The organism is Bacteroides sp. MSK.20.82 (assembly GCF_019052485.1).
Taxonomy (GTDB): domain Bacteria; phylum Bacteroidota; class Bacteroidia; order Bacteroidales; family Bacteroidaceae; genus Bacteroides; species Bacteroides thetaiotaomicron.
In genome coordinates this window covers 57,672-107,966 of the sequence record NZ_JAHQUN010000014.1, presented here as the reverse complement: position 1 = coordinate 107,966, position 50,295 = coordinate 57,672, and the positions used below count along the sequence as shown (strand labels likewise).

General features: G+C 43.0%; 31 protein-coding genes (1 of these 31 cut by a window edge). 13 read left to right on the top strand and 18 right to left on the bottom strand.

Features of this window, described 5'->3' with window-relative positions; all coding sequences use genetic code 11:
* Positions 1-126: 126 nt before the first annotated feature.
* A complete protein-coding gene (locus tag KTR07_RS14305) occupies positions 127-1,725 on the bottom strand; it encodes a DUF6377 domain-containing protein (RefSeq protein WP_181981920.1) in 1,599 nt (532 codons plus the stop codon).
* A 243-nt stretch (positions 1,726-1,968) separates the two neighbouring features.
* Between KTR07_RS14305 and KTR07_RS14300 the strand changes: the two genes are divergently transcribed.
* The 7 genes from KTR07_RS14300 (at position 1,969) to susG (ending at position 15,930) form a co-directional block, all read left to right on the top strand.
* Positions 1,969-3,822, top strand: coding sequence for a glycoside hydrolase family 13 protein (locus KTR07_RS14300; protein ID WP_117981098.1), 1,854 nt, complete (start codon positions 1,969-1,971; stop codon positions 3,820-3,822).
* A gap of 196 nt (positions 3,823-4,018) precedes the next feature.
* Positions 4,019-6,235 (top strand): glycoside hydrolase family 97 protein, encoded by a 2,217-nt coding sequence (locus KTR07_RS14295; protein ID WP_113747905.1) that lies wholly within the window; start codon positions 4,019-4,021, stop codon positions 6,233-6,235.
* A 134-nt stretch (positions 6,236-6,369) separates the two neighbouring features.
* Entirely contained in the window at positions 6,370-9,384 is a 3,015-nt protein-coding gene (susC, locus tag KTR07_RS14290) for a starch-utilizationTonB-dependent receptor SusC (protein ID WP_113747940.1), read from the top strand.
* Positions 9,385-9,405: 21 nt separating this feature from the next.
* Positions 9,406-11,061, top strand: a complete 1,656-nt coding sequence (susD, locus tag KTR07_RS14285; protein ID WP_217315447.1) for a starch-binding outer membrane lipoprotein SusD — start codon at positions 9,406-9,408, stop codon at positions 11,059-11,061.
* Between the two features lie 34 nt (positions 11,062-11,095).
* A complete protein-coding gene (gene susE, locus KTR07_RS14280) occupies positions 11,096-12,259 on the top strand; it encodes a starch-binding outer membrane protein SusE (protein ID WP_113747903.1) in 1,164 nt (387 codons plus the stop codon).
* Between the two features lie 25 nt (positions 12,260-12,284).
* Positions 12,285-13,742 (top strand): starch-binding outer membrane protein SusF, encoded by a 1,458-nt coding sequence (susF, locus tag KTR07_RS14275; RefSeq protein WP_008767007.1) that lies wholly within the window; start codon positions 12,285-12,287, stop codon positions 13,740-13,742.
* A gap of 109 nt (positions 13,743-13,851) precedes the next feature.
* Positions 13,852-15,930 (top strand): alpha-amylase SusG, encoded by a 2,079-nt coding sequence (gene susG / locus KTR07_RS14270; protein ID WP_217315446.1) that lies wholly within the window; start codon positions 13,852-13,854, stop codon positions 15,928-15,930.
* Between the two features lie 140 nt (positions 15,931-16,070).
* Here susG and KTR07_RS14265 read toward each other — a convergent pair whose 3' ends face one another.
* The 6 genes from KTR07_RS14265 to pta form a co-directional block, all read right to left on the bottom strand.
* Positions 16,071-16,835, bottom strand: a complete 765-nt coding sequence (locus KTR07_RS14265) for a UDP-2,3-diacylglucosamine diphosphatase (protein WP_008767009.1) — start codon at positions 16,833-16,835, stop codon at positions 16,071-16,073.
* A 46-nt stretch (positions 16,836-16,881) separates the two neighbouring features.
* Positions 16,882-17,193 carry a metal-sulfur cluster assembly factor gene (locus KTR07_RS14260; protein WP_008762635.1) on the bottom strand — a complete coding sequence of 104 codons (312 nt, stop codon included), beginning with the start codon at positions 17,191-17,193 and terminating at the stop codon, positions 16,882-16,884.
* Positions 17,194-17,240: 47 nt separating this feature from the next.
* The gene (gene radC, locus KTR07_RS14255) at positions 17,241-17,936 is read right to left on the bottom strand and encodes a DNA repair protein RadC (RefSeq protein ID WP_008767010.1); all 696 of its coding nucleotides are present in this window, start codon (positions 17,934-17,936) and stop codon (positions 17,241-17,243) included.
* A gap of 11 nt (positions 17,937-17,947) precedes the next feature.
* Entirely contained in the window at positions 17,948-19,039 is a 1,092-nt protein-coding gene (locus KTR07_RS14250) for a glycosyltransferase (protein ID WP_173664676.1), read from the bottom strand.
* 157 nt (positions 19,040-19,196) lie between these two features.
* On the bottom strand, positions 19,197-20,396 hold the full coding sequence (locus KTR07_RS14245; protein WP_008762632.1) for an acetate kinase: 1,200 nt from the start codon (positions 20,394-20,396) through the stop codon (positions 19,197-19,199).
* A 28-nt stretch (positions 20,397-20,424) separates the two neighbouring features.
* A complete protein-coding gene (pta, locus tag KTR07_RS14240; RefSeq protein ID WP_217315445.1) occupies positions 20,425-21,444 on the bottom strand; it encodes a phosphate acetyltransferase in 1,020 nt (339 codons plus the stop codon).
* A 196-nt stretch (positions 21,445-21,640) separates the two neighbouring features.
* On the opposite strand from pta, the gene KTR07_RS14235 reads away from it, so the two are divergent.
* Genes KTR07_RS14235 through KTR07_RS14220 form a run of 4 tightly spaced genes read left to right on the top strand, consistent with a single transcriptional unit; the run spans position 21,641 to position 24,782 of the window.
* Positions 21,641-22,084 carry a CidA/LrgA family protein gene (locus KTR07_RS14235; protein WP_022472045.1) on the top strand — a complete coding sequence of 148 codons (444 nt, stop codon included), beginning with the start codon at positions 21,641-21,643 and terminating at the stop codon, positions 22,082-22,084.
* On the top strand, positions 22,081-22,776 hold the full coding sequence (locus tag KTR07_RS14230; RefSeq protein WP_008762629.1) for an LrgB family protein: 696 nt from the start codon (positions 22,081-22,083) through the stop codon (positions 22,774-22,776). Before KTR07_RS14235 ends, KTR07_RS14230 begins: the two co-directional genes overlap by 4 nt.
* A gap of 55 nt (positions 22,777-22,831) precedes the next feature.
* Positions 22,832-23,749 (top strand): DUF2156 domain-containing protein, encoded by a 918-nt coding sequence (locus KTR07_RS14225; protein WP_117981100.1) that lies wholly within the window; start codon positions 22,832-22,834, stop codon positions 23,747-23,749.
* 13 nt (positions 23,750-23,762) lie between these two features.
* A complete protein-coding gene (locus tag KTR07_RS14220; protein ID WP_055230189.1) occupies positions 23,763-24,782 on the top strand; it encodes a GNAT family N-acetyltransferase in 1,020 nt (339 codons plus the stop codon).
* Here KTR07_RS14220 and KTR07_RS14215 read toward each other — a convergent pair.
* The 8 genes from KTR07_RS14215 to KTR07_RS14180 form a co-directional block, all read right to left on the bottom strand.
* Positions 24,765-25,910 (bottom strand): glycoside hydrolase family 88 protein, encoded by a 1,146-nt coding sequence (locus KTR07_RS14215; RefSeq protein ID WP_055230186.1) that lies wholly within the window; start codon positions 25,908-25,910, stop codon positions 24,765-24,767. The two genes, KTR07_RS14220 and KTR07_RS14215, sit on opposite strands and share 18 nt — an antisense overlap.
* Positions 25,911-25,914: 4 nt before the next feature.
* Positions 25,915-27,210, bottom strand: coding sequence for a BNR repeat-containing protein (locus tag KTR07_RS14210; protein WP_048694348.1), 1,296 nt, complete (start codon positions 27,208-27,210; stop codon positions 25,915-25,917).
* A 3-nt stretch (positions 27,211-27,213) separates the two neighbouring features.
* Entirely contained in the window at positions 27,214-28,263 is a 1,050-nt protein-coding gene (locus tag KTR07_RS14205) for a glycoside hydrolase family 43 protein (protein WP_117978383.1), read from the bottom strand.
* 253 nt (positions 28,264-28,516) lie between these two features.
* Positions 28,517-30,412 carry a family 43 glycosylhydrolase gene (locus KTR07_RS14200; RefSeq protein ID WP_008767018.1) on the bottom strand — a complete coding sequence of 632 codons (1,896 nt, stop codon included), beginning with the start codon at positions 30,410-30,412 and terminating at the stop codon, positions 28,517-28,519.
* A 293-nt stretch (positions 30,413-30,705) separates the two neighbouring features.
* Entirely contained in the window at positions 30,706-31,593 is an 888-nt protein-coding gene (locus KTR07_RS14195) for a BT_3044 domain-containing protein (protein WP_016269784.1), read from the bottom strand.
* Positions 31,594-31,614: 21 nt separating this feature from the next.
* A complete protein-coding gene (locus KTR07_RS14190; RefSeq protein WP_016269783.1) occupies positions 31,615-33,630 on the bottom strand; it encodes a RagB/SusD family nutrient uptake outer membrane protein in 2,016 nt (671 codons plus the stop codon).
* 12 nt (positions 33,631-33,642) lie between these two features.
* The gene (locus tag KTR07_RS14185; protein ID WP_048694346.1) at positions 33,643-36,744 is read right to left on the bottom strand and encodes a TonB-dependent receptor; all 3,102 of its coding nucleotides are present in this window, start codon (positions 36,742-36,744) and stop codon (positions 33,643-33,645) included.
* Between the two features lie 20 nt (positions 36,745-36,764).
* Positions 36,765-38,012 carry an IPT/TIG domain-containing protein gene (locus KTR07_RS14180; RefSeq protein WP_225719969.1) on the bottom strand — a complete coding sequence of 416 codons (1,248 nt, stop codon included), beginning with the start codon at positions 38,010-38,012 and terminating at the stop codon, positions 36,765-36,767.
* 850 nt (positions 38,013-38,862) lie between these two features.
* Between KTR07_RS14180 and KTR07_RS14175 the strand changes: the two genes are divergently transcribed.
* The gene (locus KTR07_RS14175; protein ID WP_055230184.1) at positions 38,863-39,729 is read left to right on the top strand and encodes a hypothetical protein; all 867 of its coding nucleotides are present in this window, start codon (positions 38,863-38,865) and stop codon (positions 39,727-39,729) included.
* Positions 39,730-40,927: 1,198 nt separating this feature from the next.
* On the opposite strand, the gene KTR07_RS14170 is transcribed toward KTR07_RS14175, so the two are convergent.
* The 3 genes from KTR07_RS14170 to KTR07_RS14160 form a co-directional block, all read right to left on the bottom strand.
* The gene (locus KTR07_RS14170) at positions 40,928-45,076 is read right to left on the bottom strand and encodes a hybrid sensor histidine kinase/response regulator transcription factor (protein WP_217315444.1); all 4,149 of its coding nucleotides are present in this window, start codon (positions 45,074-45,076) and stop codon (positions 40,928-40,930) included.
* A gap of 235 nt (positions 45,077-45,311) precedes the next feature.
* Positions 45,312-47,333 carry a DUF2264 domain-containing protein gene (locus KTR07_RS14165; protein WP_055230182.1) on the bottom strand — a complete coding sequence of 674 codons (2,022 nt, stop codon included), beginning with the start codon at positions 47,331-47,333 and terminating at the stop codon, positions 45,312-45,314.
* Entirely contained in the window at positions 47,330-49,090 is a 1,761-nt protein-coding gene (locus KTR07_RS14160) for a BNR repeat-containing protein (protein ID WP_113747898.1), read from the bottom strand. The genes KTR07_RS14165 and KTR07_RS14160 overlap by 4 nt, the downstream gene beginning before the upstream one ends.
* 211 nt (positions 49,091-49,301) lie before the next feature.
* Here KTR07_RS14160 and KTR07_RS14155 point away from each other — a divergent pair, with 211 nt between their 5' ends.
* Positions 49,302-50,295, top strand: partial view of a family 43 glycosylhydrolase gene (locus KTR07_RS14155; protein ID WP_113747897.1) — the 5' portion only. It continues 8 nt past the right edge of the window; 994 of the gene's 1,002 nt are visible here — the first part of the coding sequence; the start codon lies at positions 49,302-49,304; the stop codon falls past the right edge of the window.

The following is a 50,295-nucleotide window of genomic DNA, read 5'->3' as shown; positions in this document are numbered from 1 at the left end:
AATATTTCATCTTTATTTTCGATTTTTGAAGTGTCAACTTATTCAGTACACTACACATTCATATACAATCAATTAGTCATATCATACCTATGTCTATTGGAGACATGAAGAGAGACTAGAGTGTACTTACAAATTCATTACATCCTGTTCGAACCGATCTTTATCTCCGGCAGCTTTATTGCGCATTCTGCTCCGGTAATTATAGATAGTTGCCAAAGAATAACCCAGAAAATGAGCAATCTTGTTACTATCCACTACTCCTAAACGAATAAGGGCAAAGATCCGGAGTTCGGTTGTCAGCAGTTCGTCTGATTTTGGATAAACTCTTGCTTCTTCTACCAGCAGATTATTGAAAGAAGTAATAAAGTGTGGGAACAGTTTAAGGAATGACTTATCAAATTCGTTATAAAATTCATTCCGCTCGTCCCGGATAAACTGTTCGGACTTGATTGCTTTAAACAAGTCATCGATACGTGACGACATAGCAAGTTTGGCCAGAGAGCGGCGATAAGTTTCCAGTTTATCTAGATAATTGACGCATCTGTCCAAATAACGGGCAATATATACTTCCTTTATCTTTCCGGTCTGTTCCAATTCTTTGTTGACCGCAGACATTTGTTTGTTGGCCAAACTTAGATTCCTACGCATGACGGATATTTTCTTCATCCAACGATACAGATAGAAAATAGCAATGAGGAGAAACAGCGACAACAGACTGACACTAATCAACATGGCACGGGAAACGGCCCGTTCTCTCTCTTCTTTCAGTTTATAAGCCTTATCAATAATCGGGAAAAACTCCGTCACTTCCATAAATCGCAAACGGGCATTACATGCTACAGCATCTTCCATCGAACAACTCAGATATTTGTAGGCACGGTCAATATCCCCTAGTTCATACATCAGATGCGCGAGTTTCTGCAAGGAAGCATACTCCCTGACGGAAGATTCCAAGTCTGCAATAGCAGTCAGTATCAGATAATAAACTTCTTTCTCAACGTCTTTCTTCATGCTATATGCTTCGGAAAGGGTATAATAGATATATACTTTCTGACGTTCGTCTTCCATATCTTTCAGTGCATCGTTCAGCATGCCGATAGCCGTATCGGCCTTTCCGGTCACGATACATCGTTCCGCCATAACAATCGTTTTATTTTCTTCCGGAGGCATGGCGGCGATAATGGAATCTCTGTACAAATCGGTCTTTTTCAGGTATTTTTCTTTTTCGGTTTTGTTTGTCGTATAATCAGCGAGCCAGCCGTAGCAGGCGCGATAGGTCTGGTAATAAGAAAGCAAAGTCCATTCATTCAGTTTTTTAGGATCAATCTTCTCCAATTGTTCCATAGCTTCGATGTACATGCCCATTACACCCATTACCGTAGCACGGTTAATGACAATCTCATATTCCAGGTCCGGACGATTTAATTGGGGCAATATCTCCATCTGACGGTTAATATAATGAAGCGCCGAATCTGCCTGATAATGCAGGTAAGCCCCAAAGAGGGAGGCATACAACTCATAATTCCGGGCAGGATCGGTGGAATGGGCAAGTTGTACTTTTAAATCAGCGATGTCTTTTTCTCTCCGTATCTGATAAGTTTCCTTCTTACTTATAATGTCATCCAGTTTTTTAAGGGCCGCCTTATTTATATCCGTATGCTTTGCGGACAAGGAAAGAGGATAAACAAAAAGAAGAAACAAAAGATAATAGGTTAGATTTCTCATAAGGTGCTTTTTTAAGATGTGACAAATATAATGATTATAGTAATAAAAACGAAAAATATCGTCATAACAATTTTCATTTTCACTTGTATTTTTCGACAGAGGCAATAACGATAAAAAGCTTATTATCAACAGCCTATTCAAAACAATCATTTATATTTTCTTTCTAACTGCCATACGGCATACCCGATTCACCTACATTTGCATCATCGGTTCCCCCGAACAAATTTTAAAAATCTAGTTACCATGAAAAGGAATTTATTATTCATTATCTTACTATTATTATTACCCGGTCTTCACCAGGTATTCGCAGCAAGCACTATAAAGAAAGTAGCCCCGACCTTTTGGTGGGCAGGAATGAAGAATCCCGAATTGCAGATACTATTATATGGTGACCGCATATCATCCGCAGACGTCAGTCTTTCTGCCGATAATATCACGCTGCAAGAAGTGGTGAAGCAGGAGAATCCTAATTATCTGGTTCTGTATTTAGACCTTTCGAAGGCTGCTCCACAGAACTTTGACATCATCCTGAAACAAGGCAAAAAGCAGACAAAAATCCCTTACGAGCTTAAACAGCGCCGGCCGAATGCTTCGGCAGTAGAAGGTTTTGATTCGAGCGACGTGCTTTATCTTATTATGCCGGACCGTTTTGCCAATGGCAACCCCTCCAACGACATCATTCCCGGAATGCTGGAAGGAAATGTAGACCGTAATGAGCCTTTCGCACGTCATGGCGGCGATTTGAAAGGAATAGAGAATCATCTGGATTACATAGCAGACCTCGGAGTCACCAGTATATGGCTCAACCCGATTCAGGAAAATGACATGAAAGAAGGATCGTATCACGGTTATGCCATTACCGATTATTATCAGGTAGACCGCCGCTTCGGCAGTAACGAAGAGTTCCGCAAACTTACTCAGGAAGCTAATGCCAAAGGGCTGAAAGTCGTAATGGACATGATCTTCAACCATTGCGGTTCGGACAACTATCTGTTTAAAGATATGCCCTCCAAAGACTGGTTTAACTTTGAAGGCAACTACGTGCAGACCAGCTTCAAGACTGCCATTCAAATGGACCCGTATGCTTCCGATTACGAAAAGAAAATCGCTATCGACGGTTGGTTCACACTGACCATGCCGGACTTCAACCAAAGAAACCGTCATGTAGCTACTTATCTGATACAGAGCAGTATCTGGTGGATTGAATACGCCGGTATCAACGGCATCCGTCAGGATACACACCCTTATGCCGACTTCGATATGATGGCACGCTGGTGCAAAGCAGTCAATGAAGAATATCCCAAGTTCAACATTGTAGGTGAAACATGGCTGGGCAACAATGTACTCATCTCCTACTGGCAGAAAGACAGCAGACTCGCTTATCCGAAGAACAGCAATCTCCCGACTGTCATGGACTTCCCGCTAATGGAAGAGATGAACAAGGCTTTCGACGAAGAGACTACCGAATGGAACGGAGGACTTTTCAGACTCTACGAATATCTGTCACAGGACATCGTCTACAGCCATCCAATGAGCCTGCTGACCTTCCTCGACAATCACGATACTTCCCGCTTCTACCGTTCGGAAACGGATACAAAAAACCTGGACCGGTACAAGCAAGCCCTGACATTCTTACTGACAACCCGCGGAATACCGCAGATATATTATGGAACTGAAATCCTGATGGCAGCCGACAAGGCGAATGGAGACGGCCTGCTCCGCTGCGACTTCCCCGGAGGCTGGCCGAACGATACAAAAAACTGCTTTGACGCAGCCAACCGCACTCCACAGCAAAATGAAGCATTCTCCTTTATGCAAAAACTGCTCCAATGGAGAAAAGGAAACGAAGTCATTGCCAAAGGTCAGCTCAAACATTTCGCACCGAATAAAGGTGTCTACGTTTACGAACGCAAATACGGTGATAAATCAGTCGTTGTTTTCCTGAATGGAAACGACCGGGAACAGACCATTGACCTGGTTCCTTACCAAGAAATACTTCCTGCCTCATCTGCTTTCGATTTATTGACAGAGAAAAAGGTTGAATTAAGAAATGAATTAACACTTCCAAGTCGTGGAATATACCTTTTATCCTTTTAATAAGTTCACTTCGACTTATATTTATCAGAATACAGAAAAGAAATAAACCACTGTAAAACAAAACATTAACATTAATATAAACTTGTATTTTTATTCTAGACAACCCAAAGTCTCAAGATGGTTGCTATATTTGCAATATCCGGAACAGAGCGGAGTAAAAATATTAGTTAGCTTATAATTTAATACCATAAATAGAATGAAAAAGAGAAAGATTTTATCGCTCATCGCATTCCTTTGCATCTCATTCATTGCGAATGCCCAACAGAAATTAACCTCACCGGACAACAATCTGGTAATGACCTTCCAAGTAGACTCAAAAGGTGCCCCAACGTATGAACTGACGTATAAGAACAAAGTGGTAATCAAACCCAGCACTCTCGGACTGGAACTGAAGAAAGAAGATAATACCAGAACCGACTTCGACTGGGTGGACCGCAGAGACCTGACAAAACTTGACTCAAAGACCAACCTGTACGACGGCTTCGAAGTAAAGGATATCCAAACGGCTACTTTTGATGAAACCTGGCAACCGGTTTGGGGAGAAGAAAAAGAAATCCGCAATCATTATAACGAACTGGCAGTCACCCTGTATCAACCCATGAATGACCGTTCTATCGTTATCCGTTTCCGTCTGTTCAATGACGGTCTGGGATTCCGTTATGAATTTCCTCAGCAGAAGTCACTCAATTACTTCGTGATCAAGGAAGAGCATTCTCAGTTTGGCATGAACGGCGATCATATCGCTTTCTGGATACCGGGTGACTATGATACGCAGGAATATGACTACACCATTTCCCGCTTATCAGAAATCAGAGGGCTGATGAAAGAAGCGATCACTCCGAACTCTTCTCAGACTCCTTTCTCACAGACAGGCGTACAAACTGCACTGATGATGAAAACGGATGATGGCTTATACATCAATCTTCATGAAGCCGCTTTGGTTGATTACTCATGTATGCACCTCAATCTGGACGACAAGAATATGGTATTCGAATCCTGGTTGACACCGGATGCCAAAGGAGACAAAGGGTATATGCAGACTCCCTGCAACACACCTTGGCGTACGATTATCGTGAGCGATGACGCCCGCAATATCCTCGCTTCACGTATCACTCTCAACCTGAACGAACCATGCAAGATAGCGGATGCCGCTTCTTGGGTAAAACCCGTGAAATATATCGGCGTATGGTGGGACATGATCACAGGAAAAGGCTCATGGGCTTACACCGACGAACTGACCAGCGTAAAACTCGGTGAAACGGATTACTCCAAAACAAAACCGAACGGCAAACATTCTGCCAACACAGCCAACGTGAAACGTTACATTGACTTTGCAGCCGCTCACGGATTCGATGCAGTACTGGTTGAAGGCTGGAACGAAGGCTGGGAAGACTGGTTCGGCAACAGCAAAGACTATGTGTTTGATTTCGTGACTCCTTATCCCGACTTCGATGTGAAGGAAATCCACCGCTATGCAGCCAGCAAAGGAATCAAAATGATGATGCATCACGAGACTTCCGCTTCTGTACGCAACTACGAACGCCACATGGACAAAGCCTACCAGTTTATGGCAGACAATGGATACAACTCTGTAAAGAGCGGTTATGTAGGCAACATCATCCCCCGCGGCGAACATCACTACGGACAATGGATGAACAATCACTACCTGTATGCAGTGAAGAAAGCCGCCGATTACAAAATCATGGTGAATGCACACGAAGCAACCCGCCCTACCGGTATCTGCCGTACATATCCGAATCTGATCGGTAATGAATCCGCCCGCGGTACAGAATATGAATCATTCGGAGGCAACAAAGTATATCATACAACGATTCTGCCTTTCACACGCCTGGTTGGCGGTCCGATGGATTACACTCCCGGCATCTTCGAAACGCATTGCAACAAGATGAATCCGGCAAATAATTCTCAGGTACGTTCTACCATTGCACGCCAGTTGGCACTATACGTTACCATGTACAGTCCTTTGCAGATGGCTGCCGACATTCCGGAAAACTACGAACGTTTTATGGACGCTTTCCAGTTCATCAAAGACGTAGCTCTCGACTGGGACGAAACGAACTATCTGGAAGCAGAACCGGGAGAATACATCACAATTGCCCGTAAGGCAAAAGGTACGGACGACTGGTACGTAGGCTGCACAGCCGGTGAAAACGGTCATACCTCCAAACTCGTATTCGACTTCCTGACTCCGGGCAAACAATACATCGCTACCGTCTACGCGGATGCCAAAGATGCCGACTGGAAAGAGAACCCGCAGGCTTATACCATCAAGAAAGGTATTCTGACGAATAAGAGCAAGCTGAACCTGCACGCAGCTAACGGAGGCGGATACGCTATCAGCATCAAAGAGGTAAAAGATAAATCAGAGATAAAAGGTATCAAAAGATTATAAAGACAGAGAAATTATTATTCGGTAAAAGAGAGTGTTTTCGAGCACTAAAAATGATGACGAAGAGAAGGTTTTCAATAGGTATTTCTTAAGAGAGAATGAATAGAGATTTTACAATTAACTTTAAAGACAAAAACATGAAAAAAGGAAACTTTATGTTCAAGGTCCTGCTTACGCTTATAGCCGGAATATTCTTGTCCGTTGACGCATTTGCTCAACAAATAGCCGTCAAAGGAATGGTAAAAGACGCAACAGGCGAACCGGTTATCGGTGCCAATGTTGTGGTGAAAGGCACTACCACCGGAACGATTACCGATTTCGATGGCAACTTCCAGTTGTCTGCCAAGCAAGGCGATATAATAGTAGTTTCATTTATCGGGTACCAGCCGCAGGAACTTCCCGTCGCCGCACAAATGAATGTAATACTGAAAGACGATACGGAAATACTGGACGAAGTAGTAGTCATCGGTTACGGTCAGGTGAAAAAGAACGATATGACCGGTTCGGTAATGGCTATCAAGCCCGATGAACTAAGTAAAGGTATTACGACGAATGCTCAGGATATGTTATCCGGTAAAATTGCCGGTGTCAGCGTGATCTCCAATGACGGTACACCGGGCGGTGGTGCACAAATCCGTATTCGTGGCGGTTCTTCATTGAATGCAAGCAATGACCCGCTGATCGTTATTGACGGTCTGGCTATTGACAACGAAGGTATCAAAGGGATGGCAAACGGTTTGTCAATGGTTAACCCTGCGGACATCGAAACCCTTACTGTACTGAAAGATGCCTCTGCAACTGCCATTTACGGTTCGCGTGCATCCAATGGTGTTATTATTATCACCACCAAGAAAGGAAAGAATGGACAAGCTCCCAGCGTAAGCTATAACGGTTCCGTATCCTTCTCCAAAACTCAAAAGCGTTATGATGTACTGAGCGGAGACGAATACCGCGCTTATGCCAACCAGTTATGGGGTGACAAATTACCGGCAGATTTAGGAACCGCCAATACAGACTGGCAGGACCAGATATTCCGTACCGCTGTCAGCACCGACCATCATGTTTCTATCAACGGAGGATTCAAGAACCTGCCTTACCGTGTATCTTTAGGTTATACAGACGATAATGGTATTGTGAAAACATCCAACTTCCGACGCTTCACTGCTTCCGTGAACCTGGCTCCTTCCTTCTTTGAAGATCATCTGAAGTTCAACATCAATGCCAAATTCATGAACGGTAAAAACCGCTATGCCGATACAGGTGCCGCCATTGGCGGGGCATTGGCCATCGACCCTACCCGTCCGGTTTATTCTAACGAAGACCCTTACCAGTTTACAGGCGGCTACTGGCAGAATATTAATTCTACCACAGGTTTCAGCAATCCGGACTGGAGATATACGTCCAATCCGAACTCTCCCCAAAATCCGCTGGCTGCACTGGAACTCAAAAATGACAAGGCAAACAGCAACGACTTTGTTGGAAATGTAGACGTTGACTATAAGTTCCATTTCCTGCCTGACCTCCGTCTGCACGCAAGCATAGGTGGAGAATATGCGGAAGGTACGCAGACCACGATTGTTTCTCCATACTCATTCGGCAATAATTATTATGGTTGGAATGGCGACGTAACCCAATATAAATACAACCTTTCGTACAACATATATGTACAGTATATCAAGTCTTTGGGTGCAAACGACTTTGACATCATGGTCGGTGGTGAAGAACAGCACTTCCATCGCAACGGATTTGAAGAAGGACAGGGTTGGGACTCCTATACACAAGAACCCCATGACGCCAAATTGCGCGAACAGACAGCTTATGCAACCAGAAATACACTGGTCTCTTACTTCGGCCGTCTGAACTACTCCCTGCTGAACCGTTACTTGTTTACCTTTACCATGCGTTGGGATGGCTCGTCACGTTTCTCCAAAGACAACCGCTGGGGTACATTCCCATCATTGGCACTGGGATGGAAGATTAAAGAAGAAAACTTCCTGAAAGACGTAAATGTCCTGTCTGATCTGAAATTACGTTTAGGCTGGGGTATTACCGGTCAGCAAAACATAGGTGATGATTTTGCTTATCTTCCTCTGTATGTAGTCAATAACGAGTATGCCCAGTATCCTTTTGGCGATACGTATTACTCTACTTCCCGCCCGAAGGCTTTCAATGAGAACCTGAAATGGGAAAAGACGACCACATGGAACGCCGGACTGGACTTCGGATTCCTGAATGGAAGAATCACAGGTGGCATCGACGGATACTTCCGTAAAACGGATGACCTGCTGAACAGCGTTAAGATTCCCGTAGGAACTAACTTCAATGCCCAGATGACACAGAATATCGGTTCACTGGAAAACTACGGTATGGAATTTTCTATCAATGCCAAACCGATTGTGACTAAGGACTTCACTTGGGACCTCAGCTATAACATTACATGGAACCACAATGAAATCACCAAGTTGACAGGTGGCGACGACAGCGATTATTACGTAGAAGCAGGCGATAAGATTTCCAGAGGTAACAATACCAAGGTACAGGCGAATAAAGTAGGTTACGCTGCCAATTCCTTCTACGTTTACCAGCAGGTATACGACGAAAATGGCAAACCTATTGAAAATATGTTTGTTGACCGTAACGGAAACGGAACGATAGACAGCGGAGACAAATATATCTACAAAAAACCGGCAGGCGATGTTTTGATGGGACTGACCTCCAAAATGCAGTATAAGAACTTTGACTTCAGCTTCTCCTTACGTGCCAGTCTGAACAACTATGTGTACTATGACTTCCTGAGCAACAAAGCCAACGTCAGCACTTCGGGACTGTACTCCAATAATGCATACAGCAACACCAGTGCCGAAGCCGTCGCACTCGGTTTCAGCGGACAAGGTGATTACTACATGAGCGACTATTTTATACATAACGCATCATTCTTACGTTGTGATAACATCACGTTAGGTTATTCTTTCCAGAATCTGTGGAAAACTCAAACCTACAAAGGTGTTGGCGGACGTGTATATGCTACTGTACAGAATCCGTTCATTATCAGTAAGTACAAAGGCCTTGATCCGGAAGTAAAAAGCGGTATCGACGCCAATCCATATCCCAGAGCGATGACTTTCTTATTAGGTTTAAGTCTGCAATTCTAACATTCATTAAATCAATTTATCATGAAAACAAAATATATCAAACAGCTATTTTCAGCCGCACTGATCGCAGTTCTCTCTTCGGGAGTAACTTCATGTATCAACGATCTGGATATTAGTCCCATCGCCCCTCAGACAGGAGGTAGTTTCGACCAGCAGGGAGTATTTGTGAAAGGATATGCCATGCTGGGTGTAACCGGACAAAAGGGTATCGACGGTTCTCCTGACCTCGACGGACAGGACGAAGGCGAATCCGGTTTCTATCGTACCACTTTCAACTGCAACGAACTGCCTACCGACGAATGTCTTTGGGCATGGCAGGAGAATCAGGACATCCCCCAGCTTACAAGTATTAGCTGGAGTCCTTCCAGCCAGCGCACAGAGTGGGTTTACGTCCGTTTGGGATATGACATCACACAATACAACTTCTTCCTCGACCAGACCGAAGGCATGACAGATGCAGAAACACTGCGCCAACGTGCGGAAATACGTTTCCTGCGTGCCCTCCATTATTGGTACTTCCTCGATTTGTTCGGTAAAGCTCCGTTCAAGGAACACTTTAACAATGACTTGCCTGTCGAGAAGAAAGGTACGGAACTCTATACCTACATTCAGAATGAACTGAACGAAATTGAAGGTGATATGTATGAACCTCGTCAGGCTCCCTTCGGACGTGCAGACAAAGCCGCCAACTGGTTGCTCCGCGCACGTTTGTACCTGAACGCAGGCGTATATACTGGACAAACCGATTATGCAAAAGCGGAAGAATATGCCAGCAAAGTGATTGGCTCAGCATATAAGCTATGTACAAATTACAGCGAACTGTTTATGGCCGATAACGACGAGAATGAAAATGCCATGCAGGAAATCATTCTGCCTATCCGTCAGGATGGAGTAAAGACACGTAACTATGGCGGTTCAACTTATCTGGTTTGTGGTACTCGTGTAGCCGGTATGCCCCGTATGGGAACAACGAACGGTTGGTCCTGTATCTTTGCCCGTGCCACAATGGTAAAGAAGTTCTTCTCCAATCTCGAAGATGTGCCGATGCTGCCCGCCGATGTTGAGATTCCGACCAAAGGCTTAGATACAGATGAGCAGATCGATGCTTTCGATGCAGAATATGGCATCAGAACAGAAGACATGATCAAAGCTGCCGGTGACGACCGTGCCTTGCTATACTCTGGTGTAGGAGGCGGCAGACGCAAGATTCAGACAGATGCGATCAGCGGATTCACCGATGGCTTGTCGATTGTAAAATGGCAGAATTACCGCTCTGACGGAAAACCTGTCAGCCATGCTACTTATCCTGACACAGACATTCCTTTGTTCCGTCTGGCAGAAGCATACCTGACACGTGCGGAAGCCATTTTCCGCCAGGGAGGAGACGCCACAGGAGACATCAATGAACTTCGCAAACGCGCCAACTGCACAAGAAAGGTACAAACCGTAACCGAACAGGAACTTATCGACGAATGGGCACGCGAGTTCTATCTGGAAGGTCGCCGTCGTTCAGACTTGGTTCGTTTCGGTATGTTCACAACCAATAAATATCTTTGGGACTGGAAAGGTGGAGCAATGAACGGAACATCTGTCGCTTCATACTACAACAAATATCCTATCCCTGTATCGGATATCAACAATAACAGGAATATGTCACAAAATGAAGGCTATAAATAACCAAGAGTTCATCCTTATATAAAAGAATGCCATTATGAAAAAAATATCCAACATATTACTCGCTGTCACCTTCGCACTGCCTCTATTTACAGCCTGCGAAACAGACAATGACAGCAATCCGATCCTGAACGAACCCGATACATTCACGCTCAATACGCCCGCGTATGCAGCCAACAATGTATATGACCTGAAGAATGCCCAAACTGTAGAACTCACTTGTTCGCAACCGGACTACGGTTTTCCGGCAGCTACCACCTACACGGTACAAGCTTCATTTGAACAGGATTTCCTAGAAGCGACAGATGAGAGCAAAGCCAACTATACAGTGTTGGAAAGCACCTCCCCGACAGCAAAGATCAATGTGGATGCTTCCGAACTCAACAATGCGCTTCTCGACTTGTGGACGGCCGTGAACGGAGAGCAGGCAGAACTCCCTACCAAACCGGTAGCTGTATATATCCGCCTGAAAGCCAACATCACAAGCAGTGGAAAAGGAGTATGTCTTTCCAATGTGATTGAGTTGCCCAACGTTCTGATTTCCAAGAGCACCAGCTCATTGACACCTCCCAAGACGATGTTCATTGTAGGTTCCATGCTGGATGCCGACTGGAAAGTATGGAAACCAATGGCGGGTGTCTACGGTATGGACGGTCAGTTCTATTCAATGATTTACTTCGATGCCAACTCCGAGTTCAAGTTCGGAACAAAGGAAAACGAGTATATCGGTATTAACGACAACCGCGTGACGGTTACCGACAAAGCCGGAGCAGGAGTCAGCGGCAGTGACAACTTCGTCGTAGAAAACGCCGGATGGTATCTCTTCTACGTCAAAGCGGCTGTCAAAGGGGATGATTATCAGTTTACCATTACCTTCTATCCGGCTGAAGTATATTTGTTCGGTAACACCACCGGCGGTTCGTGGGCATTCACCGACGAATGGAAGTTTGCGGTTCCCGCTACCAAAGACGGCAACTTCGTATCTCCTGCCATGACTGCAAGCGGAGAAGTCCGTATGTGCTTCAAGACAGACCTCGACTGGTGGAGAACTGAGTTTACACTCCACGACGGTGAAATCTTCTATCGTGATTTCAACCTTATTGACAGTTGGACAGAAAAGGGAGACGGTTATTCCATACAGGGTTCAGCCGGCAATGTGATCCATCTGAACTTCACGGCAGGTACAGGAGAAAAGAAGTAATTAACTTTAAAAAGAACGATTCATCATGAAAAAACATTTAATATACACAGGGATGTTTCTGGCAGCAATCGGATTTTCTGCCTGTAATGAAGATTTCAAGGACTGGGCTGATCCCCAGTCCAATCCCCAGGAAGAGTCGGCGGGACAGTTGACTGCAACTTTCACAGCAGGCAAGGACGCCAGCATCGTCATGGACGCGGCCACAGCCGATTCCGTAGAAATCGCAAAGTTAAGCTCGACCACAGCCGAAGAAGGCAGTAAGATCGCTGTCAACTCTTTGACACTGAATGAGAATCACACCATTCCATTTTCCATGACGGAAGACCATGTCTTTAAAGTAGCCTTGGCACAACTGGACAGTGTGACGCAGGAAGCCTACAAAAGCCGTGCAAGCGTGGTACGTGAATTGAAAATCTCTATCAATGCTTCTGCCGTAACTCCTTCCGGTGAAGGTATTCAACTGGTGGGAAATGAAGTAAGCATCACCTTGCAGCCTGCCACAACTCCGGCTGTTGATCCCGACGGCTATTATATAGTCGGTGATTTCACAGGCTGGGACGGTAACAGTGCCCAACAGATGAAGAAGGACGCTCTCGATGAAAACCTGTATATACTGGAAGCAGAAATAGAAAGTACTTCGAACTTCAAGATTTTCCCGGCTTCAGCTATTAACGGAAACGACATAGACTGGACCAAAGCCTTGGGAAGTAGTGTAGATGGTGATGACTCCGGTGATAATTTTGTTAGCTGGACGAATGCAGGAGCCATTAATACAGCACTGGACGGTAAAATCAAAATCTCGTTCGATGCCTTCAACTACCGTTTTACAGTGAAAGACAACAGTGCGCCCACCGAACTTTACATGACTGGCAGCGCATACAACTGGGGAACTCCTGCCGGTGATCCGAATGCTTGGAAAGCACTTGTTCCGGTCAACGGAACGAAAGGAACTTTCTGGGGAATCTTCTATTTCGCTGCTAACGATCAGGTGAAATTTGCACCGCAAGCCAACTGGGGCAATGACTTCGGTTTTGTAGATGCTATCTCACAGGAATCCAAAGACCTTGCCGGATTATCGGACGAGGGCGGCAATTTGAAAGTCGGTATAGCCGGCTGGTACTTAGTATACGTCTCCGTTATCGGTGATGATAAAGTGATAGAATTTGAAAAGCCGAATGTATATCTGATGGGCGATACCTCATACAACGGTTGGGATGCGCAACTGGTAGAACAGGACTTATTTACCGTGCCCGGAACGGCTGATGGTGAATTTGTTTCTCCGGCATTCCTGAAAGATGGCGCAGTACGAATCTGCGTAAATCCGAAAGCTGTCTCTGCCGGCGACTGGTGGAAAACAGAGTTTATCATCTTCGACGGACAAATAGCTTATCGGGGCAACGGCGGTGACCAAGCTGCGGTACAAGGTAAAACCGGACAAAAGGTTTATCTGAACTTCGGCAACGGAACAGGCCGTATCGAATAATACTACAAGAAATCAAGGAAACAGGGAATGGCCGTCGCGAATACAATGAAATCGGGGCGGCTACTGTTTTTTAAGAAACTACACTTATTGTCTTTAATACATCATCATTATGAATAAACATCTCCACTTTTTATCTCTTTTGTGGTTGTCAATGCTCATGGCATTCATGACCGCTTGCAGCGATGACAAAAATATCACCGACCCTGCTCCGGAACCCGAACCGCCCGTCGAAGGGCAATGGACCGCACTTACCGCCTCTCCCGACACATGGGACGAGACCAAACGGGCAGACATCTCCTACCAATTACTGCTCTATTCCTTCGCCGACAGCGACGGAGACGGATATGGAGACCTGAATGGCGTCACCCAAAAGCTGGACTATCTCAACCAACTAGGCGTGAAAGCCCTCTGGCTCTCTCCCATCCACCCCTGTATGTCTTATCACGGATATGACGTCACAGACTACACCAAAGTCAATCCGCAGCTCGGCACAGAAAGCGACTTCGACCGTCTGGTTACAGAAGCCCACAACCGAGGCATCAAGATTTATCTGGACTACGTAATGAACCACACCGGCACTGCCCACCCGTGGTTCACCGAAGCTAGTTCATCATCCGAAAGCCCGTATCGCAATTATTATTCTTTCTCTGAAGACCCGAAAACAGATATCGCAGCAGGCAAAATCGCCATGATCACCCAAGAAGGAGCAGCCGGATACAATGCCGCAGAATGGTTTCAGGTTTCTGACGAGACCGCTGCCGTGAAAGGACTGCTGAAATTTACACTGGACTGGAGCAACGCACCTTCCCCCATCCTTGTCGTTTCCACAGGCACCAAAGCAGACGAGGATAATCCAGACACAGGTACCGACAACGCCAAATACTTATACTACGGAGAAGACATCTGTAAAAAGTTTTATGACAAAGGAAACAACATCTATGAACTCACCGTCGACTTTGAGTCCACTTGGGGGCTTCTGATCCGTACTAGCAATGCTTCTTTCTGGCCATCCGGAACAAAATACGGCGCCTCTTCCTCGTCCGAGAAACTCGCGCTGAACAAGGATTTCAAACTGACCAACGCCGGCAACCCTGCCAACATCATGTTCGACAGCCAGCAGATCACCTATTTCCATTCTCATTTCTGCACCGACTGGTTTGCCGACCTTAACTACGGCCCTGTAGACCAGGCAGGCGAATCACCGGCATATCAGGCAATAGCAGACGCCGCCAAAGGATGGATCGCCCGTGGTGTGGACGGCCTCCGCCTCGACGCCGTGAAGCACATCTACCACAGTGAGACCAGCGAAGAAAATCCTCGTTTCCTGAAAATGTTCTATGAAGATATGAACGCCTATTACAAACAAAAAGGACATACGGACGACTTCTATATGGTAGGCGAAGTGTTATCGGAATACGATAAAGTAGCTCCTTATTATAAAGGTCTGCCCGCCCTTTTTGAATTTTCCTTCTGGTATCGTCTGGAATGGGGAATCAATAATAGTACCGGATGTTATTTTGCCAAAGACATCCTTTCTTACCAACAGAAATACGCCAACTATCGAAGCGATTACATCGAAGCAACGAAACTGAGTAACCATGACGAAGACCGTACATCGTCCAAGTTGGGTAAATCCGCCGACAAATGCAAACTGGCCGCCGCCGTCTTACTCACTTCCGCCGGACATCCTTACATCTATTACGGTGAAGAACTGGGACTTTACGGAACAAAGGATAACGGAGACGAATATGTGCGCAGCCCGATGCTATGGGGAGATAGCTACACTACCAACTACACAGACAAGACGGATGCCACCGTTTCGAAAAATGTGAAAACGGTAGCGAACCAACAAGCCGATACCCATTCACTTCTGAACATATATTTCTCCCTCACCCGATTGCGCAACACCTATCCGGCACTGGCAGAAGGAAATATGACCAAACATTCCGTCTACAACGAATCACAGGAGAAAGACTATAAGCCGATTGCCGCCTGGTATATGACCAAGGACAACGAGAAACTGCTTGTCATCCATAATTTCGGCGGAACGGCCATGCTACTTCCGCTGACAGACAAGATTGAGAAAGTATTGTTTGTGAATGGCGAAGCTCAACAAAATACAGACAGCGACAGTTACACCTTGAAACTGGGAGGATACGCCTCTGTAGTATTCAAGTTGGGCAACTAAATACATCAAGACCACGTCTTCAGATTCATTTCATAAGAATAGAATAAATCTGAAGACGTGGTCTTGACTTTTTCCGGTTTCTATCTATCTTCAAGAAACCTTATATCAATCGGAATTTCCACTTTTTAATGGAATAAGAATCAAACTTGTGTTTCTCCTTCTATATACTCTTCCAAAAATAGATTCTCCCCATCGAATACCGCATAGGAGAAATAGTTAATCCAGTCTCCAAGAATCAGCACACGGGAAGTAGCACTCAACATTAAATCCAGTTCAATGTGACGATGGCCATAAATGAAGAAGTTGATATTAGGATGACTCTTCAGATATTCTTTTGTATAAAGTACCAGATGTTCCTTATTCTCCCCCATGTAATCCGGTTCTTTGCCGTCCACCCGCTTTTCGCGGCTATGTTTTGCCCACGTCAAGCCCAATTCCACACTCCAACGGGGATGGATGGCAGAAAACAGTGTCTGAAGTGTTGTACTGTGAAACATCCAGCGCAGCAACTTAAACTTCTTGTCCGGGTCACCCAGTCCGTCACCGTGAGCCAGATAAAACTCTTTTCCGTATATTTCGGTAGTCAATGCTTCACGGTGAATAATCACTCCACATTCTTTAGAAAGATAATCCCCACACCAGATATCATGGTTGCCGGTAAAGAAATGTACCTCCACTCCCATATCCGTGAGTTCGGAGAGCTTTCCTAAAAAGCGGGTGTATCCTTTGGGAACCACTAACCGGAATTCATACCAAAAATCGAACATATCTCCCAACAGGTAAACGGCAGAAGCTTTATGCTTGATACTGTCGAGGAAGTTCACCAAGCGCCGTTCCTGTGTACGTCCATGTTCTATGGCACGGGAACCAAGATGCGCATCGGAAAGGAAATAAACGTTCTTCATGAGTTTTGAGTTTAGAGTTATCAGTTTTATATTTTGAGCTATAAATTTACAGGAATCCGAGTTCCAGTTTTGCTTCCTCACTCATCATATCTTTATCCCATTCCGGTTCGAACACAAGGTTGATAGTGGCAGATGTCACTCCTTCCACCGATTCTACTTTCTGGCGGATATCTTCCATGATGAAATCGGCTGCCGGACAGTTGGGAGCAGTCAGAGTCATATCAAGCGCCACTTCCCCATTGTCTGAGACGTCTATCTTATAAATCAGTCCAAGATCATATACATTTACCGGAATCTCAGGATCGTACACCGTCTTTAGCATGGCTACGATCTTTTCTTCTATTTTAAATTTTTCCATAGGGCTTTCCTTATTAATATGTATTGCAAAGATAAGAATAAATTTATTCAGAGCAGCCCTTCGTCGGCAAAACTGTAAAACTTATCCTCACAAACAATAACGTGGTCTATCAGGCGAATGTTCATTGTGTCGGCTGCCCGGCGGATGTGTTCCGTCAGCGTCCGGTCCGGTTGGCTGGGTTGGATATTTCCCGAAGGATGGTTATGCACTACGGCTATTTGCGTGGCTCTCTGCAGCAATGCTTCCCGAAGAATGGTACGTACATCCGTATACGTTCCGTCTATTCCGCCAGTGCTGATACGTACCTTATCGATCAGTCTCGTCGCCTGATTCAATAATAATACCCAGAATTCTTCCTGTTCAAGGTCGCACATGACAGGCTGGAAGATGTCATAAATATCTCTTGAACAAGAGATGCGGGGGCGTTCTTGGATATTTTGCAGTTTCCGTCGCTTGCCGAGTTCCAGGGCAGCCATTACAGTGATGCTCTTTGCCGGTCCCATTCCTTTAAAACGGGAATAGTCGCAGACTTCCCACTTTGCCAAGGAGTTCAGATTGTTATCACAAGAGAGAAGCAAACGCCTCATCAGTTCGACAGCACTTTCTTCCGTATTTCCGGAGCCGATTAATATGGCGAGTAGTTCGGCATCACTCAATGCGGCTGCTCCTTTCTCCATCATCTTCTCTCTGGGACGGTCTTCCAGCGCCCACTGGTTGATGGATAGTTTGTGTTTGCTTTCCATGATCAAATCACTTACTTATAAAAATTCTTTTGAAACGCCTCGAATTCGTCCTTTCCTCTTATACAACGCTGCCACCATGCACGCCAGAATCCCGTTCCATAACCAATTAGTTGTATAAAGGAAGCAGTAATTGACAGCATTCCAATCCATAAACTGCGATTTCTGATTGTCGAATCCACGCAAACCACCAAGGAATAGAGCAGTAAGGGAAGAGGTGCTGCCAACATGGCGGCAAATCCTAAAAACAGAAGTGCCATCTCGCCTATCGCACACCCGGGAACCGTTTTGGAATATAGTAGATAAAAAGCTAACAAAACGAGCCCCAACCCCAAAAGAGTCAGTAATAAAAGCAAAGAGACTCCCAGCGTGAACACTGCCGGTAGCAAATGCACCAATTTCAACGAATCGGGATATTTCTTATAAAGGTTAATGCGGGCAATGCCGGAGTTATGGACTTGCTTAAAGAACTTCTTCAAGTCTGTCCGACGTTTGTGATATACCCACGCATCGGGGAAAAGACGACAAGTATAGCCACCTTTAAAAATACGGATACTGAAGTCGATATCTTCCCCGAAGCGCATTTTAGAGAATCCCCCCAAAGCTTCATACACTTCGCGACGAATCCCCATATTGAAGCTACGAGGATAAAACTTGTCCATCTTCTTTTTTCCGCCACGGATACCGCCTGTTGTAAAAAAGGAAGTCATCGAGTAGTTGATAGCTTTCTGAATATCCGTAAAAGAATCGTGCGCACGGTCGGGACCACCGAACGCGTCGGCAGGAGAAGCCTGAAGCTCCTTCTCTATCGCGTCAAAATATCCTTCGGGCAAAATGACATCAGAGTCCAGTATGATAAAATATTCTCCTTCGCTTCGCTCCGCTCCGTAGTTACGGGTCTGCCCCGGTCCAGAATTGGGTTTAGAGAAATACTTGATGTCCAACCGATCTGTATACCGATCTGCCACTTCCTTACAAGGGATGGACGAACCATCTTCAACAATAACTACTTCAAAATCTTTAAAACACTGTACAGTGAGACTTTGCAGCAATTCATCCACCTCATCGGGACGATTGTAAACGGGAATTATGACAGAATAGCGCATATCAATGAATTTATAAAATAACGATTTTGCGTAAATCCAATAAAACGAATATTGATTTGAAGCACAAAGTAAGGTAAAAAAAACGAGACTTATAAAAGAGTTAACAAAAAAAGGCGACTTCATGATAAGCCGCCTTTTTTTATTATCTCAGTTCTTCTTACTTTTTCAGAATATCCATTGTATCCGATGCAATCAACAACTCTTCATCTGTCGGAATCACTACTACTTTCACTTTAGAATCTGCAGTAGAAATAATAGCTTCCTCACCACGAACTTTTGCATTCACATTATTGTCCAGTTTAATACCCATGAATTCCATGTCTTTACAAACAGATTCACGGCATTCAAACTGATTTTCGCCTACACCACCTGTAAACAGGATGATATCTACACCGCCCAATGCCGCAGCATAAGCACCGATATATTTCTTAATACGGTAGTAGTACATCTTTTCAGCAAGGATGGCTCTTTCGTTTCCGTTAGCACAAGCGGCCAGCAGTTCGCGCATATCGCTTGATACGCCGGAAATACCCAGTACGCCGCTCTTCTTGTTCAGCAGGTTAGAAATGCCTGTCGTATTCAAGCCTTCTTTTTCCATGATGAATGTTACTGCACCGGCATCGATGTCACCGCTACGGGTACCCATCATCAAACCTTCCAACGGAGTCAGTCCCATGGTAGTATCTATACATTTGCCATCCTTGATAGCAGCGATAGAACCACCGTTACCAATATGGCAAGTGATGATTTTTTGTCCTACCGGATTAACGCCAAGGAACTCACATACACGTTTTGAAACATAACGGTGAGAAGTTCCGTGGAAGCCATAACGACGTACGCCATATTTCTCATACATTTCGTAAGGAATAGCATACATATAAGCATAATCCGGCATCGTCTGATGGAAAGCTGTATCAAATACGCCTACCTGCGGAATGTTGGGAAGAATAGCGGAAACTGCATTCACACCTTTCAAGTTGGCAGGATTGTGAAGCGGAGCCAGGTCGTTGCAGGCAGCAAAAGCTTCGAGTACTTCTTTGTTCAGCAATACAGATTCACTGAAACGTTCGCCTCCGTGTACCATACGGTGACCTACCGCATTGATTTCGTCCAGTGATTTGATAGCTCCGTATTCCGGGCTAATCAATGTATTCAGAATGAACTCCACACCAATCGTATGTTCCGGAATGTCTTTTTCGAGTACTTTCTTTTCACCATTCGGCAAAGTCAATTTAAGGAAAGAGCCTTTCAGACCGATTTTTTCGATACCACCTTGTGCAATCACTTCTTTGGTGGTCATATCGAACAATTTATATTTGATGGATGAACTTCCACAGTTCAATACTAGAATTTTCATATTGTCTTTAATACTTAAAACTTGATACTTATTTATTGTTTTTTGCTGCAATAGCCTGATTAGCCGTAATAGCAATCATGCGATATACATCTTCGATAGAGCAACCACGAGACAAGTCATTCACCGGACGGGCGATACCCTGAAGGATCGGGCCGATAGCGTCGGCATGTCCCAGACGTTGTACCAGTTTATAAGAAATATTTCCTACTTCCAGACTCGGAACGATCAGCACGTTAGCCTCTCCCGCTACGGGTGAACCCGGAGCTTTGCTTGCGCCTACTTCAGGAACAAGAGCAGCATCAGCCTGCATTTCTCCGTCCAGATCAAGTGTAGGAGCCATTTCCTTAGCGATCTTGGTAGCTTCCACTACTTTATCCACTACTTCATGTTTAGCGGAACCTTTGGTAGAGAAGCTCAACATAGCCACTTTCGGATTTTCGATACCGGCAACGGCTTTGGCAGTCTGTGCCGTACAAACAGCAATCTGTGCCAGCTGGTTAGGGTCCGGAACCGGAGTTACGGCAACGTCACCCATCACCAGAATACCATTCTTACCATACTCGGGAGCATGAGTCAAGAGTAACATAGCACCGGATACACAAGTGATGCCCGGAGCAGTCTTGATAATCTGTAAAGCCGGACGCAGTACATTGCCTGTTGTGTTGCGGGCACCTGCCAACTGACCGTCAGCATCACCGCTCTTAATCATTAAACAACCATAAAACAAAGGATCATTCGTCAATTGACGGGCTTCTTCAATAGTCATGCCTTTCTTCTTGCGAAGCTCGCACAGCAATTGTGCATACTCTTCGTGTTTCGGAGAAGTTTCAGGATCAATAATAGTAGCTTTGCTGATGTTACCCAGTCCCCATTTCACTGCAAATTCGTTAATTTCAGCGGGTTTACCCAGTAAAATAAGGTCAGCAACTTCATCTGTCAAAATCTGATTGGCAGCTTTTAATGTGCGTTCTTCAGTTCCTTCCGGAAGAACAATACGTTGGCGGTCTGCTTTCGCACGAGCCACGATTTGGTTGATTAAATTAAGCATAGATATATTTGAATAATATTATAAACCTTGTTACGATTTGTAATTTGCGCTGCAAAAGTACTCAATTTTGCAATATCCACATTACAATTCCGGCTAATTTTATTCTCCAAGTCTAAAATATTATAATATTTAACACTGTACTTCTATTTTTTCTACCTTTGCAGTGTTTTCAAACAAATCAATAGGTAATTAGTGTATGATACGTCAGTGCGCCATTTTATTTGGCTGTTTGGCTTTGGGTGAATTAATCGTTTATTTAACAGGGATCAAGCTCCCCTCCAGCATTATCGGTATGCTGCTGCTCACCCTTTTTTTGAAATTAGGCTGGATCAAACTGCAGTGGGTGCAGGGATTGTCCGACTTTCTGGTAGCTAATCTGGGCTTCTTTTTCGTACCTCCCGGAGTAGCATTGATGTTGTACTTCGACGTTATTGCGGCAGAATTCTGGCCTATCGTCATCGCAACAATCGTTAGCACGGCTCTCGTGCTGGTCGTAACGGGATGGGTACACCAGATTGTCCGTAAATTCAGACTGGCACGTCAGATTAAACTGGCGAGTAGCCTACGCTTATCAGACTTTCACTTGTCCGACAAGCTACATTTAAAAAACAAAACTAACTTAATGGATAAAGACAAATGAGCTTTTTAGAAAATAATTTCTTTCTGCTGGCTGTCACTTTCGGCGTTTTCTTCTTTGCCAAATTGCTTCAGAAGAAAACGGGGCTGGTATTGCTGAACCCGATCTTACTCACCATTGCCGTTCTGATTATCTTCCTTAAAATGGCCAATATCTCTTACGAGACTTACAATCAGGGAGGGCATCTCATCGAATTCTGGTTACGCCCGGCTGTGGTAGCTTTGGGAGTCCCTTTATATCTTCAGCTGGAAATGATTAAGAAACAGTTGCTGCCTATCCTCTTGTCTCAACTGGCAGGGTGCATCGTCGGAGTGATCTCTGTGGTATTAATCGCCAAGTTTATGGGAGCTTCACAAGAAGTCATTCTTTCATTGGCACCTAAATCCGTAACGACTCCGATTGCCATGGAAGTGACCAAGGCTATCGGAGGTATCCCGTCACTGACGGCAGCCGTTGTAGTAGCGGTAGGTTTACTGGGAGCCATCTGCGGATTTAAGACAATGAAAATCATGCACGTAGGCAGTCCGATAGCCCAAGGGCTTTCGATGGGAACAGCCGCCCACGCTGTCGGCACTTCCACTGCCATGGACATCAGCAGCAAATACGGGGCGTATGCCAGCCTGGGATTGACACTGAATGGAATATTCACCGCATTACTGACACCGACTATCCTGCGATTATTAGGTGTTTTGTAAAAACAAAATTCTTTCATTTTCCGTTATATAAAGAGTTAAACGCAAAAAGCATTTTATGATTCCATTTAAAGACATTACACTAGCTGATAGAGACACAATAACTGCATTCACCATGAAAAGTGACCGCCGAAACTGCGATCTTTCATTTTCCAACCTCTGTAGCTGGAGATTCTTGTACGATACTCAATTTGCAGTCATCGACGATTTTCTGGTATTCAAATTTTGGGCCGGCGAACAACTGGCATATATGATGCCTGTAGGAAACGGCGATCTGAAAGCTGTATTACGGAAATTAATCGAAGATGCGGATAAGGAGAAGCATAATTTCTGTATGTTGGGAGTTTGCAGCAATATGCGCGCCGACCTCGAAGCGATTTTACCCGAACGGTTCATTTTCACGGAAGACCGTGCCTATGCCGACTATATATATTTAAGGAGTGATCTGGCTACCTTGAAAGGAAAGAAATTTCAGGCAAAGAGAAATCACATCAACCGGTTTCGTAATACGTATCCCGATTACGAATATTCCCCGATTACGCCCGACCGTATTCAAGAATGTCTGGACCTGGAAGCCGAATGGTGCAAAGTGAACAACTGCGACCAGCAGGAAGGAACGGGAAATGAACGTCGTGCCCTCATTTATGCATTACATAATTTCGAAGCACTCGGTCTGACCGGAGGCATTCTCCACGTCAACGGGAAAATTGTGGCATTTACTTTCGGGATGCCTATCAACCATGAAACATTCGGGGTACATGTAGAAAAGGCAGATACCAGCATTGACGGTGCTTACGCCATGATTAATTACGAGTTTGCCAATCGCATTCCCGAACAGTATATCTATATCAACCGGGAAGAAGATTTAGGTATTGAAGGCTTACGCAAAGCAAAGCTGTCTTATCAACCGGTAACTATTCTCGAAAAGTATATGGCTTGTCTGAAAGACCATCCTATGGATATGGTCAGATGGTAATAATATATAAGGTATGACGACAAAAGAAAAGGTTAAGGCATTATGGCAGTTATGTTTCGACGACAATGAAGAGTTCGTTGAAATGTACTTCAGGCTGCGCTATAAAAATGAAATAAACATTGCTATCGAAAGTGGGGATGAGATTGTTTCCGCTCTTCAGATGATTCCTTATCCGATGACTTTCTGCGGAGATACCGTACAGACCTCTTACATTTCAGGAGCCTGCACTCATCCGGATTTTCGCGGAAACGGAGTGATGCGCGAATTACTCTCCCAAGCCTTTGCAAAGATGCTTCGTAACGGAATGTATTTCAGTACATTGATTCCTGCCGAACCTTGGTTATTCGACTATTACACCCGGATGGGATATGCTTCCGTATTCCAATATTCGGTTAAAGAGATTACCGTACCGGAATTTATTCCGTCTAAAGAAATAACAGTCACCTCTGAAGTCGGATGTCAGAAAGAAGTTTACGAATATCTAAACAGCAAACTTTCCGGACGCACTTGCTGCATCCAGCACTCCTTTGAGGATTTTCAAGTAGTCATGGCGGACCTTATCCTCAGTGACGGAATTTTGGTTACTGCCAGATCAGAGAATCAAATCAATGGATTGGCTATTGTATACAGAAGAGATAAGCAATTAATTATCAGCGAGCTTTTTGCAGAAACCAAAGATGCCGAGCACAGTTTGTTGCACCATATCAAGCAATTTACTGGATGCAGGTACATGACTCAGTTGCTTCCTCCGGAGAAAGAACAGACGCAATATCCGTTGGGGATGGCGCGAATCATCAATGCCAAAGAAGTGCTGCAACTGTATGCCTCCGCTTTTCCTGAGGACGAAATGCAACTGGAAGTATCAGATAAACAATTGTCAGTAAATAATGGCTATTACTATCTGTGTAATGGCAAATGTATGTATAGCACCGAGCGTTTGCCCGGCGCACATATACCAATGAATATCAGTGAGCTGACAGGAAGAATATTTCAGGCACTACAACCTTATATGAGTTTAATGCTGAATAAGTGATTCCAGATAACGTACCCTTTCACAAGCTGCCAGCAGGAAAGCACCGACTCCGAAGTTTGAAGTAGAATTAGCATCTACGACTTGCCCCGGTATGGCTTTCTCGCCGATGGGTTGCACATAACCGATCTTTCCGTCGGGCTGTAAAGCAACTGTTGACAAATATTTCCATGCCTTCTCAACTACAGGTTGATAATGGGCGGAGTCAAGGAAACCGTTATTGATCCCCCATTGCAGACCGTACGTAAAGAATGCCGTACCACTTGTTTCGGGTCCCGGTGCATGCTGCGCATCGAGCATACTACGCGTCCAATACCCTTCAGGTTGCTGACAGGCCGCAACAGATTTTGCCAATGTACGGAAACGGTCTATATATTCCTGACGATACTTATCTGTTTCCGGAAGGTCTTTCAAGACTTTCGCCAGCCCCGCCAGTACCCAGCCATCACCACGTGCCCAGAAATCCTTTTTACCATTCACACTTTTGTGCTTGGGGTATACGTATTTTCCATCGCGATAGTAAAGTCCGGCTTCTTCATCATACATGATACTGTCTGCATAAGCGAGGTATTCATGCAGTTTCTCCAGGTAAAGTGGATTTTTAGTGATATTATATAGTTTGGTCATCACAGGCATTACCATATATAAACCATCCGCCCACCACCAATAATCATTGTTGGGTATACTCATCTGATACTCCATCACCTCACGGGCACGGGCTATCTTATGTGTATCCGGTTCCAGATTATATAAATCGGCATACGTCTGAAAACAGATCTGATAATCGCCGAACAGTACATAATCATTGCTTTCGCCATAACTGTACTTCCAGTTGGCTTTATGATCCGATTTAGCGCCTTTCCACTCATTATGTTCCGCCCATCCTTTTGAGTATTCCAGATATTCCGGCTTGTTGGTCAGGAAGTAAGCCTCCATGTTTCCGGTATGATAAGCGGCATTGTCCCAGAAAGAACGCCCGTGTTCCGGATGGTTTGTCTGCCAGTAGCCATTGACTTTATGAATAATGTCAACCACTTCTGCCGAAGATGAAACTTTCTTGGTTGTGCAACCGGCACACACCGCACAGCCTACTACCAGTGCGGAAAAAAGAGTTGCATACAATTTCTTCATATCTTTATTTTTTTGTATTCGTATTCGCTTCCAGTACATATATCATTTGAGGTTCAATCTCCGCCGTGCGTTCACCGTCGCCTTGACAAGTGTGCTGTACAAAGAGATTGAGTTTCCGCTGCTTCTTCCACAATTCCGTGTCATGGGACGGTTCCCAGGCATCTACGGAAAAATCCGTCAGGTCGGTGACTATCCACTTACCGTTGGCAACATCAGCAGTATGCGCCATTGAGACACGGCTGCCCCGCTCTTCGTCACGGAAAATATAGAAGATTTCTCCATCCTCTACCACAATACGCGGACGGGCAACAGGAATCATCTTAGTGCCTCCTCCCTTCAGTGTAAACGGAGTCTTGCGGTCTGTCACCTGACGATTATGCCATGTCTTCCCGTCATTCCAGACAATGCGATATTGAGGGACTTCACTGTCCGAACTCCTCCAATAAGTGGCAATATAAGGATTGCCACCAGCGTCTGCACTCATACTTGTCTGGTTTATCAATTCCGAGTTTTGTGGAATACGACAAGCATACTCTGCATTCGAAGCTGTAATCGGAAGTTTATATTGTTCACCATCCGACTTATACCAAGTCACTCCGTTATCAAAAGAACGCGCGTAGCAAAGGTCGTGGTTGGTCTCCACCTGCCAGGTTTCACGCCATACCCATGAGAGATGAATCGTACCTTTCTCGTCTACATATAGCTGCCAGTAAGCATTTCGTTTGTCTTCACCATCAATCAGGACATCCTGTACACGGGCCCATTTATGGTCTTTCAATGAATAACGGTTCATCACCAGATTTCCACGTCCGGAAGAACCGGAACGGTAGACAAACAACAAATCCCCGTCTGTCAGAGGGTAAAATTCCGGATAAGTAACATTTCCTTCGTCCACTCCGGTCATCGGCATTTTATCGCCCAGTTCCAAAGAACCGGGGGCGATACTGCGGCAGTAATTCAACTTATGTCCATGGTGGTCAAAAGAAACGTGCAGATACCCTTCTCCGTCCACCATTATACTGATGATATTGTGGGCATCTTTTACATTTCCACGATATTGAGTACGATGCAATGTCCATTGCTTCGAATTTAGTTTCCGTTTGCCCAACACAAGATAGCCGTCGGCATCATAATAGCTGATATATTGCTCATCCCCATGCGTTACCAATGAATTATTGCGGAATATCGTTGTATTGACAGATGTACAACTATATCCTTTGGCAACTTCCACCAGTTTTTGCGAAAAGCACAAGGCAGAAACAGATAGTAGTAAAAAAATAAGCAGCAGTATCCGTTTCATGATCTATTTCTTCTGTTTATCAGATTTCTTCTGTTTGTCAAAGACAGTCAAATCCCACTTTTCATGCCATGGGATGGTAATAGCTCCGTCTTTTATCAATACAGGAAGCCATACATAGCGTGAATCTTCGAGGTCTTTCTTTTTCCAGCGGTCAAACATGGCAATATATGCATTCTTCTTTCCGATAACCGGTTGTACGTATGTACTCTGCGCATAGAAAGTCTTGTCTGCATCCGGACCCGTACAAGGATTACCTATCGTTTTCCATGTACCCATGATGGAATCCGCCACTGCGATTTCCGCCACATTCGGGTCCCAGCCGGTGCAGCCGGAACTTAGCATATAATATTTGCCTTTATGCTTAAACACCGCCGGAGCTTCACGGGATTCTTTGATGAAATTGCGTGTAAAGCGTCCGCTTGGTTTCAGGTAATCGTCTGTCAGGAGACTGATATACATGGTTTCGTTATTTTCTGAAGAATAGAATTGGTAGGCACGTCCGTCATCATCGACAAAAACTGTCTGGTCACGGCTCATCGCATTATTCGGCCGGAAACTTCCCAAGTAAGTGAATAGTCCGTTTGGAAAATCAGAGACAGCTACACCCGCACACGCTTTGCTGTAATCGGCACTCTCTACATGTGCCCACATCACGAACTTACCTGTCTTTTTATTATAAATCACTTTCGGACGTTCCAAAACCTTCGACGGATGCAGGTCATGGTTCGGGTCCTCTTTGACTGCCGGAAGCACAATGCCCTCAAACTTCCAGTTCAGTAAATCTTTGGAAGAATAGCAGCCTACTCCCGTCACATCTGTACGATAACACTCCCATGTAGCCCAATCAGGCAAAATCGTTTTGCCCTTTTTATATTCTCCATACCAGTAGTAAGTACCGTCGTGGTAAAGAAGTCCCCCGCCATGCGCATTGATAGGGTTACCGTCCGTATCCTTCCACACTTCCCCGGGAATAATATAACTATTCTTCTGAGCTCGCATTTGTATTGGCAGTAACCCTATACAAACCACTACCAGTAATAACATTCTTACCATATATATTTCATTATTTTTGATGTTTCTCATTATTCTCTGCCGACATATCACCTCGCAGTGAAATCATTCGCTCACAAAGATAACCTATACCATAAAGAAAAGAGTTCAAATATCCGTCAAAAAAGGGATATAAAAAGACCATTCTTCGCAAAATGTATAATCTTCCGGAATTTTCCCCTTTCTCATAGAGAATATTTATTGCTGAAAGCAATAAATATGAAAAGTATATCCGCCGGCTTCTATATATACGATATTAATCAAAATTCCACCTATCCATCCATTTTATAAAGGGGACTCCTTTATCATCAAACTGAACAGGCAGCCAGATGTAGCGTGAATCCGCCAGGCTCTTCGGACGCCACATATCCGCCATAAAGAAAAATTGCCCTTTCTCCGGCAAAGGCAATATATAAGTACTTTGTCCTCCAAATGTCTTATCCGCATCTTCACCAACACAAGGGTTCGGCAGTTGCTTCCATTCGCCCAACATAGAATCAGCGGTTAGCAAACGGGCTTTATTAGGATCCCATCCCGTGCAGCCGGAAGTTATCATCCAATAAGTTCCCTCTTTCTTGAATATAGCAGGAGCCTCATTGTGTCCACCAGGGAAAATACGGATATATTTTCCTGTATGACTGAGATAATCATCGGCCAGTTCTGCAATCTGCAATGTCAGGTTATCTTCTGAGGAATAGATATGATAAGCCTTTCCGTCATCGTCCACAAATAAAGTCATATCACGGGACATTTGTCCGTCTTTCAGATCACGCTTTACGAACATACCTTTTGCAATAGCTTCATACCACTTCGGTGTCCACCATTCCTTATACTCTTCCGGATTCCACTTCATTTTCCGTTCTTTTCGGGTCATGTTCAAGGGGTAAGCTCCCGGATTGACCCTGCCGGAGCGAATGAAACGATAGGGACCGGCAGGAGAATCACTCACTGCAACGGCTGCACGCGCAGGTCCATAACCTTGTCCTTTCAGTTCTAAATGAAGCCACATGACAAATTTCCCGGTTTTCGCATTATAGATCACCTTGGGGCGTTCCATGATGCATCCTTTCTCAATGTCATGCCCTTCTTCCTCAGAGACAGCTAAGGCAATACCTTCAGATTTCCAGTTATACAGGTCTGTTGATGAATAGCAGTTGATTCCCTTCTCTGTGACAAAACCGGATGCAGGACGGTGTTCTCCAAACCAATAATATTTTCCTTCATGGAAAAGTATTCCGCCACCGTGCGCATTGATTACATTGCCATCCGTATCTCTCCAGACCTTTCCGGAAGCGATTCCCTTTTCTTTCTGATAGACTCTTACATAATCTATTTCATACTTCATCGGCAGGGCGGCCTCATCAATCGGGCCACCGTTAATTCCGCCAATGGCGAGATTTAGTAACAGGTATTGTGGTTTTGTAAAAGGATTGGTACCTTTACCGATACTTCCATTCCTTGTGCTGCTCAGAGGAATTTCATTCAGCAGTTCATCGTCCAAATATAGTTTGATAGCCTCTTCATCCCAGTCCATGCGCCAGATATGGAACTTAGATGCCCAATCGGGATCTTTGTCAGTGAAATGCGAATAAGGAGTAGCCTGACTGTCCCATTTTGCATGCCATTGACGGTCTGTTCCCCAAGCAGCATTGGCTAAGATATGTGGTGTTCCTTTAATCTGATAATATTCCATGATATCTATCTCACCACATGAAGGCCATTCCATATTACTTCCCAATGTCCAGATAGCAGGCCATGCTCCTTTTGCCACAGGAATACGAGCCTTTATCTCAAAACGCCCATACAGAAACTCTTTCTTTCCGGCAGTAGTTACTGAAGAAGAGGTATAGTCAATAAATTCTCTCTTCTTCCGCCAATCATTACTTCCGGATACATAAAGAGGATTTTTACGGTTCTGCTCTTTCCGGGCTTCTATTATCAACAGCCCATTCTTGCAAACTGCATTGTCGGATTGGTACCATTGAGCTTCTTCATTACGCGCATATCCTTGCTCAAAGTTCCATACAGAAGAGTTCAAAGGACCATCTGCATTAAATTCATCACTCCAAACAAGTTGCCAGTCGTCCTGGGCAAATATGCATAGTGAAAATGACAAGCCCATCATTAAATTTACAATCTTCTTTATCTTCATACTAATTTGTTTTTCTTTGGTATATCCAAACCTATTGAACTATTTATCCCTAATAAATAAAATGATTCATATTTACATCAGCAAAAATAAGACTTCAATAAAAAATAAAGGACTAGAAATCGTGCAATTAGGTCGAACTTTAGATCATATTCATTGAAATGACTCAATAATGAGCATCTTTGCACGATTTTATACCGAATAGAACACATCTGAAGTCATATAATCAAACGCAGGAGACAAGTTCAATCATCTCATCCCCTGCATTTACTACCTATATAAAAAATACCTATCGATTACTTCGTCATTGTACCCCTCAAGCGATACCTCTTTCCACCGGACTCGTAATCGTAACAAAATGTAAATGTGCCATCCTCAAAACTAACGGTTCCGTTAGAAACCGGAAGATTCTTCCAGCCAGCCACTGTAAAAGTACCGTCCGGTTGGCGTGTAAACGTCACACCGTTGTTATCAATTGAGTTGAAATAGTCTTCAGTTGTTATGTTTCCCGTTGGTGAAAGATCTGAATTCTGCGTAACATTAAAGAAACGAGCCTGATCTTTATTCACTGCCTTCAACGTACGCTGCATATTAACGGAAGAAGGAGTCAGTTCTTCATCATTGTCAGTCAACGTATATCTGATGGCTACCATCTGATAAGTCCCTGAAAAGTCATTCGTTAAATTGAGATTCATTATGAGAACTGTATCCTTAGGCTGTTTCACGTAATCGGATACTGACTCAATTTTGAAAGTCAACGCATAAAGTTTATCACAATCCAATCCGGAAGTTTCGACAGTAAATGGCAACCGACTATATACATCGCCCGCTTTAATGGTCGTGCTCATTGACGGAAAACTGCAAAATTGATCACCCAACTTCTGATATTTTAATGGGGCATCCAACATATACTTATTATTGTACCATTCGATGGTAGCGTCATTGTGAGTCAAGACGACTTCCACATTCCGGTCGATATTCTGGCTACCTCCCGTAGCAATGGCAACATACGCATTTTGCGGACCATCGCCATACGCCACATCAAATTGCTGTACCACTTCATAGGCACCTACAATATAAACTTGTTTGTAGTATTGTTCACCATCCAAAGGGCTCTCTTTACTACAGGATGCAAATAATCCTGCAAGTAGCCCCAACGTATAAATAGTTCTAATTAGTTTCATATTTCTTTTGATTATATAGGTTTATCTCCATTCCGGATTTTGCACGAGGTTCTTGTTTTTATCCAACACACTCTTAGGTATAGGATAGAAATAGTGTTTGTACGAGAATGAACGCCGTGTCAATTTATCGTTCAAAATAGTTGTTGTGTAGAATTTCTGACGTTCATTGCTTCTTGCTTTGACGTTGCAACCGGAGATAGGACGATTGTATGCCTCCATAGCATCTCCCCAACGGCGCAAGTCGTGATAACGACGTCCTTCGCAAGCAAACTCTATTCTGCGTTCATGCTTAATCAGTTCACGGACCTTATTCCTGTCGGCAGCAACAGCCTCAGTAATTCCGGGCAGACCGGCACGATGACGAATCAGATTGAAATACTTCACAATATCAGCTGTATTATGTTCCACCGTCACTTGACTGCCGTTAGGCATCTCCATCGTATAAGGTTCTTTCAACTCATTAATAGCCTCCACATAATTCAGCAATGTTTCCGCATACCGGAAAACCGGGAAATATTTAGCTTTGACCGTACCCTTTTTCATCTCATCTTCCAAATGTCTATATTTGACACAAGTATAGCCTGTACGATTATAATCTTCAGGATGATCCGGATTAGCGGAAGCATATCCGTCGGAATAATAAGTAACCTCAATATTCTTGTACTGATTCTCCGAAGAAGAAGTGCCTGGCCAGAATGAATGGCAAAAGCCTATCGTTGCATAAAAACGAGGTTCGCGATTGTTATACATTCTAGCAGTGCTCGCTAGAAGTGTAAAGCCAGAGAAAGTTTGGTTGGCGCCGCCAATTCTTTCAAAATTAACGCTGGCATCCGGATAAGGATAGTCCTGACTGGATTCATTGATATCTTGTCCGTCCACCATTTGGTAAGCATCAATCAAGTCTTGTACGAGATTCAAGCCACCCCATCCACCTAATTTGAAAGGTGCAGCAGCCACCAATGGGGCATCACCTGTCGGCATTTGACAGGAATAGATAAATTCAGGATTAATCATCACAGGAATTTCACCACTGAATGTATAAGTCAACGAACGGTAATGGTCGATACCGGCTGCTCCCTTTGGATAAGGCTCATAATAATCCGGATCTATCTCTTTGATAAATTCTTCATTAGTGGGCAGATCCTTGCTATCTATTTCTTTGGGAGTCCAATACAACTCAAATTTATTTGAATCAATAATGTATTTTGAATAAGCGGCAGACACTCCCCATTTCGAATTATCATTTTCCTGCGAAATAAAGTTTGCGCCGTCACTTGTCCGCTGCCAGTCAGCATAAAACTTATTGCCGTTATACCACGGACTGGCTGCATACAATGTAATTCTCGACAAAGTAGCGTAAGCGGCCCATTGAGTAGGAAGCGTCACAACCGTTGAACTTTCTACTTCCAGTGGCAAGAACTGAATGGCCAGAGACATCCATTTACGGATTTCCAATACGCATTCATCGTATGTTCCTCGTTCCAGTGACATTTCGGCTACCGGCACATCCACATTAAAGGGCGTTTCCGGAACAATGGGCACAGGTCCGTACTGCAACATCAGCAGATAATAATAATATCCTACCAAAAAGTAGCATCGTCCCATCAACTCACGACGTTCAACGTCTGTCACATCGGGTACTTCATTGATTCTCGACAAGGCAGTGAGTGCCATACGAATACCCTGGTAATATTTGGGATAGTTATTGTAATATCCGTCATAAGGAGTAATCTCGTCCAGCAAAAACTTCATGCCGTAGTGCTGGCTATCATTCCAGGACATGAAATTCTCATCAGAAGCAATTTGGAACGGTGTAGAAGAATTTGACCAAAGTTTGCCTTCATTGGGTATATATTGCGCTGCACCGTTAATATACTGATCCAGGAGTTCTTTGCGAGAGAATACAGAGTCAAGAAAAGTCATCTGGTCAATATATTCTTCGACATCCAGATAATCACCGCAAGATTGCAGCCCGATGGTTATACTACAAACCATCGACAGAAATAAAGTCTTTATAATATTTGTTTTCTTTTTCATAATAATCGTCCTTTAGAAAGTTAAGTTCAACTGTAAGGTGTACATCCTTTGCAAAGGATATTCCGCTCCATTACCAGAGGCTTGCGATGGATCAAAAAGCTTCACTTTATCCCACACATGTAGATTCTCGCCTATCAGACTGAGAGTAGCAGATTCCACACCGACACGACTCTTCAACCAATTATTCGTAAAGCGGTAAGAGATATCTACATTTTTGAGACGTAGATATTTACCGTCAGCTAACCAGAAGGTAGACTCCTGATTATTATTTTTATTTTCTCCATACGTTAGTCGCGGAAACTTAGCATTCGGATTCTCTGCCAATGCAGGATCAATGCCATTAGCCTCAGCATATTCTCTTGGAATCCAACGATTTCTTGGATCAGCAACCATTTCGAGTAAGTTGCCTCTTGATTCATTTAAGAAAGGATAGAATCCCCGACCACCTTGAAAATATTGTACTTTAGAGACTCCTTCAAACAAAATACTAACACGGAATGCCTTGTAGTTCCAATCAAGTGCAAAACCGTATTGTATAAACGGTACAGCAGAGTAGTTGAGAGGTACGACGTCATCTTTATCAATCTTACCGTCACCGTTCACATCCTTATACTTGATATCGCCCGGACGATAATTATCCATAAAGGTCTGTTTGGGACTACTTTTAATGTCATCCTCATCTTTAAATAATCCCAAAGCAATTAATCCGCGCTGTACTTTGTAAGGGACTCCGGAATTAGACTGATATGGATAATTCACCCCACTCTGTTCCCAGTAGATCACTTCGTTTTCAGCGTGAGTAAAGTTACCACGTACAGTAAGAGCCATATCCTTATTAAATGTATGAGTATAAGCTAGTGTACCATCCATACCCCACGACTTCATGCTTCCGATATTAGCATAAGGAAGTACATTGCTTAAACCACCCTCGTCCGGTATATTGGCACGCCTCTGGAAAATATCGGTTGTCTTCGTATGAAAGAAATCCACTGTCATGTCTACCTTATCATCAAAGAAACGGGCATCGATACCAAAGTTCGTTTTTGTACTGACTTCCCATTTTAAATTCATTGATCCGGTACGATTTTCGGCAAGTCCGGTTCCCCATGTACTGGAAACGTTACCTAAAGTAGTTAAATAAGGGAATCGAATATCATTACCATTCTCATCTTTCAGACGATCATTTCCTACCCGTCCCCAAGAAGCACGGAACTTCAGGAAGTTATTGAATGGGAGCAGGTTTCTATACCAATCATATTGCGTAGGCACCCACCCCCCGGAGATAGAGGGGAACCAACCGTAGCGACGTTCTTTATTGAAATTTTCCGAACCGGTATAGCCAAGATTACCTTCTACGAGATAGGTATCTTTATAAGAATAGGTAGCGCGGAAGGAAAGTGCCTGATAACGTTTGGGAATGCTGACCAGCACACCGTTTCCCCAATCCACATTGGTCAGTTCCTGGCGGTAAAAATGCGCCAACCCCGTCACACGGTGATCTTGATTAAACAAACGTTTATAGTTGGCGGCAGCTTCGAAATATAATTCCCGATTGGATGCTGATGCTTGTATTGCTGTCATATCCTCCTTATTTACAGTACGCACAGTTTTCAAGCTACCATCCAAATAACGTCCATCTTTGGGATCGGCATAATATTGTTCGGGGTTCATGTGTCTGTCGACTATGTGTGCACCATTCATGGAGAATGAGAACAAGCCACGTACTGACAATCCCTCTGTGATTATACCCAAATCCTGCGACAAGCCTACATTTATTTTGGTAGAATACGTCTCATTGGTAGTATATCCCATGTAATTCAGGCGTACATACGGTGATTTATCCTCCAGATTAGTGCCATAAGCAGGCAACTGACCATTAGAGTACCTCACTGGAACCACAGTAGGAGGTAAGTTCGCTTGCGATTCCCACAGGTATTTATTGCTTGAGCCTGTTCCTGGTGCGTTTTGTGTCTTGATTACTGCTTCCAAATTCAAACTCAACAAAGTTGTTTTTGTAAGGTCAGCATCAATATTCGTACGGAAATTATATTTATGATAGTTTACATTAACGTCATGTTTGCTTGCAGACTTATCCTGTTTAAATAGAGCTTCAGAGTTAAGGATACCCAAACTCATATAGTAGCGAGCACTTTGTCCACCACCGGAAATACTTAAATGGTGTTGATTGTTAATTACATGATCTTTCAAAATCACATCACGCCAATTCACATTCGGATATAAATCCGGGTCAAGACCTGTTTTGAATAATTCTAGTTCAGTAGCAGAATATACCGGGTCGTCTCCACGAACAGAGCGCGCTTCATTCGCCAATGTTGCATATTGATAAGCATCGGCATATTCCGGCATACGGGGTGAATAAGAATAAGTAGCATTAGTTTTGAAATTGACATGCAACTTTCCGGCTTTTCCTCGCTTCGTAGTAACTACAACTACACCATTGGCACCGCGAGTTCCATAAACGGCTGTTGCCGATGCATCTTTCAGAATACTAAAACTTTCGATATCAGCAGGATCAAGATCGTTGATATTTCCTTCGATTCCGTCTATCAACACCAATGCACTAGAACTGGCGCCAAACGTACTCATACCACGAATCCAGAACTCCGAGAAGTTGTTACCAGGTTCGCCACTTCGGGTCACGGCAATAATGCCCGGCACGCGTCCACCCAACATGTTACTCACCGATACCGCAGGAGCTTGAATCCCTGCCGGGTCTACATTGGTGATAGCGCCTACTACAGAAACCTTTCTCTGAGTATCACGCCCCACTACCACAACCTCATCAAACTCATTGACCGCCTCCTTCAAAGCAATCTTCTCTTTCAGTTTCGTAGCAGTATATTTAATTTCCCGAGTTTCATAACCTATATAAGAAAATACGAGTGTACTTCCGGCAGGAACACCTGTCATCTTAAACCGTCCGTCAAAATCGGTAACAACTCCTACACCCTGTTTTCCTTTTATCTGAACAGACACTCCGATGAGTTCCTGTCCTTGCTCGTCCAAGACGATACCCGCAACATCTATTCCGCCTTGGGCGAACATAGTTGCTGACATGAATACCCAAAATAGTACTAAAATACTTCGTTTCATATTTATGTTTTTCTTAGTGATTATTCTACTGCATACTTCCTAATAGCTTTTCCCCAGGCTTCAGCTATCCAATAGCCACCTTCACCATCGTAACAAATATCATAAGGATAGTTAAAGGTAGCTTCCAGCGGTGTGCCATCTATCTGACTTGCTACATCTACCTGACCAGCTACAGTAGATACATAGCCATCAAGAATATCCAACTTGCGCAAGCAGTACCCCTTAAATCCATCAACAATATAAAAGTTTCCATCTTCGTCCACTGTCATTCCGTTGGGTTGGGCAAACAAAGCTTCTTCCCGAAGACCATCTTGCACTGTCTTTTGGGTAGCCGACCCACAGAACCATTCACATTCTCCATCAGGAGTAATCTTGTAAACTGAAGACAGATTCTGGTCAGACATGTAGAAATTGCTATCTACAAAATAATAAATAAGATAAGGGCCAGGATTTGTGCCAAGAGATCCTGAGAGTTCCAGTTGCTTTATTAATGTTACCTCTTGTGTCTTCACATTGAAGCGACCGAAATTCTTGTTAGAATCAACAAAATAGAGCCATTCTTCTGTCTCATCCAATGCAACAGCACCAATTTTACCACTAAAAGTAGAACCAAGCTGTCCGATACGTGTAGGTGCCCAACCACTTGCTTTCATATAGACATATACTGTATGAGTCCCTTCCCAACCAATACTATACACTCTTTGTTTGTCTTTGGTAACAGCAGGCTTTCCACCTTTAAAACCCGGATGAACGGTAGTCACCTTGTTATCATCCACCGAAATCAAACGGACACGAGGATCATCTCTTTGATAAGCAAGTACCGTATTATTTCCTACGGCTGCAATTCCCCACATGTACTTGAACTTTGCAGATGCAAGGTCACCATCATCATTCCCATCTTTTGAAGCCGAACCAGAGATGGTAGAAACATTCTGGGCCTGTTCATACTTAAATGTGCCATCTGTAGTCACTTCCTTCCCATCAACAATTACCTTGATACGGTTTCCACCCGGCAATTGTCTGGGTGCAAGACAATAAAGGGTATTGTTATCGATACCTATTACTGTAGATAAGCGTTCTGCTGCCTCGTCCACAAAATAAACTTTCACCTTTGATTTGTCTGTACCAAAGTTAGAACCTTTAACGATAACCTTTTCCCGTAGCTTGCCCTCTACCGGCATAAAGCTCTCCACTGTAACGGGCTGATTCGGATCATAAGTCGCCCCAGTGGTTTTGTTGTCATCGCTATCTTTACAGCTTCCTATCAAAAAGAGAAGTGTTAGCACTAAAGAATAGAAAATGCAATTTTTCATAGCAAAAATATTAATGAATTAATAAATAATGATTAGTCTCAAGATTACGTCCGAACAGTATGACATTTAAGACTCCATACTTTGAGCTAGTTGTTTTCTTTGTTAATGTTTCATTTTTCATCATATTAGTATATATTTAGAATTGTCAATTGTTTCACCGACTTATCAGCCTAGATGTCAACGAATGCAAACATAGACCATTCTAATGTCAACAAAGAGTAATAATCATCTTTATAGGGAGAATTATAGTGATTAACTTATTTTCCTCCTTTATGAATGATAATTCTCCCTATAAAATGCTGTATTTAACTCTTTTCTATGTGGTTATGAATCTGCGACCCAATTATTACAATCATTGCAGTCAAATACAATAATCCCTTTCTCTATAAAAAATAAGACCTGCGAATGCATGAATTAATTCGTCCGCCTATGGGCAACGTTTCGTCCGGCTATAGGCAAACGCAATGTCGTCTATAGGCAAACTTGCGTCCGACTATAGGCAGACGAATTAATTTATGTACTGAAAGGGATTATTTATAGCACAAACCGGAGCTAAATTTAGCATTGAAATTCTTTATCCAATAAACGACTTTTAGATTTATATGATTTGAATTTATATATGAACGGTCTGGCTCATTTTTACACCAAATTGAATTATATCTCATCCTATAATTTTCAATAAATGATCCGTCGCATTAAATAAAGTACTATTTTTGGAAATCATGTCTTTCAACTTTGACAGGTGATATAGAGGCATTTTATAAGCGAATTATTAATCATATATTCAACTTTAAATTAGAAAATTATGGAAAAACAGATTTTGAATTTCGTTTTCATTTCAGTATGCTCATTTCTGTTATTCATTAGTTGCAGTAGTGAAGACAGTATAAATGATTCTCATTACACTCAACAATGTAATGTGACAACTCGATATTCATCTGTCGGATGGGGCATTGCTAGATGTACAATAAAAGGAAGAACAGTTTTTATAGAGTGGAATTTCCCAACTGCATCAGAAAAACCAGTTGGTATGTTGTTCACGTTACGCTCAAACTTCTATGGGTATATAGATTCATTTGAAACTTTCGAAGAAGAAATGGTCGGAACAAGAAGCTTTGAACTCCCTACTTCCTTCACATTCATTCAAGGTGATACACTTTGGCTAGAAATAAAGGATGGGGGAGGATTGCCCGTTACTTTACAATTGACATCTATTGACATAGATGAATATAGCGGTCAAAGTAGTAGCGAACCTAAATGTGATCACAATTTTGATTTTAGAGACACAAGCATCACAGTAGGATTAGATCTAAGTACTGGCAAAATCGAAGGGTCTATTGGTTATACTAAACGATGTAGACTTATAATGGTTTACAGCTATTATGATTTAATGCACAAGAAAACAATCCGTGGATATTGCTGTCAAGATATAGTCAATGGCATCGTGAATACAAATTGGAATGATGGTCCCTATATTCATAGTTATTATTATATGTCCAATGTAGAATGTGAACTTCGAATATATAGTTTATCTTGTGACAAAAGGATTCCTGATTCAGATACAAGCTTTAACAACAGCGGAAACTGTACCAATTATTTAAGAACAACATTCTCTTTTTCTGGAAATACTCCTCTATATTCTCTTTCTGAATATATGGCAATTGTCAAATAACAACAAGCATTAGAGTTTATTGAAAATATTTTTACATTCATGCGTATACATATATAAAAATACACACATATTAACTCTGCTTTATTTTTGAAAGATGGGAAATTCTCTAATTACCATAAATTCTGAAAATATCCCATCTTTCTATCATCATTATTAAGAAGAATCGTTTTAAAGCAAAATTCTTTACTCTTATTTTTTTTCTTCTCGAGTAAACCGTACTATATAGACAGATAATAATCTGTTGACAAGATCAATTCATATCTGATGCGAATAGCTCAGACCCTGTTCGAAAAAGGCACAAAAGCTCTACCTTTCCAAGAAAAGGTGAACACCTTGCATTCAGCCTTTTCAGCTTCGCTCGCAAACGCCTTGCCAGAAGTGGATATCGGCTGAAGGCACTCTTCTGTGCCCCACTACTAAGATGTTCCAGGAGAGGGTAGGTGCTTTCAGCCCTTTCAGCCTGAAAAATAATTCGTTCGAACGCCAGTAGTTTCTCACAAAACAGAGGCTGTATTTTCGTATAACAGAGGCTCTATTCAGTACAAACAGAGGGTCTGTCCGACGCAAACAGACCCTCTGTTTGTTTCTGGACTATTAGTCTGTTTACTAATTTAAATAAGCCGATATTCCACCAACCTTCATCTCGGGGCTGAGTGACATTCACCTCGGTGGCGAATGAAATTCAGCCTCGAGCTTACGGAATTCAGCCCACGTGGTGAGTAACTATAACTTGTAATCCCAAAACTGAAAGGGCTGAAAGCACTTATCCCCTCCCAAAACATCCCAGAGACGGGGTATAAAAAAGCGCCTTCAGCCGATATCCACTTCTGGCAAGGCATTTGCGAGCGAAGCTGAAAAGGCTGAATGCTAGATATAATCCAATAGTAGTACGGAGGAAAGTCAGCACATCATTCATTGGATAGTTGTACATCTTCGACTCAAATGTTGTACAAGAATCAAGCAACTCAAGTACTTACAACCATTAAGTCCTATACTTATTGGGGAGTACTCTTTTAGATGTCTGATTCATTTCTTATACAAGAAGTTCATTCATAACCAAAGCAGAAATGCATTAAATGTATTTTTGTCATTCAGACGACCAATGAGAGAAAGAATCTCATTTTTTGTGTACAGGAAAAAAGATTCTTCGTCGTTATACTCCTCTGAATGACAGAGGCTATGATGGACCAGACTTAATCTACTTCTCTACATCTTGAATAAACCGTTCAATATAATCAGTCGGCAGCATCCCGAACTCTTTCTTAAAACACACACTGAAATACTTCGGATCATTAAAACCTACGATATATGCCAATTCTGAAACACGAATATTATTTCCCTTTTCTTCCATGATCCGGCAGGCAGCTTTCAAACGCACATTGCGAATAAAAGCAGAAGTATTCAAACCTGCCAAAGATTTCAGTTTCTTATATAGAGTCGATTTACTGGTAATCATTTCTTCGGCAAATTGTGTCTGGTCAAATGCAGCATCTGCCAAATGATTATTCACGCATTCAATGGCACGCTTTATAAAGTCTTCATCCAGACTTGTATAATTCAAGTCCTTTACTTCAAACACCAATTGATTCTTGAAGTCGCGTGCCGTGCGTTCCTTATACTTCAGCAGGTTACGGATACGGGCATGCAACACCGTCAAGTTAAAAGGCTTGCTAATAAAAGCCTCCGCACCAGCTTCATACGCTTCTGCACGGTCTTCTTCCTTATTCTTGGCAGTCAATAGAATCACCGGAATATGGATGATTTCCAAATGACCTTTTACGTACTTACAGAATTCGATGCCATTCATTTCGGGCATCATCACATCCGATACAATCAGGTCAATATCCTCATTCTCCAATACCGTAATTCCCTCTTTCCCATTTTCGGCAGTAAAGACATTATAATCACGGTTCAGAAGTTTAGTCATCAATTGCAGCAACTCCTCATTGTCTTCGACCAGTAAGATAGAATTGGCTTTCTCCGCCACTTCTTCTACTTCATTGGCAGCTTCCACTTGCGTGACTTCATAAGTCACCGTCTTCTGTATCGGCAAGATTGCTTCATTATCTATTTGTTCTTCTTCATAATAAGAACGGTCAATAGGAATCCTCACGATGAACTCTGTTCCCTGATCGACTTCACTCTCTACTGAAATGGTTCCTCCGTGCAACTCCACCAAATCTTTTGTCAGGGAAAGTCCGATACCGGTGCCGATAGTATTGAACTTTCGATAATCTCCTTCGTAAAAGCGTTTGAACAGCATTTTCTGTTTCTCTTTTGAAATGCCTTTCCCGTTATCCTTCACTTTCAAGAGCACAAAATCTTTATTTTCATCATAAGACAAAGTTACTTGGATAAATCCGCCTTCCTTATTGTATTTAGCAGCGTTAGACAACAGATTATATAATATCTTATCCAATTTATCTGTATCGAAATAGCCGACAATAGCTTCCGGGTCGCAAAGTACAGAGAAATGTATCTTTCGTTTCTTCACCAGCGGTTGAAAACTTTCAGTCTCTCTTTTCACAAAATCCGCTATATCGCCCGGAGAAACACGCAATTTCAAATTTCCTGTCTCTGCTTTACGGAATTCAAGAATCTGCTGCAACAATCGTATTAATCGCTGTATATTGCTATTCATCACCGTATATAAATCATTATGACTAGGTGCCTGTGTCTTCAACTCATCCACCGTAGCCGAAATAATAGTCAACGGAGTTAACAGCTCATGCGTAATATTAGTAAAGAACTGCAATTTCGCATGATTCAATTCTTCTGCTTTTGCTTTTTCTATTTCACGCAGGCGCAATGCATTCCGAAGCAACATACGGTTCTTTGTTGTACGGTAAATCAAAATTCCTACGACCAACACCCATATTATATATAACAGATATGCCCACCAGGTAGCCCAGAACGGAGGAAGGACTACCACTGTCAATTCACGCACATAGCCACTCCATTCTCCGTTCTCATTGGTTGCTTTCAACTGAAAAGTATATGTCCCGCTCGGCAGATTGTTATAATAAGCAAAGCGGCGGTCTGCATCCGTATACTGCCAATCCCTGTCAAAGTTCTGTAGCCGGTAAGCATATCTGTTTAGTTCGGGATTCTTATAGGTAAGGGCGGCAAATTCAATACTAAAATTATTGTATTTATGAGGAAGTTCAATCTTACTGGTATAGGTAGGCATTACCGGTGAAATCTTTTGTTGCAGTTCGACCGGCAATTTACTGAAAGAATGATTGAATATTTTAATATCTGTTATCAGGAAATTGGTTTCCTGAGAAGGTATTTCCATTTTATCAGGAAAAAAACTGTTGTACCCCTTATGTCCTCCAAAAAACAATTCTCCATTTCGACTACACGATGAATTGACTATAAAGTTATCCTGCAACCCATCGGCAGAAGTATAGATATGGGTTGAGAAATCATTTCCAACAGCAGCTACATAAAGTTTCACTAGTCCGGAAATCGTTCCCAGCCATAAATTACCACTTTTATCTTCTTCTATGCTAACGATAACGTCTCCCGGAATACTATATGCACGCGTTTTTTCCTCAAATTCTCCTTTGTTACGATTATAAAGGTATAATCCTCCTCCCTCAGTCCCTGCCCACAATCGACCAAAACGATCAAGATGTATACACAAGACTGTATTCGTGATTAGTTTACGATTATGAAAACTATAATTCTCATATTTCAATGTGGAAGGTTGACGGACATCCCCCGTTATATGAATCACACCCAAATTAGAAGTTGCCAGCCAGACACTGTTATCCATATCCTTTATGATATCTCTTACATATATCCAGCCTGCCGACAAACTATCATTAAAGTTCATCGTTTCAAAGCGATAGTCTGTACCGTCAGCCAATCTGACCCCTATTCCTCCTCGCGTGCCAACCCAGCAATTCCCTTCATAATCTTCATATAAAGCCGACACACAATCAGAAGTAAGGAAACCGCTATTCTTTGTAGTCAAGTGTTTTACCTTTTCACCTTTCCGATATACGTAGATTCCTCCATTATACATACCAAACCAGATTTCACCACTCTTCTTACGCTGGGTAACTGCGAAAAGGGATGGCAAATCTTTTAACCCCGAAAATTCCGGTATGTGCGAATACATCTTTAGCTTTCCTGTTTCATACTCTCTACAGGCTAGTCCGTAAGTTCCTACTCCAATCCATAGGTTTTGATCTGAATCAGCAAATAAGGTACGAACGGAAGTTACCGGAATATCTTCATCTCCAAAGTTAAGTGTATATAAAGCAAATGTAGATTGACGTGTATCAGCCATCAGAACTCCTCCCCCAATAGCCCCTATCCACATATTCCTCTGAGCATCACGCATAATCGAGTTAACCTCGTCAGAAGGAATACGATAATCTGTTTTTCCCGATTTATAATTAATAAATGCGTCCGGTTCATCAAGTTTTAAGATACTCAACCCACTACGTGTACCAACCCACAGGGTGTGAGTATTGATATCTTCTGCTATATCATATACTATATTATCAGACAAACTGGAATCATCACCGTTCTCATGCAGAAAACGCTGATAAGACACACGTTGCATATCTTTAGGATTCTGCAATTTAAAAAGACCATATCCCCAACTCCCTACCCAAATATCTTTATTACTATCTTCATAAATTACATGAGAAGAATATTGGTCATTGATTTTCGGATATATTTCCACTTTATCTGTGGATGGAGAATAACGAAATAAGCCTTGTGCCCAAGTTCCAATCCAGAGATCGCCATCTGAATCTTCTAATAATGATTTTATGGTAACATACCGCAGTCTACTATCTCCAAAGTCATCTCCACAAACTACAAAAGTATCTTTCTCTGCAACATAACGACATAAACCGTTATCCGTCCCCACCCAAACTGTATTATCACGAGTCACACACAGAGCAGACACTACATTGTTAGAAAGATATGGTGCTTTATACTTTTTTATTTCTCCGGTTCTTTTATCCATCACGTTCAGTCCTTCCGATGTACCAATCCAAAGATTATTATTATTATCATCAACCAAACAAGTGATGCTATTGGTAGTCAATAAATCCGGAGAGTAAAGATTGGATTTATAAAGAGTGGTCTCATAGCCATTATACTGGCAAAGTCCATTACGAGTAGCGAACCAGATAAATCCATCTTTATCTTGATACACTTTTTGTACTTCATTTGTCGGCAAGAAATATGGAGCAGAAAGTTGCTTAAATTTGAGGTTGTAGATGACATCCTCTGTCGCCAATAACAAAGCAGACTTCAAAAGCAAAAACAAAATCAAAAAACTCAGCTTATAATAAAGGATAACGATTCGCGTGTTTTTCATATGATCATATTTTGTTCGTTAAATACAAATATAATACTTCACAACTGTATATACGACCAAAATTATGAATAAAAAATTTAATAAACAACGATTAGACAGTTCTAGCTTTACAGATATACTGATAAGTAGAACTTTTTGAAGGGAAATTCACCATATAGGCATTTAAGACTCATCACTATACATAAAAAAATACAGTGGAAAAACACTTCCACTGTACATTTCTCATATTTTAAAATTACTCAAATAGAATCGTTTTTATCTCTTTCGTATCCAGACGCACTGTCACTTGTTTCTTATCTTCCGAAATTTCTATCGACCGGACCGGATTCAACTCTTTCTTTGTAAAGCCATTCTTAGCTTCATTCTTCTTCCAAAGTTGAAGTGTCATATAAATCTTGCTACCAGCCAATTTATCAGAAGCCATAATCAAAGCACACTCATCACTGACAGGATGTAACCCTTTCGGATACGATGTATATAGTTTATCCCATCCAGCCAATGGTATCATAGCCAGTTCATACTCTCCGTTATCAATAACCGGAATATCCAGCTTGCCGACCCTTCGGGATGTTTCTTTAAATACACCATTCAAACGAGGCAGTGAATAATGTCCCAAACAGATTTCCGTCGGTTCGGAGACCGAAACTTTATCCACTCTCAAGATTCCGTTCGGTAGCGGAATATCGGCCAGTTGATATCTTACTGTACTGTCTGTTTCAAGTACGGCATCACGGCGATAGATACCGTCTTTAAAACTTTGGAACGTATAAAGCCGTAATACTTCCCACTCGCCTTTCTGATTCTTTGTTCCGTAATTCATGGATATTTCTCCGTTCTTACCATCCGCCATCCACGGGAATTCCGTATTGTAAGCCAATTTGTTATAATTCTCCGTACTACGAAACTTCTGCCAGTCCTTTGCAACAGTTTCATGGCACCATGAGCGCATCTCAGCGCCTCCGCTATTCGGATAATTCGTAATCAACAAATTGGTTCCCGGCTGAAACTTATTATAGACATTCCCTTTTTTCAGTTCTTTATCCCAAGGACCGTTATTTTCGGTAGCAGACCAGAAGTCTGAGTTTTCCGGTAACAGCAAACTCAAAAAAGCTTTTCCGCACCAGTATACACTACCCCGACAACTATAAATCTGCACAGCAGGAGCAAACGGACCATAAAATCCCATCGTTGGAACCCCTTCTTCCAGAAATTTCGGATTTTCCAGAAATTGCAGCAAAGTAGAAGAAGCAATCCTCCTTATCCAGCCATAATTTACATCGCCACTTTTATCATATTCCCATAGAGACAACGGGGCAGTCGCTGCAAAACGATAGCAGATGCTTCGTCCCCACATATTCATCTTACCATCCCGGCTAAACATATATGGATAGTTAGCTACCATATCATGCTGGTTTGCCATGAACTGCTGTGCCAACTGGGGAAATTGCTTCTTGCCAAACATTTCTGCCCAAATGGGACCGTATGTCTGATAAGCCCACGCACTGTAATAATCATAAGCCGGAGCATCATTGTACCAGCCTTCACCCCGATAACGTGCCAGCAGTTTCTTCAAATTCGACTCCAGATAGCTCTCATCCACTGCATAGCCCTGATCTTTCAGAAAACTTAAAATAAAGACATTAAAGAACATCCAGTTAGAGCCGATGGTCGGTCCTTCTCCGTAGCTCAGCATGGTTACAGCAAGCGAATCCTTTTGCGCTTTTGTCAGCGGGTCCCACAAAACAGCCTGAGCCGCTTTCATTGAAATAGCCAAAGACCCTAACTCCAGTAACGTCTGACTAGGTCCTCCTTTACGATGAGGAATAAAACTCGGACTTTTCGGATTAGAGATACCGACTAATTGGTGCCGATAGTAATCTGCTACTCTTATTCCATTCATTACCAGTTCCGGATTATCTTTCAACAGGGGTGCTGCAATAAATAAGGTTCGTGCCAGCCCCTCCAGCTTAGCAACCGGAACTTGGCCGTCATTATTGGGATATGTTTTGTCCAGTTGCTTCGGAAAGTACATCTGGTCATCCAACGTATGGATATAACCGAATGCTCCTTTCAGCAGATACTCACCCGCCTGTATCCAGTGTTGACGTGTCATTCCCGTATAAGGACTCTTTTGAAAGTCAGGCTGCTGTACAGTAAACACACTCTCCTGAGCAATGGCGACTGACAGTTCTGCCAACGGGAGAACAAATAATAAAAGAACTCCTATCACAAAATCTCTTAAAACTTTCCTTCTCATTGTATTTCTATTTTTTGATCCAGCAATCCGTTAATATACACACATAATACTCCCTTCTTATACTCCAGCTCTAACTTGAAACTCCCGTACTTTTGTGGAGTGTACCACTCACCGCCTGTATTGCGCGAAGTTGTTTTCCAGCAATCAGATGTTCCAAGTATATTTGTGCTAGGATATACCTTTCCGTTATATCTAACTTCCGGTTTCATGGTTTGTCCGTTCAGATAATATTGAAGATCGCCCAATTGTAAAAGGCACCCTTGATAATTGTCCGCATCCAGAGTGACCGTTTGTTCCAATACAAAAGCCACCTTCGGGTTGAACTTAAAATCCTTCTCCGCTACAACATTTTTCTTTTTCTTCGCACCCGGGAAACCTTTAAAATCACAGGCAATCCCTGTGCAATAACCTTCCGGATACCGTGAACTGACAATCCAATCGTAATAATTGCCATACATCCATGTGAGCCGCAAAGGCGTATTTTTTGAATCAGGTATTATATAAGGACGGACATTATTCTGCTGCGAGTCTTGCGTAACCGCTTCTGTAGAGACCACCTCCCCGGCCTCGTTCAAGATAAATTTCATGATCTCGTAAACCTTCCCTTGCTTTCCTTCCACAGGCAACGAGCAATAAACATGATTCGTATTCGACGGATCTATAGTCATACCGGCACTGTAACATTTCTCCAAGTTTGGTGTCTGGTGAAAATGACCACCGGCGTTGCCAAGGAATGTCTTCTTCCATTCGTGTCCGTTCCACTTCGCATAATAGTAATCATGGGAATTCTTATCACTGCTGATTCGTACCATTGCAATGACCGGATTATCATTCTCATCCAAAGCAACCTGCCATACCCAATCACGTGCGGATGGATTATCTACCAGAGTAGATGGATACTGACGCACATAGTCACCCGTCTTATTCACTTTAAAAGTACCGTCAGCAATAGTCGAAAGAGTATTCCCCTTAACATCCTTCAACTGCAAAGAATGAACATCTATATAATTAAAGTACAAAAAATTAGGATTCTCATTATCCGGATGACCGGTCGTATAAGCAAAATAAATTTTATCTTTCCCATTCGACATATACTTGGCATAAGGACGGGCCCCGGTAGACTGTACTATCTGATACGGTCCCCATTCCACCGCCACCTGATCATTCTGATCGGGCAACGACAGCTTGGCGATAGTAGGGTGCCAGCCAATCCCCCGCCAACATAGATAGATATGTTCCGGATCATCCGATAAAATAAACGGGGACGGATAGGTGGTATTGTCCTTTGTTTTAATCACCTTTTCCTCTCCCAATGTCGTAATATCTCCGGGAATGCGGGAAATACGATAGTAGAAACAAGGCTCATCCGTGTGACGGGAATAAAAGATCATAATCCGTTCATCCGGCAATACCAAAAACGTCGGATTATTGTGATCATCCGGCTGAAAATAAGAACGGATCAGTACCTCGTCCTGTCTTTTATTTTTAAAGTCATACTGCATCGCTTTAATATTGCCGTGTATATCAATATAGCCGATATATGTCTTGTTTATTGTACCTTTTTCATTCTCATAATGCAATGCGCGCGGATCAGCAAACCAACACCAAGCTCCTTCGGAAGTTACTTCATACACTTGAGAAGATGCTACATTTTTATCACTGCCGGGATTTACAGTGTCAACTTCGTGTCCCTGCACCGACAGCAAATGACAGAACAAATATAAAATCAGAAAAGGTAAAATCAGCTTTGCTCTCATGGTAACCAACTATTTTTTAGATTCAGCGCAAAAATAATGCTTTAGATACAAAAGGACATCCGAATACCGTTCATTAAAGTCCAAATTTAGATCATCTTCTCTATTATGAATGATAATTACCCTCCTTTGACAGATATGTAACCTTTTTATTTAGGTGGATCCCCTATCTTTGTCGTACTTATAATATAACAAAAATCTAACTGTAAATATCATGAAGCATTTATTTACCAAAATCTTTCTATTCCACTTATTACTCATCGGAGCAGTACAAGTAACGGCACAGAATAAGAAATCCGGTAACCCTATTCTGCCGGGGTTCCATGCCGACCCCGAAGTTCTGTATTCTCATCAGACAAAACGCTATTATATTTACCCCACCAGTGACGGATTTCCAGGATGGGGCGGAAGTTATTTTAAGGTCTTTTCATCGAAGAATTTAAAGACATGGAAAGAAGAGACTGTGATTCTGGAGATGGGCAAAAATGTGTCTTGGGCAAACGGAAACGCATGGGCTCCCTGCATCGAAGAAAAGAAGATAGACGGGAAGTATAAATACTTCTTTTATTATAGTGCCAACCCGACGACCAACAAAAGCAAGCAGATAGGAGTTGCCGTAGCCGACTCCCCCACCGGACCTTTCACAGATCTGGGCAAACCTATCATCACCTCTTCTCCCACAGGACGGGGACAGCAGATTGATGTGGATGTATTCACCGACCCCGTATCCGGCAAAAGCTACCTCTATTGGGGTAACGGTTACATGGCAGGAGCCGAGCTCAACGACGACATGCTGTCCGTCAAAGAAGAGACAACGGTAGTATTAACTCCCAAAGGAGGGACTTTGCAGACTTACGCATACCGTGAAGCTCCTTACGTTATTTATAGAAAAGGAGTTTACTACTTCTTCTGGTCTGTAGACGACACCGGTTCCCCCAACTACCACGTTGTTTATGGTACCGCCCAGTCACCACTCGGTCCGATCGAAGTAGCCAAAGCCCCGATAGTACTCATTCAAAATCCAAAAGAAGAAATCTACGGACCTGCCCACAACTCTATCCTGCAAGTACCGGGAAAAGACAAATGGTATATCGTATACCACCGTATCAACAAGAACCATCTGAATGACGGACCGGGCTGGCACCGCGAAGTATGTATTGACCGGATGGAATTCAATCCGGACGGAACAATCAAACAGGTAATCCCGA

Coding starts and splice junctions, on each gene's coding strand:
- KTR07_RS14305 (WP_181981920.1), bottom strand. CDS start 1,725: ATGAGAAATCTAACCTATTATCTTTTGTTTCTTCTTTTTGTTTATCCT.
- susC (WP_113747940.1), top strand. CDS start 6,370: ATGAAAAAAGGAAACTTTATGTTCAAGGTCCTGCTTACGCTTATAGCC.
- KTR07_RS14165 (WP_055230182.1), bottom strand. CDS start 47,333: ATGAGAAGGAAAGTTTTAAGAGATTTTGTGATAGGAGTTCTTTTATTA.
- KTR07_RS14170 (WP_217315444.1), bottom strand. CDS start 45,076: ATGAAAAACACGCGAATCGTTATCCTTTATTATAAGCTGAGTTTTTTG.
- KTR07_RS14175 (WP_055230184.1), top strand. CDS start 38,863: ATGGAAAAACAGATTTTGAATTTCGTTTTCATTTCAGTATGCTCATTT.
- KTR07_RS14230 (WP_008762629.1), top strand. CDS start 22,081: ATGAGCTTTTTAGAAAATAATTTCTTTCTGCTGGCTGTCACTTTCGGC.
- pta (WP_217315445.1), bottom strand. CDS start 21,444: ATGCTTAATTTAATCAACCAAATCGTGGCTCGTGCGAAAGCAGACCGC.
- KTR07_RS14250 (WP_173664676.1), bottom strand. CDS start 19,039: ATGCGCTATTCTGTCATAATTCCCGTTTACAATCGTCCCGATGAGGTG.
- KTR07_RS14245 (WP_008762632.1), bottom strand. CDS start 20,396: ATGAAAATTCTAGTATTGAACTGTGGAAGTTCATCCATCAAATATAAA.
- radC (WP_008767010.1), bottom strand. CDS start 17,936: ATGGAAAGCAAACACAAACTATCCATCAACCAGTGGGCGCTGGAAGAC.
- KTR07_RS14300 (WP_117981098.1), top strand. CDS start 1,969: ATGAAAAGGAATTTATTATTCATTATCTTACTATTATTATTACCCGGT.
- KTR07_RS14190 (WP_016269783.1), bottom strand. CDS start 33,630: ATGAAAAAGAAAACAAATATTATAAAGACTTTATTTCTGTCGATGGTT.
- susF (WP_008767007.1), top strand. CDS start 12,285: ATGAAAAAACATTTAATATACACAGGGATGTTTCTGGCAGCAATCGGA.
- susD (WP_217315447.1), top strand. CDS start 9,406: ATGAAAACAAAATATATCAAACAGCTATTTTCAGCCGCACTGATCGCA.
- KTR07_RS14200 (WP_008767018.1), bottom strand. CDS start 30,412: ATGAAGATAAAGAAGATTGTAAATTTAATGATGGGCTTGTCATTTTCA.
- KTR07_RS14210 (WP_048694348.1), bottom strand. CDS start 27,210: ATGAAACGGATACTGCTGCTTATTTTTTTACTACTATCTGTTTCTGCC.
- KTR07_RS14295 (WP_113747905.1), top strand. CDS start 4,019: ATGAAAAAGAGAAAGATTTTATCGCTCATCGCATTCCTTTGCATCTCA.
- KTR07_RS14185 (WP_048694346.1), bottom strand. CDS start 36,744: ATGAAACGAAGTATTTTAGTACTATTTTGGGTATTCATGTCAGCAACT.
- KTR07_RS14160 (WP_113747898.1), bottom strand. CDS start 49,090: ATGAGAGCAAAGCTGATTTTACCTTTTCTGATTTTATATTTGTTCTGT.
- susG (WP_217315446.1), top strand. CDS start 13,852: ATGAATAAACATCTCCACTTTTTATCTCTTTTGTGGTTGTCAATGCTC.
- KTR07_RS14260 (WP_008762635.1), bottom strand. CDS start 17,193: ATGGAAAAATTTAAAATAGAAGAAAAGATCGTAGCCATGCTAAAGACG.
- KTR07_RS14205 (WP_117978383.1), bottom strand. CDS start 28,263: ATGGTAAGAATGTTATTACTGGTAGTGGTTTGTATAGGGTTACTGCCA.
- KTR07_RS14195 (WP_016269784.1), bottom strand. CDS start 31,593: ATGAAACTAATTAGAACTATTTATACGTTGGGGCTACTTGCAGGATTA.
- KTR07_RS14235 (WP_022472045.1), top strand. CDS start 21,641: ATGATACGTCAGTGCGCCATTTTATTTGGCTGTTTGGCTTTGGGTGAA.
- KTR07_RS14220 (WP_055230189.1), top strand. CDS start 23,763: ATGACGACAAAAGAAAAGGTTAAGGCATTATGGCAGTTATGTTTCGAC.
- KTR07_RS14265 (WP_008767009.1), bottom strand. CDS start 16,835: ATGAAGAACGTTTATTTCCTTTCCGATGCGCATCTTGGTTCCCGTGCC.
- KTR07_RS14225 (WP_117981100.1), top strand. CDS start 22,832: ATGATTCCATTTAAAGACATTACACTAGCTGATAGAGACACAATAACT.
- susE (WP_113747903.1), top strand. CDS start 11,096: ATGAAAAAAATATCCAACATATTACTCGCTGTCACCTTCGCACTGCCT.
- KTR07_RS14215 (WP_055230186.1), bottom strand. CDS start 25,910: ATGAAGAAATTGTATGCAACTCTTTTTTCCGCACTGGTAGTAGGCTGT.